The sequence below is a fragment of the Flavobacterium psychraerolatum genome (assembly GCF_025960985.1).
Classification (GTDB): domain Bacteria; phylum Bacteroidota; class Bacteroidia; order Flavobacteriales; family Flavobacteriaceae; genus Flavobacterium.
The window spans coordinates 1-57,671 of record NZ_JAOQMX010000020.1 but is presented as its reverse complement, the minus strand read 5'-3'; the positions used below and the strand labels follow the sequence as shown (position 1 = coordinate 57,671).

The following is a 57,671-nucleotide window of genomic DNA, read 5'->3' as shown; positions in this document are numbered from 1 at the left end:
ATCGGTATAAGTGAAATAGTAGATCTTTTGACCATCACACACAGGACTTACATTCTCCGTGATAACAGGAACAATGTTTTTACCACAGTTATCAATTACTGTTGGAGCAGTCGGTTGTACAGCTTTCGAAATGTCATTCACAAGAGCGCTGCCGTTCGATGACACTATTGGTTTAATCGTCATATCGATAGTGTAAGTATAAGTGTAAACCGAAACATTCGAAGCACAATCCGTATACGTATAGGTGTACACTTTTGTTCCCTCACAAACAGGATCAGCCGAAGCATTGATCACTGGTGTAATGTTGTTTCCACATTTATCAGTCACAACTGGCGCAACTGGTTGAACAGCATCAGCCAAACATTCTACGGTTGAACTTGCGTTAACAGGAACAGTTGGTTTAGAAGTCAAGTCAAGTGTATATGTATAGGTATAAACCGAAACATTCGAAGCACAATCAGTGTATGTATAGGTATACACTTTAGTTCCTTCACAAACAGGATCAGCCGAAGCAGTGATAACTGGCGTAATATTATTTCCACATTTATCAGTCACAACTGGCGCAACTGGTTGAACAGCGTTAGCAAGACATTCTACAGTTGAACTTGCGTTAGCAGGAACAGTTGGTTTAGTAGTCAAGTCAAGTGTATACGTAAAGGTGTAAACAGATACATTCGAAGCACAATCAGTATAGGTGTACGTGTAAACTTTCGTTCCCTCACAAACAGGATCAGCCGAAGCAGTGATCACTGGCGTAAGTGCATTTCCACATTTATCAGTAACTGGTGGAGCAGCTGGTTGAACAGCATCAGCCAAACATTCTACAGTCGAACTTGCATTAACAGGAACAACTGGTTTAGAGGTCAAGTCAAGTGTATACGTATAAGTGTAAACAGATACATTCGAAGCACAATCAGTATAGGTATACGTGTAAACTTTTGTTCCCTCACAAACAGGATCAGCCGAAGCAGTGATCACTGGTGTAATATTATTTCCACATTTATCAGTTACCACTGGTGCAGCTGGTTGAACAGCATCAGCCAAACATTCTACAGTCGAACTTGCATTAACAGGAACAGTTGGTTTAGAAGTCAAGTCAAGTGTATACGTATAAGTGTAAACAGATACATTCGAAGCACAATCAGTATAAGTATAGGTGTAAACTTTCGTTCCTTCACAAACAGGATCAGCCGAAGCAGTGATTACTGGCGTAATATTATTTCCACATTTATCAGTCACCACTGGTGCAACTGGTTGAACTGCATCAGCAAGACATTCTACAGTCGAACTTGCATTAACTGGAACAGTTGGTTTAGAAGTCAAGTCAAGTGTATACGTATAGGTGTAAACAGATACATTCGAAGCACAATCAGTATAGGTGTACGTGTAAACTTTCGTTCCTTCACAAACAGGATCAGCCGAAGCAGTGATCACTGGCGTAAGTGCATTTCCACATTTATCAGTCACCGCTGGTGCAACAGGTTGAACTGCATCAGCAAGACATTCTACGGTTGAACTTGCGTTAACAGGAACAGTTGGTTTAGAAGTCAAGTCAAGTGTATATGTATAGGTATAAACCGAAACATTCGAAGCACAATCAGTGTATGTATAGGTGTACACTTTCGTTCCTTCACAAACAGGATCAGCCGCAGCGGTGATTACTGGCGTAATATTATTTCCACATTTATCAGTCACCACTGGCGCAACTGGTTGAACTGCATCAGCAAGACATTCTACTGTCGAACCAGCATTAGCTGGAACAACTGGTTTAGTAGTCAAGTCAAGTGTATACGTATAAGTGTAAACTGAAACATTCGAAGCACAATCAGTGTATGTATAGGTGTACACTTTCGTTCCTTCACAAACAGGATCAGCCGCAGCGGTGATTACTGGCGTAATATTATTTCCACATTTATCAGTCACCACTGGCGCAGTTGGTTGAACAGCATCAGCCAAACATTCCACAGTCGAACTTGCGTTAGCAGGAACAATTGGTTTAGTAATCAAGTCAAGTGTATAAGTATAAGTGTAAACCGAAAGATTAGAAGCACAGTCAGTATAAGTGTAGGTGTACATTTTCGTTCCTTCACAAACAGGGTCAGCCGAAGCAGTGATCACTGGTGTAAGTGCATTTCCACATTTATCCGTCACCACTGGCGCAGTTGGTTGAACAGCATCAGCCAAACATTCCACAGTCGAACTTGCATTAGCAGGAACAGTTGGTTTAGAAGTCAAGTCAAGCGTGTAGGTATAGGTATAAACCGAAACATTAGAAGCACAGTCAGTATAAGTGTAGGTATACACTTTAGTTCCTTCACAAACAGGATCAGCCGAAGCAGTGATCACTGGCGTAATGGTATTTCCACATTTATCAGTAACAACTGGCGCAACAGGTTGAACTGCATCAGCCAAACATTCCACAGTCGAACTTGCGTTAGCAGGAACAACAGGTTTAGAAGTCAAGTCAAGTGTATAAGTATAGGTGTAAACCGATACATTCGAAGCACAATCCGTATAGGTATAGGTGTACACTTTAGTTCCTTCACAAACAGGATTAGCCGAAGCAGTGATTACTGGTGTTATGTTGTTTCCACATTTATCAGTAACTGGTGGAGCAGCTGGTTGAACAGCATCAGCAAGACATTCCACAGTCGAATTTGCGTTAGCAGGAACAGTTGGTTTAGAAGTCAAGTCGATTGTGTAGGTGTATTTCCAATTCGAAACCAAACCAGAGCAATCAGTATAGGTATAATTATAGGTTCTTGATCCTTCACAAGTAAGTGTTGTTGGCGAATCTACCGTAGAAGCTAAAACTGCAGTAACATCAGTTCCACAAATATCTTTGATTCCAGTTGGAGGAGTTGGAGTAGTAGCGTTTGCAATACATTCTACCGTACTTGCACCATTGGCAGGAATAGTTGCAGGTGCTGTTGTATGATCAATTGTGTAGGTATATTTCCAATTCGAAACTAAACCAGAGCAATCAGTATAGGTATAATTATAGGTTCTTGAACCTTCACATGATAATGTTGCAGGCGAATCTACCGTCGAAGCTAAAACTGCAGTAACATCAGTTCCACACACATCTTTGATTCCAGTTGGAGGCGTTGGAGTAGTAGCGTTTGCAATACATTCTACCGTACTAGCGCCATCTGCAGGAATAGTTGCAGGAGCAATGGTATGATCAATTGTGTAGGTATATTTCCAATTCGAAACCAAACCAGAACAATCCGTATAGGTATAATTGTAGGTTCTTGAACCTTCACAAGATAAAGTTGCAGGCGAATCTACCGTAGAAGCTAAAACTGCAGTAACATCAGTTCCACAAACATCTTTGATTCCGGTTGGAGGAGTTGGAGTAGTAGCGTTTGCAATACATTCTACCGTACTTGCACCATCTGCAGGAATAGTAGCAGGAGCAATGGTATGATCAATTGTGTAGGTATATTTCCAATTCGAAACCAAACCAGAACAATCCGTATAGGTATAATTATAGGTTCTTGATCCTTCACAAGATACAGTTGCAGGCGAATCTACTGTAGAAGCTAAAACTGCTGTAACATCAGTTCCACACACATCTTTGATTCCAGTTGGAGGAGTTGGAGTAGTAGCGTTTGCAATACATTCTACCGTACTAGCGCCATCTGCAGGAATAGTTGCAGGAGCAATGGTATGATCAATTGTGTAAGTATATTTCCAATTCGAAACCAAACCAGAACAATCCGTATAGGTATAATTGTATGTTCTAGATCCTTCACAAGATACAGTTGCAGGCGAATCTACTGTAGAAGCTAAAACTGCAGTAATATCAGTTCCACACACATCTTTGATTCCAGTTGGAGGCGTTGGAGTAGTAGCGTTAGCAATACATTCTACCGTACTTGCGCCATCTGCAGGAATAGTTGCAGGAGCAATGGTATGATCAATTGTGTAGGTATATTTCCAATTCGAAACCAAACCAGAACAATCCGTATAGGTATAATTATAGGTTCTTGATCCTTCACAAGATACAGTTGCAGGCGAATCTACCGTAGAAGCTAAAACTGCAGTAACATCAGTTCCGCACACATCTTTGATTCCAGTTGGAGGAGTTGGAGTAGTAGCGTTTGCAATACATTCTACCGTACTCGCACCATCTGTTGGAATAGTTGCAGGTGCAATAGTATGATCAATTGTGTAGGTATATTTCCAAGTCGAAACCAAACCAGAACAATCCGTATAGGTATAATTGTAGGTTATTGAACCTTCACAAGATAAAGTTGCAGGCGAATCTACCGTAGAAGCTAAAACTGCAGTAACATCAGTTCCACAAACATCTTTGATTCCGGTTGGAGGAGTTGGAGTAGTAGCGTTTGCAATACATTCTACCGTACTTGCACCATCTGCAGGAATAGTAGCAGGAGCAATGGTATGATCAATTGTGTAGGTATATTTCCAATTCGAAACCAAACCAGAACAATCCGTATAGGTATAATTATAGGTTCTTGATCCTTCACAAGATAAAGTTGCAGGCGAATCTACCGTAGAATCTAAAAACGCTATAACATCAGTTCCACACACATCTTTGATTCCAGTTGGAGGCGTTGGAGTAGTAGCGTTTGCAATACATTCCACCGTACTAGCGCCATCTGCAGGAATAGTTGCAGGAGCAATTGTATGATCAATTGTGTAGGTATATTTCCAATTCGAAACCAAACCAGAACAATCCGTATAGGTATAATTATAGGTTCTTGATCCTTCACAAGATAAAGTTGTAGGCGAATCTACCGTAGAAGCTAAAACTGCAGTAACATCAGTTCCGCACACATCTTTGATTCCGGTTGGAGGAGTTGGAGTAGTAGCGTTTGCAATACATTCTACCGTACTTGCGCCATCTGCAGGAATAGTTGCAGGTGCAATAGTATGATCAATTGTGTAGGTATATTTCCAATTCGAAACTAAACCAGAACAATCAGTATAAGTATAATTGTATGTTCTAGAACCTTCACAAGATAAAGTTGCAGGCGAATCTACCGTAGAAGCTAAAACTGCAGTAACATCAGTTCCGCACACATCTTTGATTCCGGTTGGAGGAGTTGGAGTAGTAGCGTTTGCAATACATTCTACCGTACTTGCGCCATCTGCAGTAATAGTTGCAGGAGCAATGGTATGATCAATTGTGTAGGTGTATTTCCAATTCGAAACCAAACCAGAACAATCCGTATAGGTGTAATTATAGGTTCTTGTTCCTTCACAAGATAAAGTTGCAGGCGAATCTACCGTAGAAGCTAAAACTGCAGTAACATCAGTTTCACAAACATCTTTGATTCCAGTTGGAGGAGTTGGAGTTGTAGCGTTTGCAATACATTCTACCGTACTAGCGCCATCTGCAGGAATAGTTGCAGGAGCAATGGTATGATCAATTGTGTAGGTATATTTCCAATTCGAAACCAAACCAGAACAATCCGTATAGGTATAATTATAGGTTCTTGATCCTTCACAAGTTAAAGTTGCAGGCGAATCTACCGTAGAAGCTAAAACTGCAGTAACATCAGTTCCACAAACATCTTTGATTCCAGTTGGAGGAGTTGGAGTAGTAGCGTTTGCAATACATTCTACCGTACTCGCGCCATCTGCAGGAATACTTGCAGGTGCTATTGTATGATCAATTGTGTAGGTGTATTTCCAATTCGAAACCAAACCAGAACAATCCGTATAGGTGTAATTATAGGTTCTTGTTCCTTCACAAGATAAAGTTGCAGGCGAATCTACCGTAGAAGCTAAAACTGCAGTAACATCAGTTCCACAAACATCTTTGATTCCAGTTGGAGGCGTTGGAGTAGTAGCGTTTGCAATACATTCCACCGTACTTGCGCCATCTGCAGGAATAGTAGCAGGTGCTGTTGTGCGGTCAATTATGTACGTATATGTATATGTTGAAACATTATTTCCACAATCCGTATATTCAAATTTGTATGTTTTACTTCCTTCACACGTTTGGTCTCCTGTCACACTAGATGTTATTACAGGTGTAACTGAAGCTCCTTGATAATCCAAAACTATAGGAGCATCAGGTTCAACTATCTCCGAAGCACATTGTACGGTGATTTTATCATTTTCTGGCACTTCTAATTCAGGATGAATAGTTACTAAAAATTTATAAGTATCTATCGTTATTCCAGCTGCATTTTTAACAGTAATATTATATTGAACGATTTGATCAAATGTAGATTGATTAGTAGGTGCATCATTAATTACGGAAGTAGTTTTTGCTGTAGTTGATATTCCTGTAATTTCGTCATTTGCAACAGCAACCCAAGAAAATGAAGCTCCTGAAAATGGACCATCAGTAGTCAAATCATGATTGAGTACAGCATTACTACAGATGGTTTCTATAGGATGAACTGTAACTGTTTTTGCAGCGGTAGGATTAGTAAGAGCCACGCTAGTATTTCTAGGTGTTCCAGTCGCAGTTACGGTATTAGTAATATCTTGTTGGTTGTTGATATCATTTTGATTGACCAAATAAGTAGCCGTCCACATAGCTGTTTGACCAGGTGCCAAAATTTCGATTTTGTTGTTTGAAGTATCATTGTCGGTTCCTGTTGTACTTTGAATAGCAGGCAATGATAAAGTGCCATTAGCAACATGTATGTCACTTATAGAAACATTGTCAATAGTGATATTACCATTATTTGTGACAACGTAGGTATACGTTAGATTCTGTCCCGCTGCAACGTTCAATTCATCGTTTACTGCTTTAGTAATTATTAAAGACGGTTTAGCAGTCATCAAAGTAATAGTAGGATCGTCAATTGCATTGTTTGGATTATCAGGGTCGTCAGATAAATCTGTAACACTTCCTAAGCCGGGGTCTTGAGCTCCAGCTGTAGCTGTATTTTGTACTTTTCCATTATCTAAATCAATTTGCTTGATAACATGAGTTGCTATAAATGTAGCTGTTTCTCCTGGGTCGATTTCATCTACAAATTTGTCACTAGTGTCACCATCTACGCCTGTAGTAGATTCTAGTATAATCCCTGTCGCATTCGAATCAATAATATTCAGATTCTTTAATGTGACCGTTCCTGTATTTTTTACAAAGATAGTGTAAGTAATAATTTCACCCACAGTATCAAAACTACCATCTGCAGGGGCTGCATCTCTTTTAGTAACTTCAAGCCTACCAATTTCAGGGACAGAAACTACTGTAGCATCATTTTGTGCAGCGGTCGTTGGATCGTCAGATTGGTCTGTAATTGTAGCTCCGCCTACTGGTTCAGTACCAGTAACAGTGGCTATGTTCGAAACTTTACCAACATTAAAATCTGCTTGCACAATGGTGTGTTTTGCTGAGAAAACTGCAGATTCTCCAGCCGGTAAGTTTGCTAAAACAGCAGGAAGGATAGTTCCAGTATCTGCATTTGGATCGGTTACAGTGATATTATTTAGACTTACATTTCCCGTATTGATAACTCTTATTTCGTAATTAATTTTTTCACCTAAGTTGTCGTAAAGGCCATCAGCTGCAGGTTGTGCGATCTTCTCTAAAACTAATTTTCCTTTCTGGATAATTGGAGTAACCGTAGGATCATTAGTGGTGCTAGTTGCATTGGTAGGATCATCGGATACATCTGAAATCACATAACCGTTTGATAATGTAGCTTTGGCTGTAGCCTGATTTACTACTTGTCCAGCTTCAATATCTGCCTGAGTTATTGTATGGGTTGCAGTAAATGTTGTTGAAGCACCTATTGCCAAAGTCGCTACAGATGATGGTGATATACTTCCTGTATCTGCCTTTGGATCTGTAAGTGTAATATTGGTCAAGTTAGTATCACCCGTATTTTTGACAACAATGGTATAATTGATAATTTCACCCACAGTATCATAACTTCCATCAGCTGCTGCCAGAGAAGTCTTAGTTACATCAATTTCGCTATTAGTGATATTGATAGGTTCTGTATCATCGTCTACTTGTACATCTGCCTCAGGTATATCTTCGGTATTAGAAACGGTATTGATAACCGTTGAACTAGCAGTGACCTCATTAACTTTTGCAGTAATAAAAATAGTAAATACTTCACCGCTGGTCATTGTTCCAATATTCCAATTAGGTGCAGTCCAAGTTCCGTGCACAGCTGTCGCAGAAACAAATGAAAGTTCTGCCGGTAGCAAATCGTTTATAACTAGATTGGTTACAGGATTTACACCTAAGCTTTTTACACTCACTTTAAAAATTACGGTGTCACCTTCGAGGACATTACTTTTATCAACTGTTTTAGTCAAAATAATTTCAGGGTCGCAATTATAAGCTGATAATATAGAGGAATCATAAGTACACCCTCCTTTGGTTACTCTTACAAAAAAATCACCTGGAGTTGAAGGGGTATATATGTTAGAAGTAGCACCTGGAATTATAGTATTGTCTTTAAACCATTGGTAGGCATCAAAACTTCCCGATAGCTCTTTTAGATCTGAACCTGGTAAACAGCCACCACCTGTGATTTCTAAATCAACAACAGGTACAGTATCAAAACCAGAAAAATATCCTGCAATACCTGCATTATTATTTACTCCTATAAAACCAACGGCAATAGGACCTGTTGATTGAACGGACACATTCCCTGTTAAGTTGGAGACAAAAAAGGACTTCCAAGGTAATCCCGCAGCATTTGTAGGTGCTGGTAACGCAACGACTCCTGAACCATCAGTAACAGTGATATTACTATTTGGAGTAGAAGTAGAGGCAAGAATTGTAATTCCCCCCGTAAAATTTAAATTTGCTACATCTCTAATATCGGGTATGTTGCTCAAATTATCAGGAAGCAAACAGTTAACAGGAGCAATAAAATTAAGTCCAATAGTTTGTATACCACTAGAACCAGCTAAACATTGATAAGCATATGCTTCCTTTGAAGTAATCACAGTCATATTGGCACCAATATTGCCTGAGGAATAATTGCTTCCTGGAATTTCAAAATATTCCCCATTATTTATTGTTGCAATAGGAGTGGAAGATCCGTTAACAAAAATATCGGTTCCGTTTTGAGTTCCTATGATGATAGGAAATTCAGTTTCATCAGTTCCGTTTCCACGTACGAATACATAATCACGACCTACGATATTCTGAGGAACTGGTTGATCAATAGCAGCATCTCGCGAGCCTGAGCCTGCCCTGATTCCTACATTTAATCCCCCATTACTAATAGCAATATTTTGTGTGGCGCTAATCGAAGCTCCTAACCAACCATCTCTATTGGCTTCTGCTTCGTTTGGTGATGCCTCTAAGACAAAAGACTCTCCTGCATCCAAATTAATAGTTAATATATCATCTGTGATTGCACCTCTAGTATTTCCTTTTCTAAAGACACAATTTGGATCATAACCTTTAATGGTGACCACGGTACCATTAGTAGTAGCCATAATTCCTAAAGTATTGGTCAAAGAAGCATTATTGGCCCTATTCGGAATTCCTCCCCATTTAAATTCTTTACCAAGTGCTTGCCTTCCTTTTGAAGTTAACGAAGTGGCTTGAGCTCCTGATCTACCACGATAATTCACATAGAATTTTTTTCCACTAGCGGCAACAAATCGCAGTCCACTATTGGTTAATCTCTCTCCTGTATTTACATTTGTTACCAGTGTAATATTATTATCACCATCTGCTAAATCATATTTTACGGGACTGCCATTAGAAACGGTTAAAGTAGCCACAGCAGTTGTTCCTGTACCTTGAAAAACTTGCACCGTAAAAGGAGTTGCCTCGGGGGTTGATAAATAAAACGCTTGTTGGACAACCGCTTGTCTATTAGAGCTTTGTTTCAATGGTGGCAAATAATGCAAATCACTTAATTGTGAATAAGTAGCATGTGAGGTCAAGATCGAAATGAAAAAAATATATAAGTATTTTTTAATCATGGTAGTAGGTATAAAGGATGCAATTTTTTGTACGTTTTCTATAATAATGTAAAACAGAACCAAATTCTTTTCTAAAAAGTGTTAAATGTTTTACAATTTTACACGTAAAGTTAATAATTTACTCCCTTCAAACCTTGTAACCGAAGCACTATTTCTTAAAATAATCTTAATTTAACACCTTTTTCTTGTGTAAAAATGGTTATAGCTGAAAAATTATACGATTGAGGTACTTTTTTTCCACTTTTTAGCGTTTACTGTCGTCAAGTTTTATTTATTTAGGTAATAAAACTTAATTTACTTTATGGGATATGACTTAGACGTAGTAGTTAGCGTATTGTAGGAGGTTGATAATTAAAGTGTTTACTTGTAGTAAATTGTCAAGTAGTACGCTATTACTAAGCGATTGTTATAAGTTTGTTAACTACCTCTTCAATTAATGGTTGCATTATGCGGTAGCCATTTGCGTTTGGATGTACGCCATCTTCTGAGAATTTTGGAGGTAATCCAAGGTTGTCGTCTACAAGTGCTGTATAATAATCTACAAATGGTAAGTTGTTCCTGTTCGCGCATTCACGTAGGAGCTGGTTAAAAGCAATTATTGTTTTTGCAGGTTGCTTTTTGGGCATCCAATAAAAAAAATTAGCGGGTAAAAGTGAGCACAATACGATCGAAAGGTGGTTTGCTTTGGCTATTTCGATCATTGATTGAATATTGTTCAGGATCATCTCTAGGGACGATTCGCCTGTATTCCCTGCAATATCATTACCACCCGCGAGAATAATAACTACTTTAGGTTGGAGCAAAACAACATCGGCTCTAAAACGCAATAAAATTTGAGGACTAGTTTGCCCACTGATACCTCTGTTGACATAGTTTTTGTTCGAAAAAAAATCAGCCTGCTCTTTACTCCAAAATTCTGTAATAGAATCTCCTATAAAAACGACTCTGTTTGTTGTTTTGGGTTCATTTTGTAAACGTAGGTTCTCCTCTTTATATCGGCTTAAATAGGGCCAGTCTTGCGATTGTAAATTTTGTCCCATGCTGCAGTTGATTTGTTTAAAAGTATCGTGTTGACGCTACTTTTTTTACTCCTTATTTGTTTTGTAAACAAGGTGAATTGATACTAAAGCAAACATACTACATTACGACCAAATGAACAGGATTTAATAGGAGAATATAGAGTACTACGCTGCCATAAAAATGAGGGCATTGCCAAGAAAAGGTCATAAAATTTAATTAAAAGAAAATCAGAAATCAAAGTGCTATTTTAGAAATACTTATATTTGAGAGAACATAAAAAACACAAACAATGAAAAGACATGCCACCGCTGTATGGAACGGTTCCTTGAAAGAAGGAGCTGGGAAAATAACAACTCAAAGTAAAACTTTACAAAACACGCAATACTCTTTTAAATCTCGATTCGAAGAAGGTGTTGGTACTAATCCAGAAGAATTGGTTGCAGCTGCACATTCAGGATGCTTCACAATGCAATTGTCAGCTTTTATAACTGAGGCTGGTTTTGAAATTGGAAGTATTGAGACGAAATGCGTAATCAACTTAATTGACGGAACTATTACTGGTTCGCATCTAATTGTGCAAGCAAAAATTGAAGGAATTGCTGAAGAGGAGTTTCAATCGTTAGTCAAAAAAGCGGAAGATAATTGTCCTATTTCAAAATTATTTAATACTGCCATAACCTCTGAAGCTACTTTGGTATAATTCACACAGGTTACAATATAATAAACAAGGCGCTAGTTTTCTAGCGCCTTGTTTTGTTTTACTATTTTTTCGAAAGCAGTTGTAAATATTAATACTGTTTTCCATCATCAATTTTAATTATGCTAATTCTTTACAATAATTATTTCTAATCATAAAGATTTAGTCATAAATAAAGATCTAATCAAATAAATCAGAGGATAAGTAACGGTCACCGCGGTCGCATATTATGGCAACAATCACACCAGATTCTAGCTGTTCGGCAATCTTCACGGCAACAGCTACAGATCCTCCACTACTCATTCCAGCAAAAACACCTTCTTCAGTAGCCAGACGTTTGGTCATTTTACGAGCTTCTTCTTCTGATACATCAACAGTTTGATCTACTTTCGATGGATCGAAAATTTTTGGTAAATATTCTTTTGGCCATTTTCGAATTCCTGGAATTTGAGAACCATCACTTGGCTGCGCTCCCACAATTTGAATGGCTGGGTTTTGTTCTTTTAAATAAGTAGAGGTTCCCATGATGGTTCCAGTAGTTCCCATTGCCGAAACAAAATGTGTTACAGTACCCTCTGTATCTCTCCATATTTCAGGGCCTGTACTGTTGTAGTGGGCTTTCCAGTTATCGTCATTTGCAAACTGGTTTAACATAAGGTAACCACCTTCGGCTACTTTTTTATCAGCATAATCTCTAGAACCAATGATTCCTGTTTCGGCTGGTGTCAAAATTACAGTAGCACCATACGCTCGCATTGTTTGTGTACGTTCTTTGGTTGAGTTTTCAGGGAGAACAAGTTCGATGTCGATACCCAGAATTTGAGCTATCATAGCAAGTGCTATTCCGGTGTTTCCACTAGTAGCTTCGATTAGTTTGTCTCCTTTTTTAATTTCGCCACGATCCATAGCACCTTTGATCATGTAATATGCAGCTCTGTCTTTTACACTTCCTCCAGGGTTATTACCCTCTAGTTTTAAAAGTAGTTTTACATTTTTATTTTGAACCAAATTGACAGATTCTACTAATGGCGTATTGCCTATTAAGTCAATTAATTTTTGAGGCTTCATATTGTTTTAATTATAATATTATTTGAACAGAGGTAGCAACAAGTAAATATCTAGAAAAGAACTATTCTAATATTTTAATTGTTCTTTATCTCATTTCTTTAACTTTTACTTCGGTCGTTGTAGTATTCAATACAATCGATTTTGCTGGAATGGATTTGGTTACCCAAGCATTCCCCCCAACCACGCTATCTTTTCCAATCGTAGTTTCTCCTCCTAGGATTGTAGCATTTGCATAAATGCAAACATTTTCTTCAACTGTTGGGTGTCGCTTAGCATCTTTCATGTCTTTGCTTACACTCAAGGCTCCTAAGGTGACTCCTTGATAAATCTTTACCCGTTTTTTGATTACTGTGGTTTCACCAATTACGATTCCTGTAGCATGATCAATAAAGAAAGGAGATTCTATTTGAGCACCAGCATGAATATCTGTTCCAGTAATTTTATGGGCGTATTCGCTCATAAGTCTAGAGAATAGTAATAAATCTAAGATGTATAATTCATGGCTTAATCGGTAAATGGCTATAGCATAAAATCCAGGATAACCAAGGTAAACTTCTTCTATACTATTGGAGGCAGGATCATTCTCAAGGATAAAAGTAGCATCTTGATTTAATTTTTCAAGAACAGATGGTAATCTCGATAAGAATTTTTCCCAAATGGAATCGCATAGATTTTGAGGTTTCTTACATGCAATCTTAGAGATTTCTTTGAATTGATTTTCGAGTTCGTCAATACTCTGATTTAACTCGGCTTTTGAGTCAAATAAGGTATAAAAAATTTTTTCGGTAAAAGCTTCGGTTTTAGTTTTAATACCGTAGTTGATATTTAAGTGGCTTTTGAGCGACCCAATATTTTGGATAATCAGATCTTTTGTCATGATTATGGGATTGAAAGGTTAGTATATAAAAATATAAAAGGAGTTTTTTTTAGTCACATCAGCAGCAATGAAAATGTATTTGTAATGAAAATTGATTCGGACTAAAGAAGTATTTTGATGGCATTTTAAATCTACTCTTAAATTATGCTTCACAAATATATTGAACTATTTTTAATTAACCCTTAGGAATTAAAATAAGATTTTGGAAATGATAATAAGGCCTTTTTCTGAAAATCTATTTGATTCTTCTTTTTGCTTGAATTAAAGCTTTAAAAAAGCATGGGCTGAATTGTAAAATAGTCCTTTTTTAGTTTTGAAAAAAAAATATTAAAACAAGAGACTTTATAAGATGTAACGAAGTAGTAACGGTTAAAATATTAGATTTAGTTTTAATTTACTATTTTTGGATTCAGATTAAAATTAAATGAAAATAATTCAAATTTTACTAGTAGTTTTGGCTGTTCTAGTACTCCTGTTAAAGAAAGATGGTGGTGATCAAATGATCTATTTGAAGGTAGGTGCGGTAATCGTTTTTATGTTCGGTATGATGCGATTGAGTGCTAAAACGCCAAGTAAAAATCAAAAAAAAGAAGACGAAGATGTTCAATAAAGGAGATAAGGTTTCAGTACTGGATGATGCAATAGATGGAGTAGTGCTCTCAGTAAAAGATAAAGAGGTTACTGTAGAAACTACGGATGGATTCGTGATGACGTATTTTGTCAACGAGCTTATTAAAAATAACGATTCCAGTAGTTTAGATAATTCTATTAAAATAATTAATGTAAGTGCTATTCAAAAAGAGAAGGAGGTCCCAAAACCACGTTCTTTTGTCAAAGAACGTAAAAATAGAAATGAACAACCAGCTCCAGAATTTGATTTACATATCGAAAAATTAGTAAAAAGCAGACATGGATTATCAAATTATGATATTTTGACTATCCAGTCAGATACCGCAAAAAGACATATTGAATTTGCCATAAAAAATAGAATACCGAAGATCGTTTTTATTCATGGTGTGGGTGAAGGAGTGCTGAAAGCAGAACTTGATTTTTTATTAGGTCGTTACGATAATATCGCTTTCCAGGAAGCCAATTATCAAAAATATGGGCAAGGCGCTACCGAGGTTTTTATTCGTCAAAATAAAGGATAGGATTGTCTTTAAAAGTAAAAAAAAGAGGCTCGTTTTCAATTGAAAACAAGCCTCTTTTTTTTGATTATAAAGTGCTGAAAAACCTTTTAATTTGTAGTGGTAAGCTCCCCTAGAATATAAGAATCTCCCAATATAAAGCTGTTATTACTTTTCTGTAAAGTTGCTTTTTTGAGTGTGATAGTATGTGTAAAAGCGTTGGGTCCATTGGTAGTTGTAGTTACTTCGATAATACCACTTACACCGCTTACGCCTGCAACTCCATTCCATTCCTGACTCAAAATGGGCGTAGTTGGAGTGGTTGTATTGCAAAAATAATCAGCACTCAAGAGTCCGGAAAAATAGCGATACGTCAGTTTATTTGTTGTTGTTCCTATCAGCCCTGTTCTAGGTGTTCCTGCAGGGGTAACAGCATTAACTATTAAAGTAGGATCAATATCAAGCATAATAGCTTCGAAGCCCTTATAGTCATACAGTATATTAGAACTGCTACATTTGGTAAGTACCTTTTCAAAGTTAAAAGGTAAAGCGGTTGCAGTGGTTGTATAGGTTCCAAAAGGTAAAGAAGCATACTTTTGCTCTCCATTATTGATGGCAAAAGTTATATTTTTTAGATTGATATAGTGACTATAGCCCGTAATTTTTGTGCTCCCAGTAAGTGTTCCTGCTTCTTTGGTTGCTGATGTTGTAATTTCAATAGTTCCTGAAGTCGCCGTCCATTGGTCTGTAATAATTGGAGTAGCAGGTTGTATGGTTTCACAAATATTATCAGCGCCTACAATTCCGTTATAAAAACGATACACTACTCGGTTGCTTGTAGAGCTAATTGATAAGGTCGTAGGAGAATTGCTAGTAGTTGGCTCGCTTGTAAAATTGGTTGAAGGTATTTCTAGTATTAGCGCTTCTTTATCGTTGATCTTATAAATAAGATCATTTGTGGAGCAGTTTTGAGTAGTGTAATCTTCGAAGTCGATATTTTCTTGAACGAGGTTTCCATCGTCACAACTATTCAAAAGCAGTAAAAAAGAAAAAAGGCAAGTGATTCGTTTCATTATATTTATAATTTGCCACAAAAATAGCGAAAAAATCGGCAAATGAATGGGTTGAATTCATAATTGATATTTCGTAACTTTGCAGTAATGAAAAAAATATACCTTGATAACGCATCTACTACTTCAATTCGACCAGAAGTAGTACAAGAAATGGCCAGAATTATGTTGGAAGATTACGGAAATCCATCATCAACACATAGTTTGGGGCGCAACAGTAAAAGCATTTTGGAGCTTTCTAGAAAAGTAATTGCCAAAATTATCAATGCTACTGCTCCCGAAATTATTTTTACTTCGTCGGCCACTGAAGCTAATAATTGGATTTTACGTTCAGCTGTTAAGGACTTGAAAGTGAATCGAATTATTACTAGTAAAATGGAGCATCATGCAGTTTTACATGTGATACAGCAATTGCAAAGAGAATTTAATATTGCTGTTGATTATGTAAAAGTGAAAGCAGATGGTTCCGTTGACATTACAGATTTAGTTGCGCTTTTATCACAAGAAGGAATAACCTTAGTGAGCTTGATGCATGTTAATAATGAAACGGGTGTAATATTGGATTTACAACGTGTGGGTATGTTATGTAAAGAGTATAAAGCTTTGTTTCACTCCGATACAGTTCAGTCTATCGGAAAAATTAAGATTGATTTACAGGATACAATGGTTGATTTTATAGTCGCTACGGCTCATAAATTTCATGGCCCCAAAGGTATTGGTTTTGCTTTCGTCAAAAAAAATTCAGGTTTATCTCCCTTATTCTATGGTGGAGAACAAGAAAAGGGTTTACGTGCAGGTACAGAGCCAATACATCAAATTGCAGGTATGGCCAAAGCGCTTTCTATTTCGAATGAAAACATAGATAAAGAAATGACTGAGATATCGACATTGAAATCCTATTTGATTTCAAAAATAATAGAATATTTTCCTGAAGCCTCTTTTAATGGAGGTACAGATGGTATTGCTACTATTTTGAATGTATTGTTGCCATTTTCGAAAGATAAGACAGCAATGATATTATTTCATTTAGATATGAAAGGAATTGCTGTTTCTCGTGGAAGTGCTTGTCAGAGTGGTAGTATTAGACCATCACATGTATTGGCAGAAATACTTTCTGATGAAGATTTACAAAAGCCAAACCTTCGAATCTCCTTAAGTCATTACAATACAAAAGAGGATATAGATGGACTTATTGAAGGACTGAGAAGTCTATAATTTTAAAAAAAAAATAAAGTTAAGGACTATTTTAAATAAGAAAAAGGAGCATCAATTCTGTACAGATTGATGCTCCTTTTTTATTAAGTATATTTAAAATTCCTCTGTAATATCAATGTGAGGGTTGATGCGTTTGGCTTTTAGTTTTTCTTTGATGATAATTTCACGATGTTTTGCCGTTCCCATCAAACCAATCATCATAATAATAGCAGTCAATAAGATCACTTGAATAATCAATGATTTGTTTACGAAAGGGAGTACACTTTCTGGGGTTATCGATAGAAACAACAAAATAGTAATTAATCCTCTGGGCGCTACAAAAAGTAGTGGAAAAATGGGTATTTTTGATAATAATAATTGTAGAAATCTAAGGGCATAAATAGCAGCTACGATTCCTAAGGCCCAGAGAATAGTATCTGGATTGATAATTTCAGAAGTTTTAATCAGGTATCCAAACAGTAAAAAGAACAATGCTCGAATGATGAATGTAGCTTCAACGGTAAGTTCTTTGAACTTAATAACCTCTTTATTTAAAAGGTCCAAACGGAAGCTTTTAGTCCATTTTAAATGTTTAATTTCATCTAAATTCCCTATTGCAAGACCAAAAACTAAAATAAATATTAAAGCAGGTAGGTGGAAAATCTTAGAGATTTCATAGATTAAAATTACCAATAAGATAATAGGTACAAATTTGATATGGTGATCTATTTTGTTAAGTAAAAAGGACAATAAGAACGTAGCAATGATGGAGATAGTAATGATTACAAGTATTTCAAGAGAGAAGTAGCCAAATGTTTCTAGTCCAAAATCAGTATTGTAAGCGACAAAATTAAAGAATACAACTCCAAATATATCTGACATACTACTTTCATAAATAGTAAACTCTTTTTGATCTGAGGTTAAATTTCGAACACTTGGAATCGCAATAGCGCTGCTAATCACACAAAACGGAATCGCATTGGTTAAACAGGTTTTAAAATCGTAGCCTCCATAATAATGAAAAGCATAAGCCAAAGCAAAAGCCATCAACAAGAGTGGTACTAGTGCACCCAAAACCGACTTTTTGATTAGTCCAATTTTTGATTTATTTAATTCTAGCTCTAGCGCTCCCTCTAGTACAATCAAAATCAATCCAATTGTTCCCAAAATAGGCAAGGTAGAACTCAAATCGGGAATAGGAATAGCAAAGAACTGAGTTACCTCTTTTACAATCCAACCGAGTAATAATAGTAAAATCACCGATGGTATTTTGGTATAACTTGCCGTTAAATCAAATAGATAGGCGATTAGCAATAAAATGCAAAGCGATATAATTATGGTCATATGGAATCATTAGGTTAAAATTCCTTCTTAAAGGAGGATGTAAGATAGTATTTTACGCTATTATAAAACAATATTTTTATTCAATGTTATGATTTTTTTAATGAAATCACTAATGATTCGATAAAAATTGTTCATTTTTATAGGATTCAATTGTTTATTTTTATAAGAAGTGCTTAAACGCAAACAGCACTTTCTCATAAGAAAAAGTGCTGTTTTTTACTCTTTGTTTTAACCTTAAAATTTACCGTTATTGTTTTTCCAGTCTGCTTTGTCAGTCATTTTTTCGACCACATCCCAATGCTCTGCGATTTTTCCGTTTTCAACTCTAAACAAATCGTAAAATGAATTATGATCTGCTCCAAAGTGGCCTTCGCTTACTACCAAAACAAAGTTTCCTTCGCCTAGTACACGATGTACTTTATCATATTTCATGAAAATACCTTGTTTAGCCAATGCACCCAAAGTAGCTCCTAATCCAGATACTTGGTCTGGAATGTTTGGATTGTGCTGTATATAATTGTCACCATTAAAGTAACCAGCTAGTTTTTCCATTTTTCCGTTCACCAAATTGTCATTTACAAAATTGGTTACAATTGTTTTATTTGCTTCTGTTTTATCTAGATCTTTAATTTCTGTAGCACCATCAAGCATGCTGTGTCCACTAGGGTTTGGCGTTGCTGGTTTCTCTTGTAAGTTGTCCCAATGTTCAGTGATTTGCCCATTTTCAAATTTAAAAATGTCAAAACCTACCTTTGGTCCAAAGAAAACGTAGTCTGTTTGTGTAAAAACATAATCACCATCCGCAAAGGCACGTACTGTGTTTACTTTGGCTGAGTTTGCTGGTATTTGTTGTAAAAGTGCTCCAAAACCCGCTAAGCCATCACCAACTGCAGTGTTATGCTGTTTGTAATTTGTTGGGTTTATGTAGGCAACGGGTGCGCTATCTCCAGTTTCAATTGCTTTTAGTAATGCTACGACTTTTTCTTTGTTCGAAATTTCCATTTTTGTCAATTTTTTAGTTTCTTTTCCTTTGTTGTTTTGTGCATGTGCAGTGTATCCTTGTGTAAGTGTGAATGCCAGTATACTAGCTGCTGTAATTGTTGTTAGTTTCATTTTTGTTTGCTTTAAATGTGTAGGGCAAAGGTATAGTGAGACTCCAACAGACAAAGTATCCAAAAAGGGCAAAGGACTGTAAAAATGGGAAAGTTGATGTTATTGATTTAATTTTCGAAAAACTTCGGGAGTGAGTAGGGTGTTTTTTTTGAAAAATTTGTACAAGTTCGTTGTTTCTTCAAATCCAGCTTGAAAAGCAATTTCTTTTATCGAAAATGTAGTGTTTATAAGTAATCGCTTGATTTGTGTTATCAATATGGTGTCAATAAATTGCTTAGCCGATTTGTGAATAACAGCGTTGGTTATATTGTTTACTGTTTTTGAGCTAATATTCATTTGACTGGCATAATCAGAAACCTTCTTGGTTTTAAAACATTGGTTTTCGACCAATTGCTGCAAATGAATAAATGAACTTAGATATTTTTTTTCTGAAAAAATGGCGTTGTCCAATGACTTAATGCGATACATTTTTCGAAAAAGAATATGCAACAAACTACCAATCACGCTCATAGAATGATCGTCTTTTATCTGGTAGTACTCTTTTTTAATCTCGGTAATTAACTTTTGAGTGGTGTCAAAATCGGTTGTATTGAGCTGAATTTTTGGGGAACTAATCAGCTCATTAAATAACTGTAGACTTTTGATAGCTTCCACTTCGTTAAAAAAATGGAGCAAAAAAGTATCCGTGAAAAGGAGGACGTAACCTTGAACTTCGTTTTTGAAAAATTTATGAATTTGGTCTTTTCGAATACTCAAAATCGTTCCCTGCTCAAGTGTATAATCGGTAAAGTCGACGGTATGCTTTCCGGTGCCGCCCGTTACTACGATAAGCATGTAAAAGTCAATTTGCTGAAAATCAGTCAGAGTATGGTCGAGATCTTTCTTTGAAAATATGGTATTAAAAGTTGTCAAATCAAACTGACTGTCTTTGCGTTTGTTATTGAATTTTATTTGCTGAATGGAGTTTTTCAAGTAGGTGTTGTTAGGGAAATATTCTTTTTTTAGCCACGAATTGCACGAATGTCCACAAATATTCCAAAATTAAAGCAAATAATTTTTAGAATTTTGAATCTGTGTTAATTTATGTAATTCGTAGTTAAATACTATGATTTTAATTTTCATATAGGCGCAACCTATTTCTCACTGCATGCAGCTCCGTTTTTAGTGCATCTATTTTTTTGAGTAAATTAAGTACTACGTCAATTCCTTCAATGTTTACGTCTAGGTCTTGGTGCATTCGGATGATTTTTTCAATTTCGTGTAAGGAATCTTGATGAATATAGCGTGTTGCTGCAATCTCTTCAATATCAATTAAACCGTTATCGCTTAAATTATAAAAGAAAGATAAGGTTACTTTATAGTGAATGCAAAGTGTATCAAGTGCGATAAAATTTTCAGTACTCATAATATTAGTTCTTAGAAAGTTCGGTAAATAATTCCGTTTGTTTTTCGGTCAAATTGGTCGGGATCGGAATAGTGTAGCTCACAAATAAATTGCCAAACTGTCCCTCTTTTTTGTAAACAGGGAAACCTTTTCCTTTTAGTTTGACTTGTGTACCGTTTTGTGTTCCTGCGGCAACTTTTAATTTTACTTTTCCGTCAAAGGTAGGGATGGTGATTTCACCACCTAATACTGCAGTATACAAGTCTAAATCAATGGTACTGTATAAATTCTCTTTGTCTCGCTTAAAGGTGGCGTCATTATTTATAGAAAACGTAATGTATAAATCACCTTTAGGTCCGCCATTTTGACCGTCGGCACCATGACCAGGGATTTTTATAATTTGTCCATTCTCTACACCAGCAGGAATTGTTAAGCGAATATTTTTTCCATTAACTGTTAGCGTTCTTTTGTGATCTTCAAAAACATCTTTTAGATCTAACTGCAATTCAGCATTAAAATCTTGTCCTTTAAATTGCCTTTGACCACCTCGTTGTCTATTTTGACCTCCGCCACCAAAAACAGATTCAAAAAAATCAGAGTAGTCTTGACCACCAGATTGTGCATTACCAAAACCACTGCCAGCATTGCTATATTGCCTTTGTTGTGACTGCTGCTTATTAATTTCGTCAGCATGTTCCCAATTTTCACCGTGTTGGTCGTATTTTTTACGGTTTTCGATATTACTTAATACCTCGTTTGCTTCATTAAGTTCCTTGAATTTTTGTTCCGCGACCTTATCATTAGGATTGAGGTCGGGATGGTATTTGCGCGCCATTTTTCGATAGGCTTTTTTGATCTCTGCTTCAGTTGCTTTTTTGTCAACGTCCAATACTTTGTAATAATCTATAAAAGGCATAATCTCGTAATTTTTAGTTTAAAAAATGATTGTAAGATGCTTTAATGAACAAGAATAACATGTTTTTTGTACTAATTTGAAGTAGTATCTTCTCATTCAAATTTAAGGAAAATTCGGCTCTTAACCGAGAGAGTATCTGTTTATTTAAACTAAGATAATGGTAAACTAAATAGCATTTGTAAGTTGCTCTAAGTTATTGATATATTATGTTTTAGACTTCAATGTGGCTTACCCTTTTTATCTTAATTAAAAAAAAGTACCTTTGCGCCACTTTACAAATCGTTATTTAGTGACGATTTTCAATTTAAAATTAAAAATGAAACAGTATTTTAACCTATTTGACTTTAGTCAAAAAGTAGATTACAGAACAGAGATTTTAGCAGGCCTAACCGTAGCAATGACCATGATTCCAGAATCGTTATCATTTGCAATTCTAGCAGGATTCCCTCCATTGGTAGGTTTGTATGCCGCTTTTATTATGGGATTAGTAACTGCTATTTTTGGTGGTCGTCCAGGATTGGTTTCTGGTGGAGCAGGGGCAACCGTTATTGTATTAATTGCATTGATGAAATCACATGGATTGGAATATGTTTTTGCAGCCGTAGCGTTAGCAGGAGTGTTACAAGTATTGGTGGGACTCTTCAAGCTTGGTAAATTCATCCGCTTAGTGCCACAACCCGTGATGTATGGATTCGTAAATGGTTTGGCAATTATTATCTTCATGTCGCAACTAGAACAATTTAAAACTGTAGTCAACGGGCAAACCGAGTGGCTTTCAGGTACTCCTTTATATGTTATGGCAGGATTAGTAGCCTTAACTATTGGAATTGTATTAATATTACCTCGATTTACCAAAGCTATTCCATCGTCATTAGTTGCAATTTTAGTAGTATTCGGAATCGTTTTAGGATTTGGAATCGAAACAAAAACGGTATCTGATATCGCTTCCGTTAGTGGTGGTTTACCGCCGTTTCACATTCCTAATATAGATTGGAGTTGGAACACTTTACAAGTTATTTTTCCGTATGCTTTAATCATGGGATCTGTTGGTTTGACCGAAGGTTTGCTAACCTTGAACCTTGTTGATGAGATTACAGGAACAAAAGGGAGTGGGAATAGAGAATGCATTGCTCAAGGTGGTGCCAATTTATTAAACGGATTTTTCTTCGGAATGGGAGGTTGTCCTATGATTGCACAAACATTGGTCAACTTATCCGCAGGCTCTAGAGCTCGTTTGTCTGGAATCGTGGCTGCATTGACCATTTTGATAATCGTATTGGTAGGAGCGCCCGTAATCGAGCAATTGCCTATGGCAGCGCTAGTAGGAGTGATGATTATGGTAGCAATAGGAACTTTTGAGTGGATTAGCTTCCGTATCATCAACAAAATGCCAAAACAAGATATTTTCGTTGGAGTGCTAGTAGCTGTAATCACGATTATGCTGCACAATTTAGCTTTAGCCGTATTGATTGGAGTAATCATTTCAGCTTTGGTTTTCGCTTGGGAAAGCGCCAAACGTATTCGTGCCAAAAAATATGTTGATGACAAAGGAGTGAAGCACTACGAAATCTTCGGACCGCTTTTCTTCGCTTCTACAACGGCTTTCTTAGATAAATTTGATGTTGCTAACGATCCTGTAGAAGTAATTATTGATTTCAAAGAAAGTAAAATTGCCGACATGAGTGCCATCGATGCAGTCAATAAACTAACAGAACGTTATGCTAAAATAGGTAAGAAAATTCATTTGCGACACCTAAGTACCGATTGTCTCCAATTGCTGCACAATGCAAACGAAATAATAGATGTGAACATTTTAGAAGACCCAACCTACAAAGTAGCGATCGACTAGTCTGTTTTCTAACAGCACTAAAAACCACAATTTTCAGTAATGGAGATTGTGGTTTTTTTTGTCGCGACCCTCAGAAACCCTAAGGAATTGATTATTATGAAAACAAAAGAAAGCTGCCCAAAGAAAACACAGAGATTTATAAAGGTATTTAAATAATGCAAAGGGAGTTACTCAAAAAAAAGCGACAAAGTCTTTGCGAGCGAAGAGAAGTAATTATGGTTGCTAAATCAAGTTCTTTTTATTCAATAAGTGACGCAGTTCCTGTATGATTAAAAATTTTAATGCATTAATTCTAATTCCCTTCTTTTATCTTTATCAGCTGCACCTTTTTGGTTCCAATAGGGTTCATTGATGCTTTTTTTTAATATAGCTTCTGTTATCAATCCATCGCCATCATCTTCTGTCCACGATAGAATTTTGTAAGGAAATGCTTTTTGTACTTCGATAGCAACCTTTCTATCATGCATCAAGTATTCAATTTTATAGTTTAAGGCGGTATCGGTTTCTGTTTTGCTTATTTTAGCCTTGGAAACCTCTAGTTCTTTATGTGTAAAACGGCTATATAACGTTGAGAAAATCAAATCCATTTTGCCTAAAGGTAGTTGGCCTTGATTTAACCTCATGCGTGTCATGAGTTCTTCCTCTAGTAGAGCGACAGGGATATCTTTTTCCATATCTCCTTCAGTTTCAAAATAAGAGAATTGTTGGAATTCATATTTTTTTCCTTTGAGGTTAAGTTGTGAAAAAACATGTCCACACCATTCTTGCATACTTGTATTTGATTTTAAGGTATAAGGATGTTTTTGAGAATCAATAGGCGTAAAAGTAGACGTTAGGATAGCATAATCATAGATGCCTGTAGTGAATTTTCTAATATTGTTCAATTTCATAACTGTTACATTATCACTTCCAGCATCTTGAGGGTTGTCTAATTTTGCTTGTTTGCTAAGTGAGAATGCTTCTGTTACAAATACCAATATAACTTCCCCTTTATGGATTTCTCCATAACGAGATTGCTTCAATTCATAGCTTTTCAGTTCCGCTTTACCCGAATACCAATAATCATTAAATTGCTTTGTCGTTGGAACTACATTTAGACTATTTTCAGCTTTTTTTAACTCATTTGACAAATTTTTATCGGGTTTGCATCCCATAACCGAAAACATAGTAAATAAACACAATGTTTTCAAGTGTAGCTTTATATCTTTTGTAATTGAAATCATTGTTTGATTGATTTAATACTTTAGCTACTAATTTACTAAATATAAACCGAATATAAAACTCATAATGATTCTTAGTATTAGTGAGATTTCTCTGTTGAATAACAATTTTTGTGTTGTTACGCAAAGACATACAAAGGAACACAGAGATTCACAACGTTTTGAACCCTATAATATGTTGATTTTATCTAAGTCATATACGTAAACCAGCCCTACAAAGTCATTGTGACCGAAGAGTAGTAATCACGTTTGCTAGACTACATCTTGCTTTATCAAATCGTATATTATGAAATTAACAGGTAAGTAGTTATAATGAATTTACCAATGAGACAGTTGCATCAGCGTTATGTGATTTAACTCAAGACCTCAAAAGATCCATCATTGCCAATAAATAGTTCTTTGTGTAACGAATCTGGTTTTGAGTTTCCTTCAAAACAGGAACATGAAGCAGGATAGTCACAGCTGTAAAGTATAGATACTTTTACGTGATTACCATTTGTATTTTCTACATCACTCAAGATAACAATCTCTAGTTCATCAAAATTAGCCCAACCGCCATTATTACAAAAATCTAATGGGTTGAAAAGTTTAATATTCTTTTTTATTTGAGAGGTGACAAAGTCCTTATCGAGCATAGTTTGATTTGTTAGTTGAATGCCCAAATTTAATCAATTTATCTCAGAGTTTTTATGATGTGGGTGTTGATTGAGGGCGCAGATAACCATAAGCGTCGGGACTGCGCTAACCGATTGTCTGTATGTTTGGGAGATCTGGGTACGCTGAACTTAATGTGTGGCAGAATACTCGAATAAAAAATTGGACTCCAATATGTTACAAGTTGTTGTTTTTCATCAGTTCTTGACCTTCAAAATCAGTCATTAAGTTGTCCCAATCATAAGGAGTCTGCAAATAAAATTCAGCAGTACCACCAATTGGGTCAAAATGCTTTAATACTTTTTCTTTTCCAGTAGGATAGTTATAATCTTCGTAATACTGACGCTCTAAAAATAAATTTTTCAGATTTTCTATTAAATCGCTATCAAGTCTGTCACTATAATCCACATATCGAATGCCATGAATGCAGTGTGTACCATTTGCTTTAAGCTTTTTGTCTTCAAATGGTTTTTCTACAATCATATAGACCTCTATTGCATTTAAGAAATCATCGGATATTTTAAATTTATTCTCATTTCCTAACTCAACAGAATTTCCGGAATCCAAGAAATATTGTAAATCTATTCGAGCCTGATAATCATGGGTATATTTTTTATTTAAACCTTCATAAAGCACATCAATAATACTTTGATAATGATCGAAAGCAGCTTTACGGGCTTCAATAGGTGATGCATGACGAAACTCTTGATTTGTATCTACATAAGCATCTGAATTATCAATACCAGTTATCCAATTGTCAAGTTTATTCCCAATTTTTCGTCGCCAGAAGCGGGATTCAACTCTGTAATATATATCCATTTTATGTTCAGTTAATTATGTTTAATCCTTATTGAAAAATAGTATGGGAATGAAATTCTATAAAATATAATTGTTCCGCATTAAAGCTTCTCTGTGTGCATTCTCCCAACTTCGTACCCAGTCCGATTTGTTATTGCAATATATCAATTTTCTGTCAAAAAAAGCACAAAAAAAGTACAGCCTTTTGTGACTGTACTTATTATTTGCTCATTATTGTGGGTGCGAAGTCAGAGGTATTCGCGCAGCAGCTACACTTTGCGGAGCAGGGGTTATAAATTTCTACCCAATGTTGTTTTTCCATTTTAGTTATTATAATTATTAATTTTTTGTACTTATTAACCTGTAATCTGCGACAAAGGTTTCGTTATTTTCTAGATAAACTAATACTATTTGATTTTTTTTTATTGATAACATTAAAGTATATTCTATTTTTTTCTCATCTTTAATTATGAAGTTTATCAAATCATTAACTTTATCATCTTCAATTGATATAACATCATATCTTTTTGAGATTGTTTGTGAAGAAAGTATTTCACTGATAGTTATTGATTTTGGGTCTTTTAGGATGAAAGAGAAGGATCTTAAAATTTTTTTCACATCAGATTGTGATTTTAAATTCTTTGTTGTATTGTCATAAACAAAATCTTGTTTTGAAAATGATAATAGATTTATTTGTGAATAGCTAAATTGTAATGATAATAATAAACCGAAAATTAATATTCTTTTTAACATATTGTTTTATTTAGACATTCCTTTGTTAATTTTTAAACTGATATTGTGAACAAATTCGATTTATTTTCAATTTGATTTGGGTCTTGATTGGTAGTTTATCTTTTTTTAACGTTCAATAATTCCTTCCCTATTATATTTTTCTATGAGGTAATCTGCTTCAGTTTTTTGTTTATTTTTTAAAAATTGATAAAAAGGTAAAACATAATTTGATGTTTTAGATTTTGAATTTTCAAGAGTGATAAAATCATATGCATCAGAGAAATTTTGGTTAATAATATCTTTCATATCTAATATATCAGTATTATCCGAACCCTTAAGTAGAAAGTAAAGAAATCTCCTGTAATACTCATTTACATTATTAATTGATATGAAAGTTGGATTAGAATTATTAAAGTTTTCAAGCCAAATAATTCTTTCTGCTAATCTTGTAGGTGTAATTGTTAAAGCACCATCATCTAACGTCTCTTCTTTTTCAACTATATTAAGAAATGTACAGTATTCTTTCATTTCAGGTGAAATAAAATCATAGAAGTTTTTTGAAATAAAATTTCTGTCTTTTTTAATCCAAGTACCTCCTTCGCTTATTGCTATGTCGAAACCATTTTCTATTAAATTATTTTTGTAATTTAAAATTAAGTCAGGAATTTTTTGATTATTATCAGGCGAAATAAAAGTAAAATAATCAGTTTCGTCAATTGAGTGTAATTCATTTACTTTAGTTTGTACGTTGTCATAAAAAATTTCAAATATTACAAAAGCACTATCCTTTATGGTAATCCTTTCATTATTAAAAAGTTCTCTATATTTATTTGCCGCAATTGATGTTGAATAATATTTACTTTGATTTAAAGTGAGAATATATTTTCTATAGTCTTGTAATTTTGGATTCTCATTTGCCGAGCAAATCATAAAAGAAAATGTAAATAATAATTTAAAAATTAGCTTCATTTTTTTATTTTTAAAGTGTTTTTAATTAATTTTGGTTAGACTTATTGACAACTAGCATAGAGTCGCAACAAAGCAACCACTGTACACGTAGTATCGGGTGGGTACTCGATTCTGCATAGCGTATTTCTTTCAAATATAAAACTAATATTTTTATATGTTGCAAACTTTTTGTACTAAAATGAAAGTGTATTTTGGGGAGTTTTGGGTGAGGGATAGAAATGGAAAGCCCGCAAACAAGTGTAGCGGTGGTGTACCTATTTAATTTATATTCTAATTTTATATCTATTTCGCATTTTTTTAAAATGTTCATCGAAATAAGAATCATCGTATATTTCCCAGAATTCATTATATGTTAGACTTATAAATTCTAAATCTTTGCTTTTTTTGATGTCTTTTTCAAATTCAACAAGTTCCTTATTATGTTGTATAAAATTAGGGTAATCATTGTGGTTTTCCGGAGTCCAATATAAATAAACAAGAATTGTTTTCTGATGAGTGTTTTGTCTTTTATGATTAATTAAACCAATTGAGTGTTTAATTAATTGAGCTACATCAAGATATAACTTTAAATTTTTATATTTTTTGATTAAATCAAACCACATATCATCAAGATAATCCAATTTCTTTTTAGAATATGAATCTACAAATTTCACTTCCTTTTTTTCTGTTGTTTCAAGATATTTGGATTCAAATGCTATTATAACATCTTTGTTTTCAATTGTAAAATCCAGATTTGGTGGCGTCCCTTCTAATCCTGTTCTAAATTGACGTTCAAATTTTGCTTCATTAAAATTTGAATAATTAAAACAATTAAACTGTGAAAGATGTTTTTTTACAATAGAAAAATTATTAACTGCAAGTGCAGAAGAAGAAAAGACTGCATTGAATTTACTCTTTAATTCATTTCCACTACCACTCATTAAATCGTCTTGAAATAAATCAATATCAACTCCTTCAAGTAAATTTTGAGAATTATCTAATAAATAGCCATTCGTGTTAACTTTTGGATTCTGACATCTTTTTATAATCTCTTTTTCAAAATATTTTCTTGTCGCCATTCTTATTTTCGGTTATTGGGTGTAACTAGTATACTATGTATGACAAAATAATACAAAGCCATCTAAATTTGTCTAGATATATATGTCAACGGTTATACCTATTTGTTTAAGTAAATATATTAAATTATTCTTACAAATTATTCCAATAATAGTAATTTGAACCAAAATCATCAAACTATCAGCGTTTGCGTGAAGGATAGAGGCAAGCTACCGTAGTAGCGCCGAAAGCCTGACAGCACTATAGAAAGGGGCTTTGTATGCGCAAACAATATTTAGCCCCTTTGTATGGTGATGGCACGCCCAAATACTTATCATTTTCACCTCCCAACACCCCATAAAAAAACCACTTAGATTGCGCTAAGTGGTTTGGTATATATAAGGAGTGGTGCTTACATTTTTTTCATTTGATCTTTCATCATTTTGATTTGATCTTTTAGCATGCCTTGTTTGTCAAGTTTTTTTGCTTCGGTCAATAGGTTGGTAGCTTCAAGTTTACGTCTGCGGGTCATGGCTACACCGGCAAGGTTTAGTTTGGCTACGGCCAAATCCATGTCCATTGATAATCCTAGTTCGATTGCTTTTTTGAAATATTTTTCGGCTTGCGTCAAGTTGGTTTGTGACAACATGATCCCATGTAGGTAATTGAAGTATCCTTGTTGTTTTTGAACCAAAGCACCTTCTGGGTTTTTGATGAAGGCTAGCATTTTGGTAGCACCTTGGAAATCTTGTTTTCTAAGTTTAAGGAAAGCCAATAAGATGAATTCGTTTTTGAAGTAAAAGAAAATTGGGATTATAGTAAGTAGAATTAAGAAGATTCCGTTACCAATATTGTGTTCTGTAAATTGCCAAACGCTTGCAATTAGTATTAATCCAGCTAAGATTAGTTTGATATTTTTGTGAAACATAAGTTTTTTTATTTTTAAGTTCACAAAGATAGTAAAATCAGTAGTATAGTAGGTAAACAAAAGGCAAATCTGTATATGGATTGATTATGAGGGAGTTTGGAGCGTTTTCGGTTGGTTTTTGATAAATATGAGACTTCTATAGCGGTATTTTGTGACTTATTTTAGGCTGTAAAATAGTCTAGTTGTAACTTTATTGAAATATTTTTAAAAAAGCGCTTGGTAGAAAAAAAAGACTTTGTATATTTGCACTCGGTTTCAAAAGAACAATAAGACATATAAATAAGATTTAAAGATACAAAGCAATGAGCAAAAGAACGTTTCAACCATCGAAAAGAAAAAGAAGAAATAAGCACGGATTTATGGACAGAATGGCTTCTGCGAATGGAAGAAAAGTTCTTGCTAGAAGAAGAGCTAAAGGAAGACATAAATTGACTGTTTCTTGTGACCCAAGACACAAAAAATAATGTTTTAAATAACATAAATAAGGCGTTACTTTTTTTAGTATCGCCTTTTTTTATACCTAGTCGGGTAAAACTTGAAGAACATGTTTATCTTTAAGCCTTTAGCTGAGAAATATTTATAATATCACACCTTTAATTATATAAAAATGCCGAAAGACACATCGATTAAATCCGTTTTAATAATAGGTTCAGGTCCAATTGTAATTGGTCAAGCTTGTGAATTTGATTACGCAGGATCTCAATCTGCACGATCTATTCGTGAGGAAGGAATAGAAGTTATCTTGATAAACTCTAATCCAGCCACTATTATGACCGATCCTTCTATGGCGGATCATATTTATTTGAAGCCTTTAACTACCAAATCAATTATCGAAATCCTTAAAGAGCACCCACAAATTGATGCTGTTTTACCTACAATGGGTGGACAAACGGCTTTGAACTTGTGTTTGGAAGCGGATGAAAAAGGGATTTGGAATGATTTTGGAGTTAAAATGATTGGTGTTGATGTGAACGCCATAAATATTACCGAAGACAGAGAGCAGTTTAAACAATTGCTTAAAAGAATCGATGTTCCAACTGCACCAGCAGAAATTTGTACTTCTTACTTAAGAGGGAAAGAAATTGCTCAGGAATTTGGTTTCCCATTAGTAATCCGTCCTTCATTTACTTTAGGAGGTACAGGAGCTTCTATCGTGTACAAACCAGAAGATTTTGACCGTTTATTAACGCAAGGTTTGGAGGCTTCTCCAATTCACGAAGTGTTGATTGACAAAGCTTTGATGGGATGGAAAGAATATGAATTAGAGTTATTAAGAGATAAAAATGACAACGTAGTAATCATCTGTTCGATTGAAAATATGGACCCAATGGGAATCCATACTGGAGATTCGATCACAGTGGCGCCTGCGATGACATTGTCAGATACTACTTTCCAAAAATTACGTGATTATGCGATCTTAATGATGCGTAGTATTGGTAATTTTGCAGGAGGTTGTAATGTACAATTCGCTGTATCACCTGACGAAAAAGAAGATATCGTTGCGATTGAAATCAATCCACGTGTCTCTCGTTCATCAGCTTTGGCATCTAAAGCGACAGGTTACCCGATTGCAAAAATTGCAACCAAACTAGCTTTAGGATACAACTTGGACGAATTGCAAAACCAAATTACAAAATCGACTTCGGCTTTGTTCGAACCGACTTTGGATTATGTGATTGTGAAAATCCCTCGTTGGAATTTTGATAAATTCGAAGGTTCAGACAGAACTCTTGGACTTCAGATGAAATCAGTAGGTGAGGTAATGGGAATTGGACGTTCGTTCCAAGAAGCATTGCACAAAGCAACTCAATCCTTAGAAATCAAACGTAACGGTCTAGGTGCTGACGGAAAAGAGAATACTAACTACGAGCAAGTAATTGAAAAATTAACTTATGCAAGTTGGGATCGTGTATTCATTATATATGATGCAATCGCAATGGGTATTCCGTTGAGTCGTATCCATGAGATTACTAAAATTGATATGTGGTTCTTAAAACAATACGAAGAACTATATACTACTGAAAAAGAAATTACTAAATATACAATTGCCACTTTACCAAGAGAGTTGTTGTTGGAAGCGAAACAAAAAGGTTTTGCCGACAGACAAATCGCGCACATGATGAAATGTTTAGAAAGTGAAGTACATACTTTTCGTATGGACAAAAACATCAACCGTGTATTTAAATTGGTAGATACCTGTGCAGCTGAGTTTGAAGCTAAAACACCATACTATTATTCTACTTTTGAAGCTGAAATTGAAAAAGCAGATGGTACTCGTTATGTAGATAATGAAAGTATTGTAAAAGAGAAAAAGAAAATCGTAGTTCTTGGTTCTGGACCAAACCGTATCGGACAAGGTATCGAGTTTGATTACTCTTGTGTACACGGAGTTCTAGCGGCTAAAGAATGTGGTTACGAAACAATCATGATCAACTGTAACCCAGAAACGGTTTCGACTGATTTTGATACAGCTGATAAATTATACTTCGAACCAGTATTCTGGGAGCATATATACGACATCATCCAACACGAAAAACCAGAAGGTGTAATCGTGCAATTAGGTGGTCAAACGGCACTGAAATTAGCTGAAAAATTATCTAAATACGGAGTAAAAATCATCGGAACTAGTTTTGATGCACTAGATTTAGCCGAAGACAGAGGACGTTTCTCTGACTTGTTGACTGAGTTAGAAATTCCGTTCCCACAATTTGGAATCGCTGAAACCGCTGACGAAGCTTCGGCTTTGGCAGATACTTTAGACTTTCCATTATTGATTCGTCCTTCTTATGTATTAGGTGGTCAAGGGATGAAAATCGTAATCAACAAACAAGAATTGGAAGAGCACGTAGTAAACTTGCTAAAAACCATTCCTGGAAATAAATTATTGTTAGACCACTACCTTGATGGTGCGATCGAAGCAGAAGCTGATGCAATTTGCGACGGTGAAAACGTATACATCATCGGAATCATGGAGCATATCGAGCCTTGTGGAGTGCACTCTGGAGACAGTAACGCTACTTTGCCTCCTTTTAACTTAGGGGAATTTGTAATGCAACAAATCAAAGACCATACTAAGAAAATCGCTTTAGGATTAAAAACTGTGGGTTTAATCAACATTCAGTTTGCGGTAAAAGATGATGTAGTTTATATCATTGAAGCCAACCCAAGAGCATCTCGTACGGTTCCGTTTATTGCAAAAGCATACGGTGAGCCTTATGTGAACTACGCTACCAAAGTAATGTTAGGACACAATAAAGTAACCGACTTTGATTTCAATCCACAATTAAAAGGATATGCCATCAAGCAACCAGTTTTCTCTTTCAGCAAATTCCCGAATGTAAACAAAGCACTAGGGCCAGAGATGAAATCAACCGGAGAAAGTATCTTGTTTATCGATGACTTAAAAGACGATCAGTTCTACGAATTGTACTCTAGAAGAAAAATGTACTTGAGTAAATAAGCTCAAATCATAAATACCAAAATAGGCTGTCTCACAAGGACAGCCTATTTTTTTGTGCTTATTTTTTGGATTAGGAGCGAATGATTTGGCACTTTCAGAAGGCTAAGTTCCCGCTTTCCGCTCCAATCTTGTGGCGGCATAAATGCCAGCCGCCACAAGGATTTCCACTTCAATCGGGGCTAGGAGGTAGATTTGGTTTTGTTTTTGGAGACAGAGTAAAATGTTATAACTAGTAACCGGATGTCAGTTAGAGCTAGCCTGTCCTGAGGTTTTTTCGAAGGTTTTAAGACTTTTTTGTTTAGTGTTTTGTATCAGTTGCTACTTCACGCTGTCAGTCTGAGCCTGTCGAAGACCTTTTTCAGCATCACAGTAAGTTGATAGTATTGAAAGAATCATAAATAGAATTATGATGTCTGTCTGAGCTTGTCGAAGGGTCGAAAACTTTTTTGTTTGAGTGTTTTGTATCAGTTGCTACTTCACGCTGTCAGTCTGAGCTTGTCGAAGACCTTTTTCAGCATCACAGTAAGTTGATAGTATTGAAAGAATCATAAATAGAACTACGATGTCCGTTTGAGCTTGTCGAAGGGGCGAAGACTTTTTTGTTTGAGTGCTTTGTATCAGTTGCTACTTCACGCTGTCAGTCTGAGCCTGTCGAAGACCTCTTTTAGTATCACAGTAAGTTGATAGTATTGAAGAATCATAAATAGAATTATGATGTCTGTCTGAGCTTGTTGAAGGGTCGAAAACTTTTTTGTTTGAGTGTTTTGTATCAGTTGCTACTTCACGCTGTCAGTCTGAGCTTGTCGAAGACCTTTTTCAGCATCACAGTAAGTTGATAGTATTGAAGAATCATAAATAGAATTATGATGTCTGTCTGAGCTTGTTGAAGGGTCGAAAACTTTTTTGTTTGAGTGTTTTGTATCAGTTGCTACTTCACGCTGTCAGTCTGAGCTTGTCGAAGACTTTTTTCAGCATCACAGTAAGTTGATAGTATTGAAGAATCATAAATAGAACTACGATGTCCGTTTGAGCCTATCGAAGACTTTTTTTTGATAGTATCTACTAAAAAAAAGCTATTTTTGGAACAATGATTAAAAGAATAATTTAAAGACAAAGTAAAAACAGCATGAACATAGTTTGGAAAATAAAACCCTTTGAAGCATTAACAGTAAACGAACTCTATGACATGCTCCAACTACGTTCTGAAGTATTTGTAGTGGAGCAAAACTGTGTTTATTTAGACATTGATGGTAAAGACAAACTAGGACTACATTTAATAGGTACTTACGATGGAAAAATAGTAGCTTGTTCAAGACTATTCAAACCTGGAATATCATTCGATAATGCATCAATCGGTCGTGTAGTGGTTGGAACGCAATATCGAGACAAAAAATGGGGGCATGACTTAATGCGTGAATCAATTTTAGGAATTAAGGAGCATTATGGTGAAACGAATATAACGATTGGAGCGCAACTCTATCTAAAGAAATTTTATGAAAGCCACGGTTTTGTACAATCAAGCGAGATGTATTTGGAAGATGGGATTCCGCATATTGACATGAAAAGGGAGTGATGTCAAATGACAATATAATTTTGATAGTTTGAGGGGAGTAGAGATGCAATCTATGGTTCTCGGCTACGCTCGAACTGACAAGAAGACTATTTATAAAGGTTACTGCTGTGAACTTAAAAAGACTTCACAATCTGTTTAGATTAATTGTAAAAGAATAAAAGAGTTTTTTAATTCGAAATTTATTGTCTTTTAATCCATTTGTCGGGATATAATGAAGTGTGAAAAAAACCTAAAATGAGTATAAGGCTCTCAGATTTTACAAATTGATAGGATTGTGTATCAAAATATTTTGGTAACTGCTACATAAACAATTTGATATCATATGTCAAAGCGTTCAAGTTAGTTTGCAATAAAATTGATTTCTATTTTTACTTTTTGAAGAATTTAGTTCCTAAATCTTTCTGAGATTGATTTTACCATGTAGTAGCTAGCTTATTTTGGATATGTGGAAAATAAGGGAAGTACAAGATATAATATTACTCAATGCAAATTCTAAAAACGAAAGAAATATTTTTAAAGCTATTAATTCTTTAGTTCTTAATAATAACCAAACCGATAAAATGGTTTCCTACGAACAAATATAAGATAGGGATGAAGTATAAGAAAAGCTGTGGTGGTAATTGTATCTAGTAGATAATATGGTACAAAAGCAATTGTACAAAAAAGTCTATCAAAAGGAATCAAAAAAGTTAAATAAATACAGGTACTATATTGTATAAAAAAGTATAATTACAAAATAAAGGTTTCCGGCCTATTTTGAGTTTTCACTTACGTAATGTACATTGAAAATAGCTTTTAGAGAATATTCTTTTGATCATAAAAATATTCTAACTAGCCCTAATTGAGGCGGTATCTTCGTAGTCCCTACTTAATCTTGTGGTGGATAATAATACGCTCTGAGACGTAGAGATATAGCTGAATGTAGGAGGGATGCTGTTTTGAAAATAAAATCATTCTGCTCCTAAAATGTATTACCTACAAATTCGTGCCTGACATTTATCATGTTTTTAATGGAGTTGTTTATCGAAATTTGTTCCGCTTTAACGAATGAAATAAATATAAAACGAATGATAAATACTAATTCACCTCACAGTTTTCACATCCCAGTTATGGGTTTGGGTTATACTATTGACAGTCCGATTCGCGTGGCGCATTATGGGATATCGTCTGTAGTTTCGATTGTAGATGACGATTTAATCGAAAAAATGAACCGTTTCTATAGTCAAAAATTCAACTTTAAATATCAAGAAATTACTCAAAAAATGCACGATTATCGTGCCGAAAGAGTGACGGCCTATTTGAATGTAATGGACAAGATTGTAAAACAAAAATTCAGTGATTTTAAACAGGAATTGGCAGAAAGTAAACAAGCTTTGAATAATTACTTGTCTATGTTACCTCAAACATCCGACTTGAAGGTAGGACTTCAAAACCTGATGGAAGAAGGAAAGGATGCCATTTTAAATTACCTTGAAAATCATTTGACTCCTGGAGCGATTGATGTTAATATCATGACCAAAGTAGACAAAGATAATTTTGATAAAGACGTACAACTACCAGTTGAATTTAATGATGCTCACGCTTCGTTACGGGGTTTTGCAAACAGTAACTTGACATCATCGGTGATTTTATCTGCAGGTATGAATCCGAGATTATATAGCTATTTTGAAAACTTCGATTGCTTTTTTCCGAATGATAAAGACCAGTTAGAAAAGAAAATTGTCCTGAAAGTAAGTGATTTTAGATCCGCAATGATTCAAGGAAATTTCCTAGCCAAAAAAGGGCTTTGGGTATCTGAATACCGCATAGAATCTGGGCTGAATTGTGGCGGACATGCTTTTGCTACCGAAGGATTGCTACTAGGTCCAATCTTGGAAGAATTTAAAGAAAAGAAATCGCAATTAATTCAGTCAGCTTATGATTTGATGGTGAAAGCCTTATCTATCAAAGGAAAGCATATTCCAGAACAGCCATTAGAACTATTAATTACTGCTCAAGGTGGTGTTGGAACGGCGCAAGAACAGGATTTTTTAATGGAGCACTATCATTTGGATTCAATAGGATGGGGTTCTCCTTTTTTGTTGGTTCCAGAGGCTACGTCTGTAGATCCTGAAACACGACAATTATTGGCAAAGGCCAAAGAAGATGATTTTTACTTGAGTAATATTTCACCATTAGGGATTCCGTTTAACGCTGTTAAGGGAACCACCAATGAGTTTTTTAAACAAAAACGCATCAATGATGAAGTAGCAGGAAGTTCCTGTCCTAAAAAGTTCTTGGCATTGAGTAAAGAATATGGTGCTAAAGGAATGTGTTCTGCATCCAAGAAATACCAAGATTTAAAATTAGAAGAATTAGAAATGCAAAAAGAAACATTATCAGCAGAAGTTTTTGCTAAACGAAAAAATATAATTACTGATAAATCGTGTTTGTGTGTAGGACTTGCAAATGCCTCATATCTCGAAAATGAAATTGCTATCAAAGGACAAAAACAAGGCGTTATTGTATGTCCTGGTCCTAATTTGGCATATTTTGATCATGAGGTTTCTTTGTTGGATATGGTACAACATATTTATGGTAATATGTCTGTTTTGAATGTTCCAACTCGCCCTAACTTATTTGTAAATGAAATAAAAATGTATGTGGATTATTTGCGAAAAGAAATTGCTGATTTTTCGGAAACATTATCTGCGGGACAAATTAAAAAATGGAAAGCTTTTAAACAAAATATGCTTAGCGGAATCCAGTATTATCAAGATTTGTTTAAGAATGCTAGCGTGTTGCCTGAAAATAATGAACGAACAAAAGTACAATTAGCATTTTATACTGCAGAAGTAGAGAGGATCATGATTCCGGAATTGGCGGTAGCCTAATTTTATAATAATAAAAAATTAAGGTTTAAAGTGATTATCAATTTGCTAATGCCTTCAGTTGGATTACTTTTTTTGAATAGAATTACAAGAAAAAAGTAGTAAGAAACTGTTAATGAAGCTATAAATACGAGATGCATTTTTTTCTAAAAGCTGCTGCATTTGTAGTCAAATGGACTTGAAATCACGTTATTGTGATTTTGATAAATAATCAAAAAAAAATAAATGGTTGAATATTCTGTGATGGATTATTCAGCCATTTTTTTTAGGTTGATATAATCCTTAATGATAATTCTTTTGCCATCTAGTTCGATATAGCCTAGTTTTTTGAATTCAGATAGCAAACGTATGCAACTTTCAGTCGCAGTTCCTATCATGCCCGAAAGTTCTTCTCTAGTCAATTGAATGTGTAAAGAACCATCTGGGTTTTTACCAAAATTGGTTTCCAATTCTAATAAGGTTTCTGCTAGTCTCGATTTTACATTTTTTTGAGCCAATGATACCATGTGGTCATCAGATTCTTTCAAATCGCCACAGATTGATTTCATCATGTTCATAGAGAACTGATTGTTGTTGTCAAAAAAACCAAGGATTTCTGTTTTTGGAATAAAACAAACTTGCATGTCTTCTAATGCTACTGCACTTAAATTGGCTGGCTCATCACTTATCATTGAACGTTGCCCTATTAGTTCACCTGGTTTCATGAGTTTTACAATTTGATCTTTACCGTTTGCACTTAATTTAGATAATTTGCAAACCCCCTCTTTGATACAGTAAATTCCATTCACGGTTTCACCTTCTGCAAAAAGAGGATCTCCTTTTTTGATGGTGAAAGATGTTTTACATTCTGCAACTTTTAACAATTCAGTTTTGTTAAGAGCTTTGAGGGAACTAAATTCTCTAACGATACATTGTTCACATTTGCCCATTTTAGTCTAATTTTTGAAGATTATCCAAAATTAACAATTTATATGACAAATATCATACTTTAGAGAATATTCATTCAAGAACTTTGCCAAAGGTAAATGAGTAAAATTATGGATACATTAAATTGTTTCCATTGTGGATTAGAGATTATAGAAGCAGAAGAGATTGTTTTTGAGGACAAAAGTTTTTGTTGCAACGGTTGTAAAACGGTGTACGAAATTTTTGCAATTAATGATATGACTTGCTATTATGATTTTGAAAATTCCCCTGGAGCAACCCCTTTAGACATTCAAGGTAAATATGACTTTTTGGATAATGACCAAATAGTTTCTAAACTATTAGAATTTGAAGAAGACCAAACGGCAATTGTGTCATTGAGTATTCCGCATATTCATTGTAGTTCGTGTATTTGGATTTTAGAAAACTTACAAAAATTAGAAAAGGGAATTACTAGTTCGCAGGTTAATTTCAATCAAAAAAAAGTACGTATTGTCTATGATAAGAATGAAGTAAGCTTTAAATCTATTGTACTTTTATTAAGTAGAATTGGTTACGAACCTTATATTAGTTTAGAAAACTACGAGACTGGTACGCAAAATGTTGACCGTTCTCTAACTTATAAATTGGGAGTAGCTTTTTTCTGCTTTGGAAATATAATGTTACTTTCTTTTCCAGAATATTTTGAAGTGGGTGAATTCTGGCTGGATACCTATAAACCTTTTTTTAGAGGTTTGATATTTGTTTTGTCTCTGCCGGCCTTCTTGTATTCTGCCAGTGGCTATTATGTTTCTGCGTACAAAAGTATCAAATCTGGATTATTAAACATTGACGTACCTATCGCTTTGGGAATTATTGTCATGTTTGTACGTAGCGTTGTAGATATAACTTTTGATTATGGGGCTGGTTTTTTTGATAGTTTGACAGGATTAATATTTTTTATGCTTCTAGGGAAATCTTTCCAAATGAAGACCTATAATTTTCTAAGTTTTGAACGGGATTTCAAATCGTACTTTCCAATTGCTATTACTCGTATAGGAGAAGTAAATAAAGAAGAAAATATTCCTGTATACGAAATAATAAAAGGAGATCGCTTGTTAATACGAAATCAAGAATTAATTCCTGTCGACGGAATTTTGATGAGTGAAAGTGCCTCTATCGATTATAGTTTTGTAACCGGTGAAGCCATTCCTGTTACCAAAAAATCGGGTGATAAAATATTTGCAGGTGGAAAACAAATGGGAAAAGTGATCGAAATGCAAGTTTTACATTCGGTTTCTCAAAGTTATTTGACTCAATTGTGGAGTAACGATATATTCCAGAAAACGGTAGAACAAAAACACAAAAGTAGTACTGATACGATAAGCCGATATTTTACACCACTATTACTACTTATAGCATTTGTCTCATTTGTATATTGGATTTTTATTGATACTAAAATTGCCTTTACTGTATTTACTGCAGTTTTAATTGTCGCTTGCCCGTGTGCATTGGCTTTGACGGCGCCATTTACATTGGGTAATATATTGAGAATTGTAGGGAAACAAAAATTTTATCTCAAAAATGCTCTGGTAATAGAACAGTTAGCAGCTGTAGATACCATTGTCTTTGATAAAACGGGTACTATTACTACCAATAAAAAAGCAACTATTACTTATAAAGGTCAAAAAATAAATAAAAATCAACTGGTTTTAATAAAAAATGGATTGCGAGCTTCCAATCATCCATTGAGCCGTATGCTTTATGACTTTTTACCTGAAGCACAAACGATTATAGTAGATGATTTTATCGAAATTACTGGTAAAGGAATTCAGGTTACCTGTAATGGTGTACAAATTCAAATGGGTTCAGCTTCTTTTTGTGACGCTAAGGCTAATGAAGGTACCAATGCCACCATCAAGAATACCTCTGTTCACATAAAAATAGAAGGTGAATATATTGGAGTTTATGAATTCAAAAATCAATACAGAGATGGCTTAGAGCATTTGTTTCAAGATTTAAGTAAAAAATACGAATTGAAAGTACTCTCAGGTGATAATGAAGGTGAAAGAGCAACCTTGGAAACTATTTTGCCAAGAGGTACCGAATTGGTATTCAATCAAAAGCCTGACGAAAAACTTGAATTCATTAAGCGATTACAAGAAGCAGGTAAAAACGTGATGATGGTAGGAGATGGCCTTAATGATGCTGGAGCACTGGCGCAAAGTAATATCGGAATCTCAATTTCTGAGAACGTTAACGTTTTTTCACCCGCTTGCGACGGAATACTTGAAGCTAATGAATTTCAGAAACTAAATTACTTTTTACAACTATCCCAAAAATCGATTTTGGTGATCAAAATGAGTTTTGGATTATCATTACTTTATAATGTAGTAGGACTATCATTTGCTGTAACAGGAAATTTATTACCGTTGGTAGCCGCTATATTGATGCCATTGAGCACGATAACCATTGTTAGTTTTGTAACGATAATGAGCAATTATTATGCAAAAAAAATCAATAGGATAGTGCTTTAACACTATTTCAAATAATGAAATAAATAAAAAAAAAGGAAATATGATTTTCTTTTTTCAAACCATGATAAATGTCATGGTTTGCCCCAAGTACAAAGTATAATTTTGTTAACACAAATTTAAGGTATGAGTGTCATATATATATTAATCCCCATCAGTATAATTATTGCTATAGGCTTTTTTATTGCGTTTATACGGGCAGTAAAAACAGGTCAGTATGATGATGATTATACGCCTTCCGTCAGAATGCTTTTTGACGATGAATTGAAAGTTGAAAATCCAAAATCAAAACAAATAACAGAAGAAAAACAAAATTAATTATGGAAATGCAACAATTTTATTACGATAACAAAATTGTAAAGAAATTCATTTACGCCACTATCATTTTTGGTGTAGTTGGAATGTCAGTAGGGCTTTTGGTAGCCTTCTTTTATCTTTTTCCAAACTTGACTGATGGTATTGCCTGGTTAAGTTATGGTAGGTTAAGACCTTTACATACTAATGCCGTTATTTTTGCCTTTGTAGGAAATGCTTTTTTTGCAGGAATGTATTATTCTATGCAACGTTTACTAAAAGCAAGGATGTATAGTGATTTTTTAAGTAATCTTCATTTCTGGGGATGGCAAGCAATAATTCTAGCAGCTGCGATCACATTACCACTTGGATATAGTAGCTCAAAAGAATATGCCGAATTAGAATGGCCTATTGATATTGCAATAACTATAATTTGGGTAGTTATGGGAATCAATATGATCGGAACGATGATTAAACGTAGAGAGCGTCATTTATATGTTGCAATCTGGTTTTACTTGGCCACTTTTGTAACGATAGCTGTATTGCATATTTTTAATAATCTTGAATTACCTGTTTCAGCTTGGAAGAGTTATTCTGTATATGCAGGAGTACAAGATGCTTTAGTACAGTGGTGGTATGGTCACAATGCTGTAGCCTTTTTCTTGACTACTCCCTTTTTAGGATTAATGTATTACTACGTTCCTAAGGCTGCCAATCGTCCGGTATATTCTTATAGGTTATCAATTGTTCACTTTTGGTCTTTGATTTTTATATACATCTGGGCTGGACCACACCATTTATTATATTCTGCTTTGCCAAACTGGGCTCAGAATCTAGGAGTTGCTTTCTCAATCATGTTATTGGCTCCTTCTTGGGGAGGTATGATTAATGGATTGTTAACCTTGCGTGGTGCTTGGGATAAGGTACGTACAGAACCAGTTTTGAAATTCTTTGTTGTAGCGATTACAGGTTATGGTATGGCTACTTTTGAAGGACCGATGTTATCTCTTAAAAACGTGAATGCAATAGCGCATTTTACCGACTGGATTATTGCACACGTTCATGTAGGTACATTGGCATGGAACGGTTTCATGACTTTTGGTATGATTTATTGGTTGATACCAAGAATGACAAAAAGCAAATTATATTCTTTAAAATTAGCAAATTTCCATTTTTGGATCGGAACGCTAGGAATTATTTTGTACTGTCTTCCAATGTATGTTGCAGGTTTTTTGCAAGCTTCAATGTGGAAACAATTTAATCCAGATGGAACTTTAACTTACGGTAACTTCCTGGAAACAGTAACTCAAATTATGCCGATGTATTTGATGCGTGCTGTTGGAGGAACACTATATTTAATTGGAATGTTTGTATTAGTGTATAACATTATCCAAACTGTAAGACACGGTGAATCTATTGAGGATGAATTGGCCGAAGCTCCTGCTTTGGTCAGAATGAGCAAAGGAAGAGTTAAAGGAGAAAAATTTCACCCTTGGTTAGAAAGAAAACCTATTCAATTGACGATTTTGGCAACTTTAGCTATTTTAATTGGTGGTGTGATACAAATCGTTCCAACGTTAATGATAAAATCAAATATCCCTACAATAGCAAGTGTAAAACCATATACTCCACTAGAACTAGAAGGACGAGATTTATATATTCGTGAAGGTTGTGTGGGTTGTCACTCTCAAATGGTAAGACCTTTCCGTTCTGAGGTAGAACGTTATGGACCACAGTCCAAAGCGGGTGAATTTGTTTATGATCATCCATTTTTATGGGGTTCAAAACGTACAGGACCAGATTTACTTAGAGTAGGTGGTAAGTATAATGACAACTGGCATTTTAACCATTTTTGGAGTCCACAAAGTATATCTGCGGGTTCAATTATGCCAGGATACAAATGGTTGTTTGACAACAAACCAATGGATATCTCTTTAACTCAAAAGAAAATGGAAGCAATGGTTTCTCTAGGAGTACCTTATTCTAAAGCAGAAGTAGCAAATGGTCTTAAAGATTTAAGAACACAAGCGCTTCAAATTGAAGAGAACTTGAAAAATGATCCTGACTTTGTGAAAAGTTATGATGAAAGTAAAAAGAAAGCAGCTGCTAGAGGTGAAAAATTTGTTCCAATGAATGAAAGAGAGATTGTAGCGCTTATTGCTTACATACAAAGATTAGGTACCGATATAAAAGTTAAAGAATAATTTTTTTGAAGTTACTAAGTTGCTAAGATTTTAGGTCGTTAAGTAATAGCTTATCGAATTCACTTAGAATCTTAGAGACTCAGTAGCTCAGAAACTAAAACAAAAAATATGTTCGAACAAATCAAACACAATATGGAAACGATAAATGGGGTATCAATTTACCCCATCTTATCGCTACTAATTTTCTTTTTCTTCTTTGTTGGATTAGCCTTTTGGGTGTTTTCATATAAAAAAGAAAGGATAGAGGAGTTGAGTCAAATGCCGCTGGACGATAAAATAATAAAATAATTTCAAAAATTAAATATGATGAAAAAAATAATTCCTAACTATCTAAGAGTACTTATAACTTTCTTTTTGATTTTTGGTGCGATGGAATTTTTTATAGACTCGGGTGACCGTCCTGCATTTATAAAATTCCCCATAGTCTCTGTATTTTTATTTTTCTTTTTGTTTCTTTTAATAGCTATCGAGATCACGATCAGTGCTATTAATAATATTACCTATAATTTGCTTTCTGATGAAGAAAAAACAAATCTAGCGATAGAAGATCAGTTATCTATAAAAGATAGAGAATGGTACAAAAACATGATGCAAAAATTAACTCGTACCGAATCAATTGATAATGAGGAGGATATTGTTTTGGATCATGACTATGATGGTATCAAAGAATTAGATAATAATTTACCACCATGGTGGGTATATTTATTCTATGCAAGTATTGTTTTTGCAGCTGTATATTTTGTTCGTTTTCAAATAATGGGTGGAGATAATCAAGAAATGGAATTACAAAAAGAATTGGCTCAAGCCAAAATTGATGTTGCAGAATACATGAAAACAGCTCCTGATATGATGGACGAAAAGACTGTGACTTTGTTGACAGATCCAGCAGATTTAGCGATTGGTAAAACTATTTTCACTACCAACTGTGCTGCCTGCCATAGAGCAGATGCAGGAGGGCAAATCGGACCTAACTTGACAGATGATCGTTGGATTTTGGGTGGCGGAATCAAGAATCTTTTCCACACCATTACCAATGGTGGTCGTGATGGAAAAGGGATGATAGCCTGGAAAGGTACCTTAAAACCAAAAGAAATTCAAAAAGTAGCCAGTTATGTACTGTCTCTTAAAGGTAGTAATCCTATAGATCCTAAAGCTCCTGATGGAGAAGTTTGGGTAGAAGATGATGCACCCGCTACACCCGCAGCAAAATAATATTGAAATAAATACCTTATACAATGTCAAACTTACCCAACGAAGCGTTTAGAGATACCATCGGTACTATTGATGATCAAGGAAAAAGAAAATATATTTTCCCTAAAAAACCGTCGGGTAAGTTTTATGATTACCGTAAATGGGTGAGCTATTTTCTATTGATAATATTGGTAGCCAATCCTTTTATAAAAATTAATGGCAATCAATTCATGTTGTTTAATATATTGGAACGTCGTTTCAATATTTTTGGATTTCCATTTTGGCCACAAGATTTTTACATATTTGTCTTGTTTATGATTGTGGGAGTGGTATTTGTGATTTTGTTTACGGTTATTTTTGGGCGAATATTTTGTGGATGGATCTGTCCGCAGACCATCTTTCTCGAAATGGTTTTCAGACGTATCGAATATTGGATTGAAGGCGACAGAGGAGCACAAATCCGACTTCAAAAACAAGAATGGAATACTGAAAAAATCAAGAAAAAAGGACTTAAATGGTCTATATTTCTAATTATTTCCTTTGCCATTGCCAATGTATTTTTGGCTTATGTTATAGGTAGTGATGAATTGTTTCAAATGATTGAGGATGGTCCATTGGAGCACGTTAGTACTTTGATTTCATTATCAATTTTTACAGGTGTATTTTATTTTATTTTCGTTTGGTTTAGAGAGCAAGTTTGTATTATAGCGTGTCCTTATGGCCGTTTACAAGGTGTTTTATTAGACAATAAATCTATTAACGTTGCGTACGATTTTGTTCGCGGTGAAAAAGAAGAAGGTAGAGCCAAATTCAATAAAAAAGAAAATAGAGAAGAAAGTGGAAAAGGAGACTGCATTGATTGCAAACAATGTGTGAATGTTTGTCCTACCGGAATTGATATTCGAAACGGAACACAACTAGAATGTGTCAATTGTACTGCTTGTATTGATGAGTGTGATGTTATTATGGAAAGTGTAGGATTGCCAAAAGGATTGATTCGCTATGCATCTGAAGATGAGATCGAGAAAAAAGCACCGTTTAAATTTACAGCGAGAATGAAGGGATACACTGCTATTCTTGGAATTCTAATCGGAGTTTTAGTAGGGTTATTATTTTTAAGAAACGATGTTGAGGCAACAATATTACGATTACCAGGACAATTATTTCAACATAAAGGTGAAAATATAAGTAACATTTATACTTTCAAAATTATAAATAAAACCAATAATGATTTTAAAGATGTTCATTTTGAATTGGTAGGAATCAAAGGTAAATTAAATATTGTAGGGAAAAAGGAATTCAAAGTACCCAAACAAGGTATGAGTAGCGGAACATTATTTATAGAAATCAATCAGTATTTACTCGAAAAAGACCGAACCAACTTGAAAATAGAAGTCTTTGAGGGTAATCATAAAATAGAAACAGCTACAACTAGTTTTTTAAGCCCTAGAAGTTTTGATTAATCCAGAAACCCCGAAGGGGGATAATAGCAGATTGATAGATTAACTTTCGATAAAAGAACATAAAAATATTAAATATAAAACGCATGAAAAACGATAATACAACCACAACAAATGATGTTTCGCGTTCCCGTTTTAAAATCAATTGGGGAACTGCAATCGTTATTGCCATTGCCTTATTCATGAGTTTTATATTGTACTTTGTGATCAAAGTACAAACAAATTCAAAATATGATAATGAGTTAGTCGTTGAAGAATATTATAAACACGATTCTCATTTTCAAGACGAAATGAAGCGCGTCCAAAATGCCCACGATTTAAAAAACAAACCCACTTTCACAGAATCTACAAAAGGAATTACTGTAGCTTTTCCAGCTGAATTTGAGCAAGCAAAAATAAAAGGAAAAGTGTCCCTCTACAGACCGTCTAACAAGAAGTTTGACTTCGAAATTCCTATTTCGTTTTCAGAATCTAATCCAACTTTACTCATACCTAAATTAAAATTGGTGGACGGTCGTTGGGACATTATTATGGAATGGCAATACGATGGAAAGTTGTATTTGTCAAAGGAAACATTATATCTTTAAAAAGTGTTATGAATTTTTAGTTACAATAACACAAAGCTTTAAATTGATTTTTAAAACATGTTATATACAGCATTTCTATTCGGTTTAATTAGTAGTTTTCATTGCATTGGGATGTGTGGTCCTATTGCGATGATGCTTCCTGTAGACCGAAATAATCCTACCAAAAAAACAATTCAAATCCTAACCTATCATTTAGGGCGTTTAACTGCCTACGGATCTATAGGTTTACTATTCGGAATCTTAGGTCGCGGACTTTTTATAGCCGGTTTTCAGCAAAAATTATCTATTTTTATTGGTATATCCATGATTTTGGTAGTACTTATTCCTGAGAAAAAACTAGCGAAATACAATTTTTCAAAACCAGTATATCGAATTATTTCGGGTATAAAAACCAAATTAGGACAACAATTCAAAAACAAAAGTTACACCTCATTATTTACTATAGGGTTACTCAACGGATTCTTACCCTGCGGTATGGTTTATGTCGCTTTATTTGGTGCCATTGCCATGCAATCGGCCAGTTTAGGAGTCATTTATATGTTGCTTTTTGGCCTAGGCACAGTACCTATGATGAGCGTTGTGGTCTATATCAACTCTTTTCTTACGCTTCCCATTCGAAATAAAATCCAAAAAGTTATCCCCTACGTTGCTATCCTCATCGCCGTTCTTTTTATTCTACGTGGATTAGGACTCGGTATTCCCTATGTTTCTCCAACCAATATTAGTTTATTCGTTCAGGCACAAGCCAATTGCCATTAAAACGTTTTTTAGGAGCAGAAAAATTGCTTACAATTTGTAAATACCGTCCTGCTATCCGCTATATCTTTACTTTTTTAAAGAAAAAAGTAAAGGATACCGCTTCTATCAGGGCTACAAGGAATTTTTATTACCTTTTTTGCAACTATCCTCAAGAATAAAATTACAATTTAGGGCATTGGGTAAATTAGGAACATTAATTGGTAATTTAAAGCAATAAATCTATCTAAATTTTTTACTACTTTGTAAGTTCAAGGATATTCCTTTTTGATATTTGTATAAAGGTCAAAAGCAATTAAAAATTTAAAATAAATGAAAAACAGCATTTTTATTAGCTTTCTTTTGGCTACTGTTGTATGCTCTACAACGGTGCATTCGCAAAAAAAGAAACAACCCAATATTCTTTTTATTGCTGTAGATGATCTTCGTGCCGATTTAGGTTGTTATGATTCTCCAGTAGTATTATCACCAAATATAGATGCTTTGGCAAAATCTGGTGTACTATTTAACCGTGCCTACTGCCAGGAAGCCATTTGTGGACCTTCCCGCGCCAGTGTAATGACGGGAGCACGCCCAGAAACAATCAACGTAATTGATTTATTTCAAGATTTCAGATTGAATGTGCCAAGTATCAAAACCATTCCGCAACACTTTCGTGAAAATGGTTATGAAACTGTTTATACTGGAAAAGTTTTCCACGGAAAATATACAGATGATGCGCTCTCATGGAGCAGAAAACCGGTGCGTGTAAAAGCTAGCGGAGAATCTGAAGAGGTTACTGGAGGATATGCATTGCCAGAAAGTCAGTTAATGTATTTGAAAAATAAAATAGAACTAGAGGCCAAGTACGGCGAAAAAATGATTCGTGAAAACTGGCTTGCAAAAGGTCCAGTTACAGAATGTGCAGATGTTCCAGACGATGCATACGAAGACGGTCAAAATACCAACGCCGCTATTGCGACTCTTAAGGATTTGGTTAAAAATGATAGTAAACCTTGGTTTTTAGGTTTAGGATTTCATAAACCCCATTTGGACTGGATCGCTCCAAAAAAATATTGGGATTTATACGATGAAGATAAAATTCCAATTGCAACCCAGGTAAACCCACCAACAAATGGTGCTTCAATGGGATTGTCACAATCATTAGAAGTTAGAGTAGGGGCAGATGTTCCAAAAACAGATCCTTTCTCACCTGAGTTGCAACGTAGATTGCGTCATGGTTATTATGCGTGTATCAGCTACGTAGATGCACAAGTAGGTAAAATGATACAAGCATTGAAAGATTCTGGCGAATATGATAATACGATTATAGTTTTATGGTCTGACCATGGATTTAACCTTGGAGAAATGGGATATTGGGGAAAAGCAACCAATTATGAACTGGCTACACGTGTCCCTTTTATAATGGTAGCTCCTGGTGTAACCGATAAAGTAAAAGGACAAAAATCAGATGCATTGGTAGAATTGGTTGATATTTTTCCAACTTTAAGTGATTTAGCAGGCCTTAAACGTCCTGAGCATTTGGAAGGACACAGTATAGTTCCAGTGTTGAAAAATCCATCAAAAAAATGGCAAGAAGCAGCATTTAGTTTATTCCCAAATCCAGCAATGCGGGAGTGGGCTGCAAGACCGTTTACACCTCCTTTTAGAAATTCGTTTTTTGCACCTTTAATTAAAAAAATCGAAACTAATATTGAGAACCAGATGGGGGACAAATGGGATCGTAAAGTTTTTGAAGATTTTGTAATGGGGTACGCAATGCGTACAGCACAATATCGTTTGGTAGTATGGAAAGATAGACGCTTTCCTGATAAAGAACCGTTGTTTGTTGAGTTGTATGATCACGATAAGGATGCACAAGAAACTACAAATATTGCAATGGAAAATCCAAAATTAGTAAAGAAATTAATGGTTACGTTCAATGGCGGATGGCAGTCTAGCTTGAAGGGATATAAGAACTAAAGTAGAAATAATATTTGTTTACTATAGAAATGTTAAGAGTAATTCTTTGGGATAGAAAAGACGTTAACATAAGAATTGATTATTTGGTTTTTAGTTGGTTTTAGTTTGATTTTAAAAAGGTGAAAGAGAAATTCTTTCACCTTTTTTTGTATTTTAAATAGTCATCGAAAACAACTGTGTTTGCGGTGCTTTTCGCTTTAAGCGTACATCAAAGGCCATGCAAAGGTTTCGTACATAAGGCATTCCTTTTTCGGTGACATTTAGATGAGTTTTGTGAATGGTTATTAATTCATCTTTTTCCATTTCTGCAAGTTGTGACAGTATTTCTGGAATGGAATCAAAATAGTCTGATTCTGATGTCCATGAAGTTGTAAATTGACACATCAAATTCAAAATATGCTTTCGAACCAGCAGGTCTTCGGTGGATAAAAGGTGACCTCTGTAAACAGGAAGTTCATGCTGCTCAAGTTTTTGATAATACTCTTCGATTGTTTTTACATTTTGGGCAAAACTATACCAGCTATCACTGATAGACGAGACTCCTAATCCTATCATCAATTGTGTTTTTGACGAGCTGTACCCCATGAAATTCCGATGTAAATTACCATTGATAAAGGAGTGGTATAAACTATCCTCTTTTAGTGAAAAGTGATCCATTCCTATTTCATGATAACCATTTTTGGCTAGTAAAGTTTTCCCAATTTCATACAGTTTTCGTTTTTCCTCATCTTTGGGGAGATCTTCATTCTTGAAGCCGCGTTGTCCATTTCCTTTGATCCAAGGAACATGAGCGTAACTATAAAATGCCAAACGGTCAGGTTGTAATGATTTGGTTTTTTCGATAGTATCCACTACATTTTCGATAGTTTGAAACGGTAGTCCAAAAATGAGATCATGACCTATAGAAGTATAACCAATCTCTCTAGCCCATAATGTTACTTTTGCTACATTATGAAAAGGCTGGTGGCGATGGATGGCTTTTTGTACTTTTTCTGAGTAATCTTGAACTCCAAAACTGACACGTCTAAAACCTAAATCATACAATTTTTGCAAATGCTTACGACTGGTGTTGTTAGGGTGACCTTCGAAACTAAATTCATGTTGAGCTGCTTTATCAGCAGTTTTGAAAATTTCGTTGATGAGTAGTTCTAAATTTTCTATTGAAAAAAAAGTTGGTGTTCCTCCGCCCAAATGGATTTCTTTGATAATTGGTCTTTCAGAAAGTAAAGCACAATACATTTTCCACTCTTTTAAAACTGCTAGAATATACGGACTTTCGAGTTGGTGGTTTTTGGTGATTCTCTTGTTGCAACCACAAAAGGTACACAAACTTTCGCAAAAGGGAAGGTGGATGTACAAACTAATTCCCTCATTTGTATTGCTTTCTAGAAATGATTTTTGAAAGGTATTAATCCAATCCTCTGTAGTAAAGCTTGCTTCGTCCCAATAGGGTACGGTTGGATAGCTCGTATATCTTGGTCCAGGAACATTATATTTTTGTAAAAGCGATTTTTTCATTTTCAACTCATTTAGCAATAATCAAAAGTAGTATAGTACTGCTGGTTTAAAAATGATAATTGTCATGTTCAAAAAAAGAGGAAAAATCAAAAATAAAATGTCAATTGAAAAAGTTAAAAGGCATAAAATAAAAGAGGTTAATTTCAAAAATTACTATTTAATTTTTGAAATTAACCTCTAACTTCTAACCTCTCTATTCCTGATTTAGATTACGTAATTGTTCTAGTTTTTCTTTCCAGGTGTCGAGTGTCTCTTTGTGTATAGCGATGTTTTTGCGAACTTCAAGCACAATAGAATTCTCTTTTTTGGCATTTTTGGTATTGGTAAAAAACTGAATGTTATTTTCTAATTGAAAAATTTCATTTTGCACTTCGTCAATTTTACGGATGATAAAAATCTTTTCGTTTTCAATTTTTCGGGTGTCGTTATTTTCGGATAAATTGTCTAGACGATTTGCAAAGCGCATCATATCTCCTTCTTTTTTACTTAAGCTCAATTTATCAAAAAGAGCATCAAGTATTTTGTTGAATTTACCTTCGATATGTCTTCTTTGTTGAGGGACACGTCCAAAACTCTTCCAAGTTTCGATATGCGCTTTAATAGCTTCCAAATCGGCTTTGTGTTCTCCAACCAATTGAAATTCTCTTAGCGATTCCAAATACGTTTTCTTTTTATCAAAAGCTTCAATTTCTTCTGCATTTTCTTCGCTTTTGTGCTCTTTTAATTGATTAAAATAGTGATTACAAGCTGCTTTAAATTCTTTCCAGATTTTGTCCGAATATTTTCTTGGTACGTGACCTACTTGTTTCCATTCCTCTTGAATTTTCTTCATGATAGGTGTGGTTACTGCAAAGTCGGTACTATTTTGTAATTCTACTGCTTTGGCAACCAAAGCATTTTTCTTGGCAAGATTATCGTTTTGATCTTTTTTAATGTCTTTGTAGAACGAATTTTTGAAGGAGTTAAAGTTTCTTACAGCAGTTTTGAAAGCGGCCCATGTTTCTTCATTAACATCTGCTGGAACTTTTCCGGCGTTAAAAAATGCAGTGCGCAAGGCTTCTACTTTTTCAATTTGTAATAACCATAAAGAGTGAGTGCTTACTTTTACAGTTCCTAGTTCTTCAATTTCGGCAATAATTAATTTTTTATTGCTGAGGTTTTCGACTTCGTTTCCTCTTTGTTTTTCAAAAAGTTGTTCTCGTTTGTCGTGAATCTGTTTGGTATAATCGCTAAATTGATTCCAAATGGTATCACGGTGCTCTCTAGATACAGGACCAATATCTTCTTTCCAGATGCGGTGTAAGTCTTGTAATTCTCTAAAAGCTTTGTTGATATCTGCTTCTTCAGCTAGAATAGCAACACGCTCAATAATTTTATGTTTTTGTTCCAAATTATGTTTGAAATCTACATCTCGTGCTTCTCTATCCAAATGCAGGATGTCGTAGAAGTTTTCCACATGAAAATGATAGTTATTCCAAACGTGATTGTATTTATCTTTTGGGATCGGACCAGCTGATTTCCAACGTTCTCTTAATTCATTAAAATGTTTTAAGGTATCTTTGATGTTTTCTTGTGGATTGATAAGCTCTTTTAGCTCCTCAACGATAGCGAGTCTATTTTCAAGATTAGATTTTAGATTGGTTTCTAAACTCTTGAAGTGTGTATTCTTTTTGTTTTTGTATGCTGTATAATGATGGTCAAAAGTTGACTTTAGCGGCAGATGATATTGAAAATCTTCGGTTGTGTCTGGATTTTCATTGTGAAATTCTTCTTTTTTTTCTTCGATAAAATGGTAGTATTTCGCTAAAAATGCTTTTTTAATTTCGTCGATATGTTCCTTGATGGACATTACTTTGTCTGTAGCGACTAGTTTTTGTAGTTCCTCTACAAGAGCTTCCATTGATAATGTGTCATAATCTAATAACGGAATTTCATGACGGTCTCTTAACGTTTCGTCTTCACCTTCTTCTGCATTCGATTCGTCAATTGCATTCAATGCATTTTGATTCACGTTCTCAGCTGTAGCGGGATACGCTTCCACTTCGTTTGAAGTAGGCAATGATTCATTTAAATCGCTATTTAATTTTCCATCTGCATCTTGCAGGTTATCATGTTGTTCTTCTAACATTGGTTCAATGTTTAAGGTTTGTATTATTTGAACACGAAAGATAGTGAAGAGTCGTTGAAAATCAAAACAATTCTTTTGTTTCAGTTTGATTTATGCGAAATTGTTATTGAAATGGTAAATTGTAGGCATGTTGAAAATGTATTTGTCATTCTGTAGGAAATGATGTAAATAGTTGTGTTTTGTTTTTTATCGAAAATGGTAATGCTTGTCTTTTTTTTGAGTTTTAAACCTTTACGCTTTTTTATGGTCTAACTAAAGTAAGATTTAAATAGTGTTATTTTTTAACAATTGAGAAATATTAGAATTGAAACGCTTGTATTGTGAGTCTAGCTGGGTTTGCGTGAGGGATAGAAATGGAAAGCCCACAAACAAGTGTAGCGATAGCGGAACTTGTTGAGGACTTGAAATGTATAGCCCGACCCGTTTTTTTGGCGGGTCACGCCCAAAGGGTACCTCTTACTATGGTCTTTAATCTATGATTTTGCGTTAAAAATGTTAAAAATAGGCCTAAAATATAGGGTATTAGATTATAAATTTGGAACTTTGTTTGTTCTGAATATTTAGAATAGTTATCAACCAAAAAAAAATAGTATCTCGTGAACCACCAACAAAAAAAAACAGGACTGATTGTACTCGCAACTTTATGTGTTTTGGGTATCTCCTATGCAGGATATACTGCTGTAGCCAATAAAAAGGCTAATGCTATTGCACAAGATTGTCAAGATGATCACTCAGTAGAAAGAAGTGCTTTGTATTTGCCGACAGTTGAAAATAAAAATAATAAACCCAACATGGCTGCGCCTGCGGGAATGGTGTGGATTCCAGGTGGTGAGTTCTCGATGGGGAGTGATATCTCTGATGAGAGTTTGTGTAGTGTAAAAGGAATTACCAAAGATGCCTCGCCAATACACCGTGTGTATGTGGATGGATTTTGGATGGATGAAGCAGAGGTTACAAATGATCAATATGCTGCATTTGTAAAGGCTACAGGATATAAAACGGTAGCAGAGATTAAGCCAACAACAGCTGATTTGCCTAATGTTCCTGAAGAATATTTAATTGCGGGTTCGGCAATCTTTAAGCCTACAGCAGCCAAAGTTGATTTGAATAACTTCTTGCAATGGTGGGACTTTGTAGGTGGTACAGATTGGAAACATCCGCTGGGACCATCAAGTGATTTGAAAGACAAAGGGAATTATCCTGTTGTTCATATCGCTTATGAAGATGCCGTAGCATATGCAAAATGGGCAGGGAAACGTTTGGCTACTGAAGCTGAATGGGAGTTTGCTGCTCGTGGTGGAAAAGAGGGGGAGTTATATGCATGGGGAAATACCTTAAAAGTGGATGGTAAGTTCCAAGCTAATATCTATGAAGGAACTTTTCCTGTTGAAAAAGGAGATTCTGGTGAAGATGGATTTGCAGGAATTGCGCCAGTGAAACAATACAAACCAAATGGTTACGGATTGTATGATGTGGGTGGTAATGTTTGGGAATGGGTTCAAGATTGGTACAGTGAAACGTATTACGCCGAGATAAGTAAAGACGGGAAAGTGGTACGTAATCCGCAAGGACCAGAAACGGCTCCTTATGATACCTCTGGAAATAATGAATTAAAACGTGTGCATAGAGGAGGTTCTTTTTTATGTACTAGTGAATATTGCAGCCGTTATATGGTGGGTACTAGAGGAAATGGAGAGATTAAATCGGGTGCAAATCACTTAGGTTTTAGATGTGTGAAACAGTAATTAAAATATTAAAATAGTATATAAGCCTCAAGGACAGTTTGTTCTTGGGGCTTTTTTTTTGATATAAAGGAGAGTTTTAAGGGGGTGATAGGGGGATAGAAGTTGTAGGTAGTTTAATATCGTTTTTTGTTTCGCTTAGAGAAGTTAAAAGGTATTCTTTGTGTGTTTTAAACTTGTGTTTGTTATAAGTATGTTATTCAGTTGAAGGACGTACGGACTAAAGCATTGGTGAGGTTGATTTTTTTAATGACTTTGAGAAGTGTCACTGCGAGGTAGTGGTTTGTTTAGGAACTTTTAGTTTTGATCGGGAAACAACTCCATTCTGGGATTTAGTAGTACAGTCGGAAGTCCAGAAGTTTGCATAAGGCATAATGTTTCTCGTGCAATTCTTCGACAATGGTAATGAAGTCGTCATCCTCTTGGCAGAGATTAAAAAAGGCGTTATCCAGAATTTGACTAGGGAATTGCCTGTTTATAGTCCCGTATCCAGATACGGCGCTTGCGCCTGTAACGTCCAAAAAGTATTGTGCTTCGTCTAACGTTAAGTCTACCAATTTGGTGTTGGCAAAATGTAGAATCTTACCCTTTAATTTTCCTTCGAACAGTTCGGCTATTTCTTCAAAGCTATAGTAGTAATTGTTGAGGCAGATACTATTTGCTTCGCCTGGCATGACCAAATAAATAATCTCATAGTCTTTGAAATGGTGATCATCATAGAGTAGTGCTTGCAGACTTTCTTCAAGCCCTTCTATAGTATCACAAGTTTTGTGTATGCTGGTAATACCTTGATGAAAGGCTAATTTCTCAAGGTTTTCTAATGTTTGGGTAGTATTTTCTATTTCGACGTCTTCAACTGCTTCGAGACAGAATATAAATTTGTCTTGATCCATTTTGGTGTATTAATGCGATTGCTTTTGCAAAAATATAATTTTAGGAGAAATGAAACAATTGGATGGTCTTAAAATAAAGCTAAGTTTGAGGCTATGCAAGAGTTGTTACTTATTTTAGCGAAAATTGAGTGTTGTTTGTTATTATTGCGTTTTAAAATATTATAATCTGGTCTAAAATAAAAAAAGGTTGCTCGAAAAAACGAACAACCTTTTGTGACCCGACTGGGGCTCGAACCCAGGACCCCATCATTAAAAGTGATGTGCTCTACCAACTGAGCTATCGAGTCATTATTATAAAATCTTTAATACCATTTGAAGGTGTACTAAAGTAATCATTCTAGTATCGACATTGTCGTTCCTGTAAGCAGGCTGTAAAAGTGACCACGGTGGGATTTGAACCCACACGCCCTTGCGAGCACCAGCCCCTCAAGCTGGCAAGTCTACCGTTTCTCCACGTGGCCTAAAAGAAAAAGGTTATTCGATTACGAACAACCTTTTGTGACCCGACTGGGGCTCGAACCCAGGACCCCATCATTAAAAGTGATGTGCTCTACCAACTGAGCTATCGAGTCAATGCTAAAGGAAAGAAAATTATTTTGAATCACTGTATGTGACCCGACTGGGGCTCGAACCCAGGACCCCATCATTAAAAGTGATGTGCTCTACCAACTGAGCTATCGAGTCATATTCTTTCCTTGTTGCGGGTGCAAATATAAGGACTTTATTTAGAGTTTTCCAAGAAAAAATGTTTTAAATTTGTCTTTTTTTTAATGTTTTTTTTAAATACTTAATTTGCAATGCTTTAAAATATGAATAAAATAATCTTATTGGGTTATATGGGCTCAGGGAAGTCAACAATTGCCAAATCGTTATCCAAAATACAACAGGTACCTTATGTAGATTTGGATCAATACATAGAGAAAAAAGTTAAAATGACCATCAAAAATATATTTGAGACTAAAGGAGAGATCTATTTTAGGAAATTAGAGCATCAATACTTCGTGGAATTATTAGAGAACGATCAAGATTGCATTATAGGTTTGGGTGGAGGTACTCCGTGTTATGCAAATAATCACGAATTGTTAGTAGGAGAGGGTAGAACCTCTATTTACTTAAAAGCATCAATAGACACCTTATTTGATAGATTGAAGGTAGGGAAAGCCCAACGACCTCTAATCGCTGATAAAACGGATGAAGAAATGAAAGAGTTTATTGCAATACACCTTTTTGAACGTAGTTATTTTTACAACCAAGCGCAACATACTGTAGTGGTAGATCATTCAATTGATCAAATTGTAGCAGATATAGTGGCAATTTTAAAATAAAGGAAATTTAATGGTTATTTTGATTGAATAACTATTAAAGGCTCAAAGGCACTACTATACTTAGTGTCTTTGAGCCTTCGTTTTATATAAGAATTGAAGTAACGCATTTCTAGCTTAATTTAAATAAGCAAGACTTTCGGTATCATCAAACACAACATGAACGTGTTCTAGTAAGGAAGTGGAAAGCGAAATCCCTTTGAAATCCGCTTTTACGGGGTATTTTTTATGATTTCTATCTACAAGTACCGCTATACTTAGTGTCTTTGAGCCTTCGTTTTATGTAAGAATTGAAGTAACGCATTTCTAGCTTAATTTAAATAAGCAAGACTTTCGGTATCATCAAACACAACATGAACGTGTTCTAGTAAGGAAGTGG

41 protein-coding genes, 4 tRNA genes and 1 pseudogene (1 of these 46 running past the window's edge) are annotated in these 57,671 nt (G+C 35.0%); 20 read left to right on the top strand and 26 right to left on the bottom strand.

What is annotated here, in order from left to right; translation table 11 throughout:
• Positions 1-9,900 carry the 5' portion of an HYR-like domain-containing protein gene (locus M2326_RS09260; protein WP_264619279.1) on the bottom strand. The gene continues 6,798 nt to the left of window position 1, outside the view, so the window shows 9,900 of its 16,698 coding nt (coding positions 1-9,900); it begins with the start codon at positions 9,898-9,900; its stop codon lies beyond the left edge, outside the window.
• Between the two features lie 395 nt (positions 9,901-10,295).
• A complete protein-coding gene (locus tag M2326_RS09255) occupies positions 10,296-10,940 on the bottom strand; it encodes an SGNH/GDSL hydrolase family protein (protein ID WP_264619278.1) in 645 nt (214 codons plus the stop codon).
• Positions 10,941-11,209: 269 nt separating this feature from the next.
• On the opposite strand from M2326_RS09255, the gene M2326_RS09250 reads away from it, so the two are divergent.
• On the top strand, positions 11,210-11,620 hold the full coding sequence (locus tag M2326_RS09250) for an OsmC family peroxiredoxin (protein ID WP_264619277.1): 411 nt from the start codon (positions 11,210-11,212) through the stop codon (positions 11,618-11,620).
• A 177-nt stretch (positions 11,621-11,797) separates the two neighbouring features.
• Here the strand turns inward: M2326_RS09250 and cysM are convergent, their stop codons facing one another.
• Positions 11,798-12,685 (bottom strand): cysteine synthase CysM, encoded by an 888-nt coding sequence (gene cysM, locus M2326_RS09245; protein WP_264619276.1) that lies wholly within the window; start codon positions 12,683-12,685, stop codon positions 11,798-11,800.
• An 85-nt stretch (positions 12,686-12,770) separates the two neighbouring features.
• Positions 12,771-13,562, bottom strand: coding sequence for a serine O-acetyltransferase EpsC (gene epsC, locus M2326_RS09240; protein WP_264619275.1), 792 nt, complete (start codon positions 13,560-13,562; stop codon positions 12,771-12,773).
• A gap of 424 nt (positions 13,563-13,986) precedes the next feature.
• On the opposite strand from epsC, the gene M2326_RS09235 reads away from it, so the two are divergent.
• Together M2326_RS09235 and M2326_RS09230 are read left to right on the top strand one after the other, a co-directional pair.
• Positions 13,987-14,172: a hypothetical protein gene (locus M2326_RS09235; RefSeq protein ID WP_264619274.1), complete on the top strand. Its 186-nt coding sequence runs from the start codon at positions 13,987-13,989 to the stop codon at positions 14,170-14,172.
• Positions 14,162-14,713 carry a Smr/MutS family protein gene (locus M2326_RS09230; protein ID WP_264619273.1) on the top strand — a complete coding sequence of 184 codons (552 nt, stop codon included), beginning with the start codon at positions 14,162-14,164 and terminating at the stop codon, positions 14,711-14,713. Before M2326_RS09235 ends, M2326_RS09230 begins: the two co-directional genes overlap by 11 nt.
• Positions 14,714-14,799: 86 nt before the next feature.
• On the opposite strand, the gene M2326_RS09225 is transcribed toward M2326_RS09230, so the two are convergent.
• Positions 14,800-15,762, bottom strand: coding sequence for a hypothetical protein (locus tag M2326_RS09225; RefSeq protein ID WP_264619272.1), 963 nt, complete (start codon positions 15,760-15,762; stop codon positions 14,800-14,802).
• Positions 15,763-15,849: 87 nt separating this feature from the next.
• On the opposite strand from M2326_RS09225, the gene M2326_RS09220 reads away from it, so the two are divergent.
• Positions 15,850-16,974: a cysteine desulfurase family protein gene (locus tag M2326_RS09220; protein WP_264619271.1), complete on the top strand. Its 1,125-nt coding sequence runs from the start codon at positions 15,850-15,852 to the stop codon at positions 16,972-16,974.
• Between the two features lie 93 nt (positions 16,975-17,067).
• On the opposite strand, the gene M2326_RS09215 is transcribed toward M2326_RS09220, so the two are convergent.
• The 5 genes from M2326_RS09215 to M2326_RS09195 form a co-directional block, all read right to left on the bottom strand.
• Positions 17,068-18,297 carry a cation:proton antiporter gene (locus M2326_RS09215; protein ID WP_264619270.1) on the bottom strand — a complete coding sequence of 410 codons (1,230 nt, stop codon included), beginning with the start codon at positions 18,295-18,297 and terminating at the stop codon, positions 17,068-17,070.
• 234 nt (positions 18,298-18,531) lie between these two features.
• Positions 18,532-19,410, bottom strand: a complete 879-nt coding sequence (locus M2326_RS09210; protein ID WP_264619269.1) for a nuclear transport factor 2 family protein — start codon at positions 19,408-19,410, stop codon at positions 18,532-18,534.
• 99 nt (positions 19,411-19,509) lie between these two features.
• On the bottom strand, positions 19,510-20,382 hold the full coding sequence (locus tag M2326_RS09205) for an AraC family transcriptional regulator (RefSeq protein WP_264619268.1): 873 nt from the start codon (positions 20,380-20,382) through the stop codon (positions 19,510-19,512).
• A gap of 139 nt (positions 20,383-20,521) precedes the next feature.
• Complete coding sequence (locus M2326_RS09200; protein ID WP_264619267.1) at positions 20,522-20,815, bottom strand: chaperone modulator CbpM; 294 nt, start codon at positions 20,813-20,815, stop codon at positions 20,522-20,524.
• A gap of 4 nt (positions 20,816-20,819) precedes the next feature.
• The gene (locus M2326_RS09195) at positions 20,820-21,710 is read right to left on the bottom strand and encodes a J domain-containing protein (RefSeq protein WP_264619266.1); all 891 of its coding nucleotides are present in this window, start codon (positions 21,708-21,710) and stop codon (positions 20,820-20,822) included.
• Positions 21,711-22,026: 316 nt separating this feature from the next.
• Between M2326_RS09195 and M2326_RS09190 the strand changes: the two genes are divergently transcribed.
• Complete coding sequence (locus M2326_RS09190) at positions 22,027-23,559, top strand: SulP family inorganic anion transporter (protein WP_264619265.1); 1,533 nt, start codon at positions 22,027-22,029, stop codon at positions 23,557-23,559.
• 278 nt (positions 23,560-23,837) lie between these two features.
• Here the strand turns inward: M2326_RS09190 and M2326_RS09185 are convergent, their stop codons facing one another.
• From M2326_RS09185 to M2326_RS09155, 7 genes are all read right to left on the bottom strand, one after another.
• Entirely contained in the window at positions 23,838-24,782 is a 945-nt protein-coding gene (locus M2326_RS09185) for a septum formation inhibitor Maf (protein ID WP_264619264.1), read from the bottom strand.
• Between the two features lie 350 nt (positions 24,783-25,132).
• Positions 25,133-25,414 carry a hypothetical protein gene (locus M2326_RS09180; protein ID WP_264619263.1) on the bottom strand — a complete coding sequence of 94 codons (282 nt, stop codon included), beginning with the start codon at positions 25,412-25,414 and terminating at the stop codon, positions 25,133-25,135.
• Between the two features lie 196 nt (positions 25,415-25,610).
• Positions 25,611-26,252 carry a hypothetical protein gene (locus M2326_RS09175; protein WP_264619262.1) on the bottom strand — a complete coding sequence of 214 codons (642 nt, stop codon included), beginning with the start codon at positions 26,250-26,252 and terminating at the stop codon, positions 25,611-25,613.
• A 318-nt stretch (positions 26,253-26,570) separates the two neighbouring features.
• Positions 26,571-26,984, bottom strand: a complete 414-nt coding sequence (locus M2326_RS09170) for a hypothetical protein (protein ID WP_264619261.1) — start codon at positions 26,982-26,984, stop codon at positions 26,571-26,573.
• A 105-nt stretch (positions 26,985-27,089) separates the two neighbouring features.
• Positions 27,090-27,932 (bottom strand): hypothetical protein, encoded by an 843-nt coding sequence (locus M2326_RS09165; protein WP_264619260.1) that lies wholly within the window; start codon positions 27,930-27,932, stop codon positions 27,090-27,092.
• Between the two features lie 263 nt (positions 27,933-28,195).
• A complete protein-coding gene (locus M2326_RS09160; protein ID WP_264619259.1) occupies positions 28,196-28,990 on the bottom strand; it encodes a PGN_0703 family putative restriction endonuclease in 795 nt (264 codons plus the stop codon).
• A 389-nt stretch (positions 28,991-29,379) separates the two neighbouring features.
• Positions 29,380-29,895, bottom strand: a complete 516-nt coding sequence (locus tag M2326_RS09155; RefSeq protein WP_264619258.1) for a DUF2892 domain-containing protein — start codon at positions 29,893-29,895, stop codon at positions 29,380-29,382.
• A 302-nt stretch (positions 29,896-30,197) separates the two neighbouring features.
• On the opposite strand from M2326_RS09155, the gene rpmH reads away from it, so the two are divergent.
• From rpmH to M2326_RS09135, 4 genes are all read left to right on the top strand, one after another.
• Positions 30,198-30,359, top strand: coding sequence for a 50S ribosomal protein L34 (gene rpmH, locus M2326_RS09150; protein WP_026706823.1), 162 nt, complete (start codon positions 30,198-30,200; stop codon positions 30,357-30,359).
• 143 nt (positions 30,360-30,502) lie between these two features.
• On the top strand, positions 30,503-33,355 hold the full coding sequence (carB, locus tag M2326_RS09145) for a carbamoyl-phosphate synthase large subunit (RefSeq protein WP_264619257.1): 2,853 nt from the start codon (positions 30,503-30,505) through the stop codon (positions 33,353-33,355).
• A 1,126-nt stretch (positions 33,356-34,481) separates the two neighbouring features.
• Positions 34,482-34,928, top strand: coding sequence for a GNAT family N-acetyltransferase (locus M2326_RS09140; protein ID WP_264619256.1), 447 nt, complete (start codon positions 34,482-34,484; stop codon positions 34,926-34,928).
• A gap of 1,067 nt (positions 34,929-35,995) precedes the next feature.
• Positions 35,996-37,801 carry a hypothetical protein gene (locus M2326_RS09135; protein ID WP_264619255.1) on the top strand — a complete coding sequence of 602 codons (1,806 nt, stop codon included), beginning with the start codon at positions 35,996-35,998 and terminating at the stop codon, positions 37,799-37,801.
• 245 nt (positions 37,802-38,046) lie between these two features.
• Here the strand turns inward: M2326_RS09135 and M2326_RS09130 are convergent, their stop codons facing one another.
• Positions 38,047-38,727 (bottom strand): Crp/Fnr family transcriptional regulator, encoded by a 681-nt coding sequence (locus M2326_RS09130; protein ID WP_264619254.1) that lies wholly within the window; start codon positions 38,725-38,727, stop codon positions 38,047-38,049.
• A gap of 108 nt (positions 38,728-38,835) precedes the next feature.
• Here M2326_RS09130 and M2326_RS09125 point away from each other — a divergent pair, with 108 nt between their 5' ends.
• From M2326_RS09125 to M2326_RS09085, 9 genes are all read left to right on the top strand, one after another.
• A complete protein-coding gene (locus M2326_RS09125; protein ID WP_264619253.1) occupies positions 38,836-41,238 on the top strand; it encodes a heavy metal translocating P-type ATPase in 2,403 nt (800 codons plus the stop codon).
• Positions 41,239-41,361: 123 nt separating this feature from the next.
• A complete protein-coding gene (gene ccoS / locus M2326_RS09120) occupies positions 41,362-41,553 on the top strand; it encodes a cbb3-type cytochrome oxidase assembly protein CcoS (RefSeq protein ID WP_264619252.1) in 192 nt (63 codons plus the stop codon).
• Between the two features lie 2 nt (positions 41,554-41,555).
• Entirely contained in the window at positions 41,556-43,733 is a 2,178-nt protein-coding gene (gene ccoN / locus M2326_RS09115) for a cytochrome-c oxidase, cbb3-type subunit I (protein ID WP_264619251.1), read from the top strand.
• 108 nt (positions 43,734-43,841) lie between these two features.
• Positions 43,842-44,021, top strand: a complete 180-nt coding sequence (locus tag M2326_RS09110; RefSeq protein WP_264619250.1) for a CcoQ/FixQ family Cbb3-type cytochrome c oxidase assembly chaperone — start codon at positions 43,842-43,844, stop codon at positions 44,019-44,021.
• A gap of 18 nt (positions 44,022-44,039) precedes the next feature.
• Positions 44,040-44,945, top strand: a complete 906-nt coding sequence (locus tag M2326_RS09105; protein WP_264619283.1) for a cbb3-type cytochrome c oxidase N-terminal domain-containing protein — start codon at positions 44,040-44,042, stop codon at positions 44,943-44,945.
• A 23-nt stretch (positions 44,946-44,968) separates the two neighbouring features.
• Positions 44,969-46,387 carry a cytochrome c oxidase accessory protein CcoG gene (gene ccoG, locus M2326_RS09100; protein ID WP_264619249.1) on the top strand — a complete coding sequence of 473 codons (1,419 nt, stop codon included), beginning with the start codon at positions 44,969-44,971 and terminating at the stop codon, positions 46,385-46,387.
• 83 nt (positions 46,388-46,470) lie between these two features.
• Positions 46,471-46,971, top strand: coding sequence for a FixH family protein (locus M2326_RS09095; RefSeq protein ID WP_264619248.1), 501 nt, complete (start codon positions 46,471-46,473; stop codon positions 46,969-46,971).
• Positions 46,972-47,028: 57 nt separating this feature from the next.
• Positions 47,029-47,730, top strand: a complete 702-nt coding sequence (locus tag M2326_RS09090; RefSeq protein WP_264619247.1) for a sulfite exporter TauE/SafE family protein — start codon at positions 47,029-47,031, stop codon at positions 47,728-47,730.
• Positions 47,731-48,039: 309 nt separating this feature from the next.
• Positions 48,040-49,689, top strand: a complete 1,650-nt coding sequence (locus M2326_RS09085) for a sulfatase (protein WP_264619246.1) — start codon at positions 48,040-48,042, stop codon at positions 49,687-49,689.
• Between the two features lie 153 nt (positions 49,690-49,842).
• Here M2326_RS09085 and hemN read toward each other — a convergent pair whose 3' ends face one another.
• A complete protein-coding gene (hemN, locus tag M2326_RS09080; protein WP_264619245.1) occupies positions 49,843-51,207 on the bottom strand; it encodes an oxygen-independent coproporphyrinogen III oxidase in 1,365 nt (454 codons plus the stop codon).
• A 193-nt stretch (positions 51,208-51,400) separates the two neighbouring features.
• A complete protein-coding gene (locus M2326_RS09075; RefSeq protein ID WP_264619244.1) occupies positions 51,401-53,335 on the bottom strand; it encodes a DUF349 domain-containing protein in 1,935 nt (644 codons plus the stop codon).
• A gap of 596 nt (positions 53,336-53,931) precedes the next feature.
• Between M2326_RS09075 and M2326_RS09070 the strand changes: the two genes are divergently transcribed.
• Positions 53,932-55,080 (top strand): formylglycine-generating enzyme family protein, encoded by a 1,149-nt coding sequence (locus M2326_RS09070; RefSeq protein ID WP_264619243.1) that lies wholly within the window; start codon positions 53,932-53,934, stop codon positions 55,078-55,080.
• A gap of 329 nt (positions 55,081-55,409) precedes the next feature.
• Here M2326_RS09070 and M2326_RS09065 read toward each other — a convergent pair whose 3' ends face one another.
• The 5 genes from M2326_RS09065 to M2326_RS09045 all read right to left on the bottom strand — a co-directional run bounded on the left by M2326_RS09065 (position 55,410) and on the right by M2326_RS09045 (position 56,654).
• The gene (locus M2326_RS09065) at positions 55,410-55,970 is read right to left on the bottom strand and encodes a DUF6642 family protein (protein WP_264619242.1); all 561 of its coding nucleotides are present in this window, start codon (positions 55,968-55,970) and stop codon (positions 55,410-55,412) included.
• Positions 55,971-56,184: 214 nt separating this feature from the next.
• A tRNA-Lys gene (locus tag M2326_RS09060) sits at positions 56,185-56,257 on the bottom strand.
• 91 nt (positions 56,258-56,348) lie between these two features.
• A tRNA-Leu gene (locus tag M2326_RS09055) sits at positions 56,349-56,431 on the bottom strand.
• A 38-nt stretch (positions 56,432-56,469) separates the two neighbouring features.
• Positions 56,470-56,542 (bottom strand) — tRNA-Lys (locus tag M2326_RS09050).
• A 39-nt stretch (positions 56,543-56,581) separates the two neighbouring features.
• Positions 56,582-56,654: transfer RNA gene (locus tag M2326_RS09045), tRNA-Lys, on the bottom strand.
• 125 nt (positions 56,655-56,779) lie between these two features.
• Here M2326_RS09045 and M2326_RS09040 point away from each other — a divergent pair.
• Positions 56,780-57,295, top strand: a complete 516-nt coding sequence (locus tag M2326_RS09040; protein WP_264619241.1) for a shikimate kinase — start codon at positions 56,780-56,782, stop codon at positions 57,293-57,295.
• 114 nt (positions 57,296-57,409) lie between these two features.
• Here M2326_RS09040 and M2326_RS09035 read toward each other — a convergent pair.
• Positions 57,410-57,559 (bottom strand): annotated as a pseudogene (locus M2326_RS09035) (phosphoribosyltransferase); the annotation flags it as partial.
• Positions 57,560-57,671 lie beyond the last annotated feature (112 nt).

What these genes read in the sequence shown, in the direction of transcription:
- M2326_RS09250 (WP_264619277.1), top strand. Translation starts at nt 11,210, where the DNA reads ATGAAAAGACATGCCACCGCTGTATGGAACGGTTCCTTGAAAGAAGGA.
- M2326_RS09130 (WP_264619254.1), bottom strand. Translation starts at nt 38,727, where the DNA reads ATGGGCAAATGTGAACAATGTATCGTTAGAGAATTTAGTTCCCTCAAA.
- M2326_RS09200 (WP_264619267.1), bottom strand. Translation starts at nt 20,815, where the DNA reads ATGAGTACTGAAAATTTTATCGCACTTGATACACTTTGCATTCACTAT.
- carB (WP_264619257.1), top strand. Translation starts at nt 30,503, where the DNA reads ATGCCGAAAGACACATCGATTAAATCCGTTTTAATAATAGGTTCAGGT.
- M2326_RS09090 (WP_264619247.1), top strand. Translation starts at nt 47,029, where the DNA reads ATGTTATATACAGCATTTCTATTCGGTTTAATTAGTAGTTTTCATTGC.
- M2326_RS09160 (WP_264619259.1), bottom strand. Translation starts at nt 28,990, where the DNA reads ATGGCGACAAGAAAATATTTTGAAAAAGAGATTATAAAAAGATGTCAG.
- M2326_RS09210 (WP_264619269.1), bottom strand. Translation starts at nt 19,410, where the DNA reads ATGAAACTAACAACAATTACAGCAGCTAGTATACTGGCATTCACACTT.
- M2326_RS09040 (WP_264619241.1), top strand. Translation starts at nt 56,780, where the DNA reads ATGAATAAAATAATCTTATTGGGTTATATGGGCTCAGGGAAGTCAACA.
- ccoG (WP_264619249.1), top strand. Translation starts at nt 44,969, where the DNA reads ATGTCAAACTTACCCAACGAAGCGTTTAGAGATACCATCGGTACTATT.
- ccoN (WP_264619251.1), top strand. Translation starts at nt 41,556, where the DNA reads ATGGAAATGCAACAATTTTATTACGATAACAAAATTGTAAAGAAATTC.
- M2326_RS09135 (WP_264619255.1), top strand. Translation starts at nt 35,996, where the DNA reads ATGATAAATACTAATTCACCTCACAGTTTTCACATCCCAGTTATGGGT.
- M2326_RS09220 (WP_264619271.1), top strand. Translation starts at nt 15,850, where the DNA reads ATGAAAAAAATATACCTTGATAACGCATCTACTACTTCAATTCGACCA.
- M2326_RS09075 (WP_264619244.1), bottom strand. Translation starts at nt 53,335, where the DNA reads ATGTTAGAAGAACAACATGATAACCTGCAAGATGCAGATGGAAAATTA.
- M2326_RS09255 (WP_264619278.1), bottom strand. Translation starts at nt 10,940, where the DNA reads ATGGGACAAAATTTACAATCGCAAGACTGGCCCTATTTAAGCCGATAT.
- M2326_RS09095 (WP_264619248.1), top strand. Translation starts at nt 46,471, where the DNA reads ATGAAAAACGATAATACAACCACAACAAATGATGTTTCGCGTTCCCGT.
- M2326_RS09225 (WP_264619272.1), bottom strand. Translation starts at nt 15,762, where the DNA reads ATGAAACGAATCACTTGCCTTTTTTCTTTTTTACTGCTTTTGAATAGT.
- M2326_RS09185 (WP_264619264.1), bottom strand. Translation starts at nt 24,782, where the DNA reads ATGATTTCAATTACAAAAGATATAAAGCTACACTTGAAAACATTGTGT.
- M2326_RS09065 (WP_264619242.1), bottom strand. Translation starts at nt 55,970, where the DNA reads ATGGATCAAGACAAATTTATATTCTGTCTCGAAGCAGTTGAAGACGTC.
- M2326_RS09190 (WP_264619265.1), top strand. Translation starts at nt 22,027, where the DNA reads ATGAAACAGTATTTTAACCTATTTGACTTTAGTCAAAAAGTAGATTAC.
- epsC (WP_264619275.1), bottom strand. Translation starts at nt 13,562, where the DNA reads ATGACAAAAGATCTGATTATCCAAAATATTGGGTCGCTCAAAAGCCAC.
- M2326_RS09170 (WP_264619261.1), bottom strand. Translation starts at nt 26,984, where the DNA reads ATGTTAAAAAGAATATTAATTTTCGGTTTATTATTATCATTACAATTT.
- M2326_RS09175 (WP_264619262.1), bottom strand. Translation starts at nt 26,252, where the DNA reads ATGGATATATATTACAGAGTTGAATCCCGCTTCTGGCGACGAAAAATT.
- M2326_RS09155 (WP_264619258.1), bottom strand. Translation starts at nt 29,895, where the DNA reads ATGTTTCACAAAAATATCAAACTAATCTTAGCTGGATTAATACTAATT.
- M2326_RS09165 (WP_264619260.1), bottom strand. Translation starts at nt 27,932, where the DNA reads ATGAAGCTAATTTTTAAATTATTATTTACATTTTCTTTTATGATTTGC.
- hemN (WP_264619245.1), bottom strand. Translation starts at nt 51,207, where the DNA reads ATGAAAAAATCGCTTTTACAAAAATATAATGTTCCTGGACCAAGATAT.
- M2326_RS09125 (WP_264619253.1), top strand. Translation starts at nt 38,836, where the DNA reads ATGGATACATTAAATTGTTTCCATTGTGGATTAGAGATTATAGAAGCA.
- M2326_RS09110 (WP_264619250.1), top strand. Translation starts at nt 43,842, where the DNA reads ATGTTCGAACAAATCAAACACAATATGGAAACGATAAATGGGGTATCA.
- M2326_RS09105 (WP_264619283.1), top strand. Translation starts at nt 44,040, where the DNA reads ATGAAAAAAATAATTCCTAACTATCTAAGAGTACTTATAACTTTCTTT.
- M2326_RS09180 (WP_264619263.1), bottom strand. Translation starts at nt 25,414, where the DNA reads ATGCTCGATAAGGACTTTGTCACCTCTCAAATAAAAAAGAATATTAAA.
- rpmH (WP_026706823.1), top strand. Translation starts at nt 30,198, where the DNA reads ATGAGCAAAAGAACGTTTCAACCATCGAAAAGAAAAAGAAGAAATAAG.
- M2326_RS09235 (WP_264619274.1), top strand. Translation starts at nt 13,987, where the DNA reads ATGAAAATAATTCAAATTTTACTAGTAGTTTTGGCTGTTCTAGTACTC.
- M2326_RS09195 (WP_264619266.1), bottom strand. Translation starts at nt 21,710, where the DNA reads ATGCCTTTTATAGATTATTACAAAGTATTGGACGTTGACAAAAAAGCA.
- M2326_RS09215 (WP_264619270.1), bottom strand. Translation starts at nt 18,297, where the DNA reads ATGACCATAATTATATCGCTTTGCATTTTATTGCTAATCGCCTATCTA.
- cysM (WP_264619276.1), bottom strand. Translation starts at nt 12,685, where the DNA reads ATGAAGCCTCAAAAATTAATTGACTTAATAGGCAATACGCCATTAGTA.
- M2326_RS09140 (WP_264619256.1), top strand. Translation starts at nt 34,482, where the DNA reads ATGAACATAGTTTGGAAAATAAAACCCTTTGAAGCATTAACAGTAAAC.
- ccoS (WP_264619252.1), top strand. Translation starts at nt 41,362, where the DNA reads ATGAGTGTCATATATATATTAATCCCCATCAGTATAATTATTGCTATA.
- M2326_RS09085 (WP_264619246.1), top strand. Translation starts at nt 48,040, where the DNA reads ATGAAAAACAGCATTTTTATTAGCTTTCTTTTGGCTACTGTTGTATGC.
- M2326_RS09230 (WP_264619273.1), top strand. Translation starts at nt 14,162, where the DNA reads ATGTTCAATAAAGGAGATAAGGTTTCAGTACTGGATGATGCAATAGAT.